The following is a 57671-nucleotide window of genomic DNA, read 5'->3' on the forward strand; positions in this document are numbered from 1 at the left end:
AGGAGGTGTTGCTGGCCAAGTTGCGTGGCGCGGGTCAGCTCGACTTCTCCCGTGCGACGGTTGATTCCTCGCAGATCCAGGCGAAACGGGGTCGATCGTCCCCAAAAGTCGGTCCGAGTCCGGTTGACCGTGGCCGGCCGGGCTCCAAGCACCATGTCATCACCGATGCACAGGGAACGCCGCTGCGGGTGTTGCTGACCGGCGGCAACCGTAACGACGTCACGCAACTGCTGCCGCTGGTCGAGGCCATCCCGCCGGTGAGAGGCCTGCGTGGACGCCCACGCCGCAAGCCTGGTCACGGCCGCCTATCCGCCGGAGGCCTGAATTGCGCTACGCATCGTTTTCGGAAGTGCTGGGCTCGTGGAACCGCTCCTCGGACGTTCTTGTGCGCTGTGAGCAGCGTCGATCTGAGCGAAATGCGTGGACATGGAAGGCATCTGGTGGAGCCCACCTCCTGCTGGTCCGGATGCAGATCTGGCGGTCCGTGATGAGCAGTTGATCTCTGCCCTGAGGTGTTCGGTGCGTGGCAAGTCCTCGTCGTGCTTTGGCCGGCCGCGCCTCGCGCGATCGGTCACGGGCTGTCGGCTGCAGCGCGTTGGCGACTCCTCTGCTCCGAGGCGCTCAATGCCAACGTCCGCGCCATCGGTCCACTTCGAGAGCTGCCGAGCTGAGCTTGTCGACCGCGACCAAGCCGGTGTGCTGCTCCATCCGGTCGATCTGCAGGTCGGTGCTGCTTCGTGCTTTGGGACGCGGCGTGACGCAGATCGGTGGAGTGCCCGCGAGTCGGTGTGCGATACCGCCCTGCGTGCTGTGAAGATCTGCTGATCGAGATCTTCGGAGCTGTTCCGCACACCGACCCCTGGGTTTGGGAATGAGCGCCTATCAGTACATCGATCCGGGGCCTACGCCTCCGGCTACGTCGCCTGCGACGGCGAAGGTGATGCGCAAGACGGGACGTCGGGATACGCAGCCTGAGCTGAAGTTGCGTCGGGCCCTTCACAAGCGGGGTTTGAGGTTCTTGGTAGACGTCTCGCCGCGGGGTACGAACAGGCGTCGACGGGTTGACATCCTCCTCCGCGGTGCGCGCATCGCGGTGTTCGTGGACGGCTGCTTCTGGCACTCGTGTCCGGTCCACGCTCATCTTCCGAAGAGCAACAGGGACTAGTGGCAGCGCAAGTTGGAGGGCGTGGTGCGGCGTGATCGGGATGCGGATGACGAGTTGACGGAGGCGGGTTGGTTAGTCGTGCGCGTCTGGGAGCACGAGGATCCAGAGGACGCGGCTGATCGGATAGCGCGCTTGGTGAAGGAACGCCGAGGCCGCAGGCAATCTTGACGACGATGTGGGTGGGAGGTCGCCCAGGGCGACCACTGCCCGTCCTGGGCGAGGAGAACCAGGTTGAAGTCCCTGGGGACTTGAACCCCCACATGCAGAACTGCAGTTCAGAAGCTCAGCTGGAACTCAGCCAAAATTCAAAGCATGAAGAAACCCCAGGTCACAGCCGTTGACCTGGGGAAAATTCTTGTCTGAGGGGGACTTGAACCCCTAGACCGGTGAAATTTCCCGTGTTTGGGGAAATCACACCAGAACGGTAGCAGGTGCGTCCTCCGCAGGCTACAACCCTGTGGAACCTCAAGGGGTTTTGTCAGTCGGCGGGGGTTCGTCGGTGTCTTCTGCCCTTGGCGCCGGCATGCGGCTATTCGGGTCATGTTGAGCTATTGCTGCGTCACAAGCGCTGTGTGGCGACGTTCCAGCACTGCCTCATCGGGCGGTGTTGGATGCGGGGTGCGCAGTGACCGAGGCAGAGGGAACAGATCCATCCGGAGCAGCAGGGCACGGCCGTCGCAGGCCGCGACATCGGGGGCGTGCGTGTAGCGAGTCGATGGTGCGGTTCGCTTTTTACGGTCGGATGTCGACGAAGGAGTTCCAGGACCACGAGACGTCGCTGAGCTGGCAGCTCGAGGTTGCCGAGGAGACGATCGCCGGCCGCGGGCTGATCGTGGCCGAGTACTTCGATGAGGGCTGTTCGCGTCGGCGGTCCTGGTCCAAGCGGCGGTGCGCGGCAGCACTGCTGACCGCGACGCAGAGCCCGGACCGTGGGTTTGATGCCGTTGTCGTCGGCGAGTATGAGCGGGCTTTCTACGGAGATCAGTTCCGGGCCGTGATGACCTTCTTGGCCGAGCAGGGTGTGCAGTTGTGGTTGCCGGAGGCGGGTGGGCCGGTGGATCTCGGTGATCCGGCGCATCAGGCGTTGATGTTGTTGTTGGGTTCGCAGTCGCGGCGGGAGGTGTTGCGGGCGCGGCACCGGGTGTTGGCGGCTATGCGCGCTCAGGTCTGTACGCAGGGCCGGTTTTTGGGTGGGCGGCCGCCGTATGGGTATCGGTTGGTTGATGCGGGGCCGCATCCGAACAGTGCCCACGCGCAGTGGGGGCGTCGATTGCACCGGTTGGAGCCGGACCCGGTGACGGCGCCGTGGGTGCGGTGGATCTTTGAGCAGCGCGCCTCTGGGCGCAGCGTCGCTGGAATCGCGCGAGAACTGAACGACCGCCCGCAACCAGGCACCGGTCATGAAGAACACCTACGTCAGGGAAGACCACCTACTCGCGGCCCTCCGGACCCGTCTGGCCGACGCCACCGGCCATGACGACACGGCTCTGGCCGACTACCTCCGAACGAAGCGACTGATGATCGTCTACCTCGGCCCGGACTGGGCCATCGAATAGCTCCGCTAATAACAGCTCCAATGACACAGTGCAGCCGGGCGGTCGAAAACCATCTTCTCGAACTCTGACCAGTACCTCAGCGACATGTCCGCCAGCCGTACATGGCCCCGACGGCCTGGCGCGACTCCTGCGCTCGGATTCACTGGCCCATCGTTTCCGTCCACTATGGAGTATCTCGCGTTTCAGGGTGGCGAAGAACGCTTCCGCGAGGGCGTTGTCGTAAGAGGATCCGATCCGGCCCATTGACCGACGCACCCCATGGGTCTCAGGCCTTGGCGAACTCAGCCGAGGTGTACTGGCTACCGCGGTCGGAGTGAAGACGACCCCGTCAACGTCCCCGCCGCGAGCGCCCACAGCGGCGGTGCGAGCGTCGCAGGCCAGCTCGGCCCGCATGTGGGTGTTGATCGACCAGCCGACCAGCCGCCGGGAAGAAATGTCGATCACGGTCGCCAGTACAGATAGTCCTCCCCGACGGGCACATGGCAGGCGACAATCGCGCCTACGGTTTGGGGGGTATCGACCGCTTCAGCGGATAGTTGCGCGACCATTCCGCACTGACCTCGCGCAGTGCCTGGATGAGCTTTCGTACCGCGGGAGCCGGTTGAGCGTCCGTGCGCCAGATCATGCAGACGGTCAGCTGGGGCGGGTCCCAGTCCGTTAGGGGTGTGGCGATCTCGTCGGCGTGGTGGTCGCGGAGCGCATGCCGGGGCAGCATGGCGATGCCCACTCCGGCGGCGACCATGAGCAGGCTCGTGTGCGGGTTGGTCGTCTCGTAGACGATGTCCTGTGCTGTTGGTGCGAATGCCGAGTCCACTAGCTCCCGCAGTGCGAAGCCGCGCGCGGAGACAACCCAGGACTGGCCCTCGAGGTCCTGGATGCTGACGGTTGGTTTGTTCGCCAGCGGATGGCTCCGGTGCACGCACAGCACGACTTCATCGGTGATCAGATCGGTCGCGGTGAGGCTCGCGCTGGAGGCCGGATCGCCGGGGCCCACCACCAGCCCGAGGTCGAGTTCGCCGTTCGTCACGCTGTCGCGCACGGCCTGGGACCCGGATTCCTTCACTGAAAAGCGCACGTTGGGAAACGAGTTCCGATAGGCCGGGACCACTCTCGGCAGAAGTATCTGGCTGGCCGTGGTGACTGCGCCGAGACGGACGCTGCCGCTGCGCAGTCCGTTGATCAGCCCGGCCTCCTCTCGAAGGGCGCGGTCGGCCTGCAGCACCTGCCTGATGTGCGGGAGCAGAGTCCGGGCCTCGGCGCTGGGGAGGACCCCGTTGGCGCGGCGGATCAGCAGGATGACGTTGAGATCCTCTTCGAGGCGCCGGATCTGCTGGCTGAGCGTCGGCTGCCCGACGCCTGCCTCCTGAGCTGCCTTGCGCAGGGAACCGTGGCGGATCGCCGCCTCAAGGTAGCGCAGCTGTTCCGATCTCATGCCGAGACCATAGGCGGCGCGATCGATGATGGCAATCACTGTGGTCGATGGTGACCACTTCCTTGAATCAGTAACTTGCATCACGCTGATAGGCGAATCGAGAGGCCCACCCCCTGAGGCCCTGGATGAAGGGAGACGAGATGCCCCGCGCTACCGAGAGCGCCGCGATGCCATGGCTGCGCCGGCTCGGCGTCGAGACGCCCGAGTTGATCGTCGTGACGGATGAGCAGCTACTGGCGTCGGGCGAGCCGTCGTTCGGGCCACCGTGGGTGGTGAAACCCGACATCGCGGGCAGCGGCAAGGGCCTCGCCGGCCTCGTGCACATCTGCCGGTCCCGGGACGAGCTGTCGACCGCCGTCGCCGCAACCCTTCGAAGCGGCGCGCCCGCAGTGGTGGAGGAGTACGTCGAGGGTGAGGAGTGCTACCTCTCCATCGCCCTTGACGAGACCACGCGTGGCGCCGTCGTACGTGCCAATGCCACCGGCGGCGTCGGCTTCGACGCGCACCAGGCAGCAGCTGCAACGGTCAGTCTGACGGAAGGCATCGAGGACCACGTAGTAGCGGCCCTGCTCGATGAGGCCGCCGTCCACGACCTACGGCTGCGAAGTGCGATCGCTGGTGCGCTGAAGGTCCTGTGGACCGCCTTCTGCGATGCGGAGGCCGTCCTCATCGAGGTCAACCCGTTCCGCTGGGACGGTGAGCGACTGGTCGCCGTCGGCGTGGCGGTCGAATTCGACCCCCACGGTCATCCGGCCGCACAGGCACTCCGACCGACACCACTGGTCGATCCCGACGCTGTTCTGGACCGCGCACCCACCCCGCGCGAGCTGGCGGTGCGCGAGGCCGACGCCGCCGAGCCGAACCGGGCCGGCATCAAGTTCTTCGAGTTGGACGGCGACGTCGCCTGCATGATCACCGGTGGTGGTGCGGGACTGCTCGGGCTGGACTACCTGACGGATCTCGGCATCCGCCCCGCCTGCTATCTCGACGCTTCGCCAGGTGCCAGCAGTGAGAAGCTGCAGACACTTTTCAGTTCCGCACTCTCTGTCCCCGGGCTTCGCGCGGTACTGTTCGGCGGCGCAGTGCTGAGTCTCGCCGATGCGCATGACATCGCGCTCGAGTTCATTGCTGCCGCGGCTCGAGCCGGATTCGACTCGACTCATGTACCGACTGTCGTCCGGCTGGCCGGCCCGCACGAAGCAGAAGCCCACGCAATCCTGAGAAAGCGTCTGCCGGGAGCCCTCGTACTTGATCGCGCAGCGTCGCTCGAAGATGCATGTGACCTGCTGCTGTCCGCCATGGAACGGTCACCGCACGCACCGGAAGGGCTTGCCCGATGATTCGTCGACTTCTCGAAGCCGGTCCTGGGCTTCTCGTGCAAGGCATCACCGGTAGGCAAGGGCGGATGGAGACCCGCTGGATGCTCGAGTCCGGTGTCAAGGTGGCAGCCGGTGTCACACCCGGCAAGGGCGGCTCCGAGGTGCACGGGGTGCCGGTCTTCGACACCGTCGCCGCGGCCGTCGCGGCGACGGGCGCACAGGCTGCGATGAGCTACGCGCCGCCGCAGGCCGCGGCCGATTCGGTCGCGGAGGCGGCGCAGGCGGGTATCGAGCTGATCGTGGTCAGCTCGGAGAACATTCCGCAGCATCGTTGGCTTCGGGCGCTCGAGGTCGCGCGAGCGCACAACTGCCGCGTGATCGGACCGAACTCCCAGGGCGTCGTCGTCCCAGGCGTGGCCAGAATCGGTTGTCCCGGCGGTGACGAACCGTGGCAGCGGTTCGCCCCCGGGCCGGTGGGCATCGTCTCGCGCAGCGGCGGCATGGCCTCCGAACTGTCGATGTTGATGCGGACGTGGGGATTGGGTACCAGCGTGCAGATGTCCATCGGCGGCATGCCGACGGTCGGCACCACCCTCACCGAAGGCGTCGAACTGGTCGCGAGTGACCCGAACACCCGCGCCGTGGTGGTCTTCGGCGAACCGTCCAGTAGCCAAGAAGTCGACTTGGCCCTCGCGGTGGCAGACGGACGAATCGAGGTGCCGATCATCGCGATGGTGGCCGGGCGTGCCGGCGATTCCTTGCCGACGGCGCTGCCGTTCGGTCACGCACCGCGCGACGCCGATGGTGCGACCGTGCAGGAAAAGTGTGCAGCGCTCGCCGACGCAGGCGTCCTCGTGGCCCGCTCGACGCACGACGTACGCGCGCACCTGGCGGAAGCAATCCCGGCCGCGGTGTCTCGCTGACCGGCATCCCTGACAGACAGGAAGAACCTCGCCATGCCCCAGATCGAATCCCGAGCGGATTCCCCGGCCCTGACCGTCGGCACCAGCGCCGAGGACAGCACCGGTCGGCCGTGGTTCGAAGCGGAAATAGCCAAGCGCCGTGAGTTCGCCTTGGCGATGGGTGGCCCGGACAAGATCGAGCGCCAACATGCGCGCGGCCGCTTGACGGCGCGGGAGCGCGTCGAGCGACTCGTCGACGAGGGATCATGGCGTGAGATCGGCATGATGACCGGCTCGGCCCGCTACGACGAACGCGGGCAGCTGATCTCGGTCGAACCGTCGAATGTTGTGTGCGGGCAGGGGAAGATCGATGGCCGTGACGTGATCGTCGTGGCCGAGGACTTCACCGTGCGAGGGGGGTCGTCGGAGGCGACCAATCCCGAGAAGTGGCAGTACGTCGAGCGCTTGGCGCTGACCTACCGTTGGCCCGTGATCCGGCTGGTCGAGACCGCCGGCGGCAGCGTCAACCTCCTCGAGCAGATGTCTGCCACCAAGATTCCCGGATACCCGCACTGGCCGATGGTGGAGTTGTTGGGCACCGTCCCCGTCGTCGGCGTCGCGCTCGGCGCCGCCGCCGGCCTCGGTGCGGTAAGGGTGTGCGCGAGCCACCTGTCGATCATGACCGCCGAAGGTTCCTATCTCTTCGCCGGAGGCCCCGCGGTGGTGAAAAAGGCCGTGGGCGAAGACGTCACCAATGCCGAACTCGGCGGCTCGGGTGTGCATGCGCGTGGATCAGGTGTCGTCGACAACGAGGCAGCCGACGAGTTCGAGGCACTCGAGCAAGTCGTCCGCTTCTTGTCCTACCTGCCGTCGAGCGTCCATGAGCTTCCTCCGGTGACGCCCTGCGCCGATCCGGTGGACCGTCGTGACGAGGCCTTGTCCACGACGATCCCGGCGATCAAGCGGTACTCGTACGACATGCGCGAGTTGCTGGCTTCGGTCTTCGACGACGGCAGCCTGTTCGAGATCGGACGCTACTTCGGACAATCCCAGATCACGATGCTCGCACGTCTCGACGGTCATGCCGTGGCGGTCCTCGCGAATGATCCCAGGTGGCTCGGCGGCTCATTGACCGTCGACTCCGCCGAGAAGATCACCAGGTTCGTCGACATGGCCGATACCTTCCACCTGCCGGTGGTGAACCTGATCGACCAGCCCGGCACCTTCGTCGGCAGCGATGCCGAGCAGAAGGGCACCCTGCGCAAGGGCATCAGGGCGGCGATGGCGCTCGAGCAGGCGCGTGTCCCCTGGCTCTCGCTGTTCGTGCGTCGCGCCTACGGGCTGGCCGGCGCCGCCTACGGCCCGGTGGGGGGTGGCAGCATCAACCGGCGTCTCGCCTGGCCGACGGCGCACTGGGGATCGATCCCCATCGAGGGCGGCGTCGAAGCCGCATACCGGCGCACGCTCGCGGAAAGCGATGACCCGGACGCGCTCCGCAAGGAGCTGTACGCCCGCTTCCTCCCCGTGGAGAACCCGTTCCGGACCGCGGAACGGTTCGGTATCCAGGACATCATCGATCCCCGCGACACCCGCCCGATGCTGTGCGAATGGGTCCGTCAGGCCTACCGAATCCTGCCCGAACATCTCGGTACGACCGCACGCACCATGCGGGCCTGACCGCAAACCCCATCGCGAACGCGACTTACGAGGAATGGAACATGAATCTCCAGCACGCAGACGTCCGACGCATCCTTGAACTGCTGGACACCGCGGAGCATCTCGATTCGCTCGACCTCCGGATCGGAGACGTGGTCCTGCAGGCGCGCAAACCCGGGGCCGCGCCGCTGAGTGCGCCGCCGGTTGAACTCCCCGCAGCGCCCCCCGCCACCGCGGCCCCGGCCGTCAAGACACCACCACCCGCGCCGGTCAGCGCCGCGACCGCACTGGTGGCCGTCAGCAACCCGGCGACATCCGAGGTCCCGGATCGGATGATCGCGATCCGGGCGCCCATGCCCGGCACGTTCTTCCGCACGCCCGCACCGGATCAGCCGCCGTTCGTGGAAGAGGGCCAGCAGGTCGAGGCGTCCGCGACGCTGTGCCTGGTCGAGGTCATGAAGATGTTCAACTCGGTCGCGGCGCCGGCAGCGGGCCGGATCCATTCGATCCTCGCCGAGCACGGGCAAGCTGTGGAGCACAACCAGATCCTGATGATCGTCGATCCAGCCGAGGCGGAGGGCGCAGCATGACCGGCGACATCCCCATCGTTCGGCACGACATCCGGAGGGTGTTTGTCGCCAATCGCGGCGAGATCGCGGTTCGCATCATCCGGGCGTGCCGTTCGCTCGGCATCGAAACCGTTCTCGGTGTATCCGAGGCGGACGTCGACAGCCTGGCCGCGCGGATGGCCGACGAGGTCGTCGTCATCGGCCCGCCCCAGCCGACGCACAGCTACCTCCGGGCGGACCTGCTGGTCCGGGCCGCGAAGCGGGCCCGGTGCGACGCAGTCCATCCCGGCTACGGATTCCTGTCCGAACGCGCGTCGTTCGCCCGTGCCTGTGGTGACGCCGGCCTGATCTTCATCGGTCCGACGCCCGAGTCCATCGACAGCATGGGCGACAAGATCACGGCGGTGGGCCTGGCTGCGGAGGCAGGCGTTCCGTGCGTGCCCGGCTCCGGGGCGGTGTCCGATCCGGACGAGGCCTTGACGATCGCCACCCAGATCGGTTTTCCCGTGCTGATCAAGGCGACTGCGGGCGGCGGCGGACGCGGCATGCGGGTCGTGGGGTCGGCCGAGGAGCTCCCGGACGCGTTCCGATCCGCATCCTCGGAGGCCCAATCGGCCTTCGGCGATCCCACGCTGTACGTCGAGAAGTTCATCGAACGAGCGCGGCACATCGAGATCCAGGTCCTCGGTGATCAGTTCGGCAACATCGTGCATCTGGGTGAGCGTGAGTGCTCGACGCAGCGCCGCCATCAGAAGCTGATCGAGGAGGCACCCTCACCGGCACTCGGGGAAGACGAACGTGCCGCGATGGGGGAGAGCGCGGTCCGCCTCGCGCGGAACGTGGACTACGTCGGTGCGGGCACGGTCGAGTTCGTCGTCGACGACCGCGACAACAGCTACTACTTCCTGGAGATGAACACCCGCATCCAGGTCGAGCATCCCGTGACCGAGGTGATCAGCGGACGCGACCTGGTGGCCGAGCAGATCCGCATCGCATCCGGCCTGCCGCTGTCCTTCGCGCAGGACGACATCGTCCTGCACGGCCACGCCATCGAGTGCCGCATCAACGCCGAGGACCCCGACCGGGGCTTTTTCCCCAGCCCTGGCTTGGTCGAGGAGTGGGCGCCGCCGAGCGGGGAGGGCGTGCGCGTCGACACCCACTGCCATTCCGGGTACACGGTCTCGCCGTACTACGACTCGCTTCTCGCGAAGATCATCGTGCACGCCCCCACCCGGGCCGAGGCGATCGAGAAGATGAGCACCGCGCTGTCCGAGTTGACGGTCACCGGTCCGACGACCACCGCGGCGTTCCACCACGCGGTGCTCGCCCACCCGCACTTCTCCGAGGGGGCCGTCACGACGAGATGGGTCGAGGACACCTTTCTCCCATCGCGTGACCGGGATCTCGGCACTCGTCAGTCCCTCGCAGAGGCGGGAGCATCGGCATGAGCAGCCAACGGCTCACGTTCACCGACACGAGTCTTACCGACGGCCAGGCCGCGGTTTGGGCTGGCGCACTGGATGATCGGATGCTCCTCGCCCCCGCCGGAGCGTTGTCCTCCAGCGGACTCGCGGCGGTCGAGGTGCTCAGTCCGGCGGTCCAGGACGAATGCCTGGCCCGCGATGAGCACCCGCTGCAGCGGGTGGAACTCGCCCGGCGGCACTACGGCTCCGTTCCGCTGCGCGCCACCGTCAACCTGCTGACCGGGCATGGACGACCGGGCGCCGACGTGCTCGGCCCCACGGCGATCGACGGCTGGCTGTCGGCACTCGCCGCGGCGGGCCTGCAGCAGGTGGTCCTGCTGGATCCGTTGCTGGAACTGGTTCGCCTCAAGGCGGCTTTGGAATCCGCCTCCACCGCAGGGCTGACCGCCATTGCGGCCCTGCCCTATGCGGCCGACGACGGCGTGTCGGACGAAACCTACGCGCAGCGAGCGGCCTCGCTCGTCGCTGCCGGCGCTGCGCGGGTGATGTTGCGGGACGAGAGCGGAGTACTGACACCGGACCGGGCTCACACCCTTCTGCCGGCACTGGTGGCGGCTCTCGGCAGCACGCCACTCGACCTCCACACGCGATGCCATACCGCGCTCGGGACCGTCGTCGCTCTCGAGGCCGGCGGGCTTGGCGTCAGTGGCATCGACACGGCGCTGCCCTCGGTCGCCAACGGCGCCTCCCTGCCGTCGCTGCCGTCGTTGATCCGCGTCCTGCGACGCGAGGAGCGCTATCTGGATCTGCCTGACCTCGACAGCCTGCTGGCCGCCGATGCGATCCTCGCCGATATCGCTGACCAGGAAGGCTTTCCGGCTGCGGCGGCGTGGCCTTTCGATTTGGCGACGTACGTCCATCAGCTGCCGGGAGAGGTGGCGGCCGACGTTCGGCAGGCCGTGCGCGAGCGTGGACGCTGGGCAGACCTGCACGAGTTTGCCGCCGAGTGCGCGGCCGTGCGCCGTGAGATGGGCTCGCCGCCGATGGTGGCCCCCTTCGCTCGCGCGATCGCCGAGCAGGCGATGTGTCACTTCGATGGCGAGCAGAGATACGAAAGCCTGCGGCCGGTGCTGCGCCGGTTGCTGCAGGGCGCGTACGGCACGGTCGATGGTGACCTTCGTACCGACCTCCAGGCGCGGGTCGGCTCGCTGCTGTCATCCGAATCCTCGTCCCCGACAGTCGAAACCGATCTCGAGGCCGACGATGAGGATGCTCTGCTCGCCTGGGTGGCCGGAGTCAGGATCGCCACGGTCCCACGGAGGGCGGACGTGGTGCCGTACGAGGCGTTGACCCCTTACGAGAGCCTCGCTCGCGGATTGCTCGAGCGTGCTGGCCGGTACGCCACGTTGAGCGTGCACGCGCCCGGTGTCCGCATCCATCTGCAACAGGAAGGGTGATCCCGTGCTCACCAACCTCCGAAACCTCGTCGAGGCCGAATACGCGCGGACGGGTAAGCGCCGGACGATCGCCCTGACCGACGGCACGCTCCGGGACGCTCATCAGTGCCTGTGGGCGACCCGGATGCGCACCGAACACATGCTGCCGATCGCGGAGAAGATCGAAGACGCGGGCTTCGGTTCCGTCGAGGCCCTAGCGATGGTGGGCTTCGACGCCGGAATCCTGTTTCTGAATCAGAATCCCTTCGAACGGGTGCGCCTGCTCCGCGACCGGATCATGACGACTCCCCTCCGGGGTGCTATCCGCAGCAATTTGCTTCATGGCTTCTACCCCCAGCCGGACGACATCAACGAGCTCTTCATCGAGCGGATGCTGGTCAACGGCATACGTGACTTCGCGGTCCTCGATTCCCTCCACTCGTGGGACAACGTGGCACCCGGAATCCGCGTCGCCAAGCGGCTCGGGGCGAAGGTCACGATCGCTCTCGTGTTCAACCTCGCGCCGGGCTACGACGACGATTTCTACGTCCGGCAGGCACGAGAGGTCATCGAGCGCTTCGGCCCGGACACGATCTGCCTCGCGGATGCCGGTGGCAGCCTGACCGTCGAGCGCACCCGGACGCTGGTACCGGCGCTGCGGGCCGCGATCGGCGACACCCGGCTGGAGCTGAACACGCACTGCTTGACGGGGATGGGGCCGCAGGTCGCTCTCGAGGCGGCGGTGTACGGCGCGGATCAGATCCTGACCGCGATCGACCCGCTGGCCAACGGCCACTCGCTGCCGTCGGCCCAGATGATGGCCCGGGACCTGCGCGCCCTGGGGTTCGACGTCGCCGTCGACGACCGATCGCTCGACGAGGTCGGGGGCTACCTGGGCAAGCTCGCCGACCAACTGGGTTACCCGGTGGGTGTCCCGGCGGAGTACGACCCCTCGAACTACCAGACGCAGTACGCCGGCGGCGCCATGACGAATCTGGAGGCGCAGCTGAAGGCGGCCGGAATTGCGGACAAGCTGCCGGCGGTGATCGAGGAGATCGGCCGGGTTCGCGAGGAGCTGGGTTCGCCCGTCATGGCGACGCCGTTCCCCGCCATCGTCGCGGCCCAGGCGGTGATGAACGTCCTGAACACCGAGCGCTACGCCGTGGTGCCGGACGAGGTGAAAAAGTATGTGTGCGGATACTTCGGCGCGCTGCCTCTGCCCGTTGACGGCAACGTCAGAGACCTGGTGATGAACAACGGCTCGCGCGACATATCCGAGACACCGCCGCAGCTCGACCCGATCCTGCCGCGACTGCGCGGCCAGCACGGGCACCTCTCGCCGGACGAGATGATCCTGCGGTACATGTACGACGACGAGAAGATCGACGCACTCGTCCCGGTCGAGGACACCTTCAGCGTCGAGCAGTCAATCGTGGAGTTGGTGGCCGGGCTCGGACGGATGCCGAGCCGGCGGAACGTGCGACTGGTGGCACCCGGCGTCGAACTGCGCGCCAATGGCTGACACCGCGCCGCGCCCGGAACCTCGCCCCACCGCCGAGACGGCGGCATACTGGGAGGCCGCCGCAGACGAGCGCCTGGTGGTCCAGCGTTGCGAAACTTGCGGGCGCCACCAGTTCTACCCGCGCACTTTCTGCACGGCCTGCCTGTCGGAACGGCTGGATTGGGTGCAGTCCGCAGGACTGGGGCGCATCTACACCTTCACGGTCTGCCGGCTTCCCGCGCATCCCTCGATGACGGACAAGGTCCCCTATGCCGTGGCCATGATCGACCTCGACGAGGGGGTGCGGCTGCTGACCAACATCGTGGACTGCCCGATCGACCTCATCCGCGTCGGCGCCCGAGTCGCAGTGCGCTTCGAACGGATCAGCAGTACCACCGTCCTTCCTCAATTCACTCTGACAGATCTGGAAGACCGATGATCACCGACTACTTCGACGCGGGTGCCGCTCGATACCCGGAGCGCACGTTTCTGCAGTCCGACACAGTACGGCTCAGCTACCAGGACGTCGTGGTCGCGTCGCACGCGATTGCGCACGGATTGACCCAGGAAGGCCTGGGGAGCGGCAAGATCGGCATTCTCTCTCCCAACCATCCCGACGGCTTCGTCGCGATGCTCGGGATCCTGCGCGCGGGCGCCACCTACGTGCCGCTCAACGCCCGCGATCAGATCGAGGACCTGATCTGGTTCATGCGCTTCACGGAAATGTCGGCGTTGGTCTACCACGAGCAGTACCTCCCGCACATCGACCGCATCCGGTCCGAAGTACCCACGCTCACCGCATGTATCGCCTTCGAAGAGCACATCGCGAACGGGCCGAGCACCGAGGCCTGGAAGCGAGATCACAGTGGACAGACCTGCGACACCCGACGAGATCTCGACGACATTGCGTTGATTAAGTCCTCCGGCGGCACGACGGGCCGTCCGAAGGCGATCGTGCAGACCCACCGCTGCCTGCTCGCCGCCTACCGGATCGCCAATCAGTTCACCGCACCGGCGAAAGAACCGGTGCACCTGGTGGTAGCGCCGCTGACCCATGCTGCGGGCGCGACGGCGATGGGGCTGTCCGCCTTCGGCACGCGCAACGTGCTGGCGCCGTCGACCGATCCCGCGGTGATCCTCGAACTGATCGAGCGGGAGCGGGTGACGCACATCTTCCTACCGCCGACGATGATCTACCGGCTCCTGGCGCATCCGGACGCACAGACCCGTGACTGTTCCTCCCTCGAGTACGTGATCTACGGCGCCGCGCCGATGTCGGTCGACAAGCTCAAGGAAGGGTTGGCGCTGTGGGGCCAGGTGTTCGTCCAGTTCTACGGTCAGTCCGAGGCGCCGGGGGTGATCACATGCCTGTCTCGTCAGGATCATTACCTCAGCGATGACCCCGCGGCCGTCAAGCACCTCGCATCGGCCGGTCGGCCGACCGGGGCGTGCGAGGTGGCGCTGATGGATGACCACGGCAACTTCGTCCCGGCCGGTCAGCGCGGGGAGATCGTCGCCCGAGGTGAACTGGTCTGTCCCGGATACCTCAACAATCCCGAGGCGAACGCCGAAGCCCACCGCTTCGGCTGGCACCACACCGGCGACATCGGGGTCTTCGACGAGTGCGGCTACCTCTACGTCGTCGACCGCAAAAAAGACGTGGTGATCTCGGGCGGATTCAACATCTACCCCAGCGAGATCGAGCAGCTGATCTGGTCGCACCCCGCGGTGCAGGACTGCGCGGTCGTCGGTGTGCCCGACGACGACTGGGGCGAGCGGCTCACCGCCGTGATCGAGCTGAAGTCGGAGTCCGATGTGACCGCCGAGAGCATCGCCGAGATGTGCCGGAACCGGTTCGGCAGCATGAAAACCCCCAAGCAGGTCGAGTTCTGGCCCACGCTGCCGCGCAGCTCGGTCGGCAAGGTCCTCAAGAAGGACGTACGCGCCAAACTCATCGCCGGCAACCCGGGGACGGACTGAGAGATGGCGGACAAGCGCACTCTTGCGGGACGGTACGCCATCGTCGGGGTCGGTGAAGCGGGACTGGGGAGGGCGCCCGTCGGCTCCACGTCGCTGTCGCTGCAATGCCAGGCAGCACGCCTGGCGATGCTCGACGCCGGGCTCGGCCTGGCCGACGTCGACGGTGTCTTCGCTCACTGGGACGATCGTGCGAACGCACTCCTCGTTGCGGAGTACCTGGACATTCACCCGCGGTATGTCGACAACACGGTGGTCGGCGGCCAGTCCAACATCACCCATCTGGTCCATGCGATGGCGGCCATTGAGGCAGGCCTGTGCGAGGTCGCCCTGGTCACCTACGGCAGCACCCAGCGCCTGGACAGGAGTCGTGCACGGGGCGGCGTTGTCCAGGACCCGCGCTCGCCGATGGGCCAGTTCGCCACGCCGTACGGAATGCTCAATCCGGTCGGGTACTACGCCATGCTGGCCCAGCTGTACCTCAGCCGCTTCGGCTGTGCGCCAGAAGATCTCGGGGAGGTGGCCCTCGCCGCCCGCCGTTGGGCACAGCTCAATCCGAACGTGGCACGCCAGGCACCACTGACCATGGACGACTACCTCGCCTCACCCATGATCGCCGACCCGCTCCGCAAGCTCGACATCTGCCAGATCAACGACGGCGCCGGCGCCATGATCTTGACCAGCACCGATCGTGCCCGCGACCTGGCGCGGAAACCGGTGTCGATTCGTGGCTTCGGTGATACCTACCGGCATCACATGACACCCCTCGGCAACGAGGACTGGCTCGACAACGGCGCGCTGCGCATGGTCGCCGACGAGGCACTGGCCATGGCGCAGCTCGACCGCCAGGACATCGACATGGTCCAGATCTACGACGCATTCACCATCAACGTGCTCGTAGCGCTGGAAGCGCTCGGCTTCTGCGAACCCGGTGGTGCCGGCGCATTCGTCGGCGGCGGACGGATAGCCCCGGGAGGGACCTTCCCGCTGAACACCTCTGGTGGAGGACTCTCGTTCAACCATTCCGGCCAGTTCGGCATGCAGTTGACGATCGAAGCGGTCCGCCAGCTGCGCGGTGAATGCGACCTGCGTCAGGTCCCCGGCGCACGCACCTGCCTGGTGCAAGCCGGAGGAATGGTCATGTCCGCATACATGGTCATGATCCTCGACGCCGACTGATCTCTTGGCTCGGCCATCGTGGGTCGTTAGTGAAATCCCCTTACCCCCAGGAGGTTCCTCATGCGAGAAACCACTGCTGCGTCAAACCCAATGGTGACCGCCAACCTGCTGTCGCGCCTGGACCGGTTACCAATGACGAGGACAGCGCTGCTGACGATGATCCTCGTGACCGTCATCTGGGTCGCGGAGGGGTTCGAGACCGGGGTGGTCGGTCCAATCCTGTTGCTCGTCAAAGAGCCCTGGGGCCTGACGGCGCAGGGCACCGCCCAGCTCGGGATCGCGTCCACCAGCGGCATCATCGTGGGCGCAGCCCTCGTGGGTCGTCTCATCGACCGCTACGGCCGCAAGGTGGTACTGCTGTGGGGCGTCACGTTGTTTTCGCTGTTCTCCGCGCTGTGTGCGGTGTCGGCGGATGTTGGTTGGATCATGGCGATGCGCTTTCTCGGCGGCCTCGCGCTCGGCGCGGTCTTCCCGATTCCGTACCTCATGCTCTCGGAACTGCTGGGGACCCGGTCCCGCGCAAGAATGATCGCCGCGGCATCCGCGGTGCTCGCGCTGAGCTATCTGATTCCCCAGGCTGCTGCGCTCGCCGTGATCGACCGTCTTCCGGTCGATCTGGCCTGGCGCATCCTGTTCCTCCTCGGCGGCCTGCCGATCCTGGCGGTGCCGTTCATCTACCAGTATCTGCCCGAAAGCCCGCGTTGGCTGCTGCTCAAGGGTCGCGGAGCCGCAGCGCAGGCGCTGGTGGAGCGGATGGAACGCGAGGCGGGATACGGGCACGACAGCGAGCTCTTGCACCCCGGGATCACTGCCATCATGCAAGCGGAATACGAGGCCGGCACCCAACGAGGCAGCGGGTCTGCGGCCCTGTTTCGCCGGCCGCTGCTCGGCCGACTCGTTCTGTGCCTACTGATCTGCGCCGGCGCAAGTGCCGGTGCCTATGTGCTCTTGGTGTACGCATCAACGATTTACGCAGCTATGGGGATGTCAGCCCAGGGAGCGCTGGTCACCACCATCGGGATCATCATCGCTGGCGCAGTGGGGGCGATCACGGTGGGGCAGTTTGCCGACAGATTCGGCCGTAAGAAGACCTTCCTCATCTACAGCCTCGGCGCCGTGTTCAGTTTCAGCATGCTCGCGCTATCCCGGAACATTGCACTCGCTGTCGCCTTCGGTCTTGTCAGCGCGTTCTTCTGCACGGGTTTGGTGCCTTTCACCAAGCTGTTCACGGCCGAGCAATTCCCCACTCGCGCACGGGGAACCGCCGCCGGGTTCGTGGAGTCCGCGAGCCGGTGCTTCGGTGGAGTTCTCGTCGTCGCGTCGATTCCCTTCCTGCAAGCCAATTGGGGGACGAGTGCTCCGTTCTGGCTCATTTGCGCGATCTTCCTGGTGTGCCTCGGCCCCGTCATGCTCCGCGCTCGTGAAACCCGAGGCATGAGCATCGACCAGGCAGGAGCGTCCTGATCTCTGACGCCCAGGCGTCCACGTCTCATTGCTGAGTACGACCTCGAAGTAATCCGCTGTGTGCACGACCATCTCACCAACCAACGGTATCGCCAGCAGTCATAGCCCGGCAGAGAGGTCGACGCGCCTGGGAGTGTGTCGCACGTCAGGCAGAATCCGATCTTCAGGTTTGGCGGGATCTTCCATGCAGCTCCACCACCGGTGCCGACAGTTGACCGGGGAAAGCAGCTCGCACTGGCTTTGAAATGAAGACCCCATAAGCCGCTTCCCAGCAACCTATGGGGTAAAGGAGTGTCCGAGGACTTGAACCCCCACGCGCGTGAAATTCCCCTTATTTGGGGGAATCACACCGAGAACGTTAGCAGGTGGCACATCCGCTGGCTACCAGCCCTCGGCGTCAGCCTGCTCCGTCAACGGATGCGGTTCACCGGTCAGCGCGGACAGTGCAGTCGCAACCTCTTCGACACGGAGTTCGCGCAACAGGTGCTGAAGATGCTCTACGCCGGCCACACCTACGAAGTGGCCGCCCAGGAACTGGCGGTGTCGGTGCGCACGTATCGGCGCTGCGTCGCGGAAATCGTGGAGTTGTTGGGGGCCAACTCGCGTTTCCAAGCCGGGGTGCGGGCCGCCGAGGTCGGATTGCTGCCCGCATCGCCGTGATCGGTCGGCTCCCCATGGCGTTTCCGGTGGCCTGCGAATGGTCGCTGTCCAGGCGAATGGCAGTTGTTTGCCAACGAGGTTGTCCGGCGGCATGCGAGTGACCGCGCATGGCAGCTTGTGGCCGCAGGTCTTGTTGTTCGAATGGGTCGGCAATAGCGTCTAAAGCCTGTCCCATAATGATCAAATATTGTTGGCGTGCATGGGAAATCGTGGCTTGCGGCGTGGCGGGTGGTGTTCAGCGGGCCATGGTGAGGTTGCGCATGAGGGCTACGCCGCGTGCGGCGTGCCAGACGCCGTCGCGTTTGCGTCGGCAGTTGCGGAGGATGTTCCAGGACTTCATGTGCCAGGGCATGCTCAACGCGGGCTCGGACGCGCTTGTGAACGGTGTTGAGTTCTTCCTTCCACGGAGGAAGTTCGCTGCCGTCGCCGGGTTTGCGGTACGGCATGACCACTCCGGTAATGCCTTGGTAGCCGCTGTCGGCCATGACCTGTGCACCCGTGCAGTGCTGGTCGACACCGGATTCGGTGTAGGCCCGGCAGTCGTTGCGGTTGCCGGGCAGCGGTTTTCCGACTGCGACCGTCAGGCGGGTGTTGGCGTCGATGACCACTGCAGGGATCCGGCCAAGCACGAGGACCCCGGACCGCTTCGACATCACCCGCGCGGTGCAGGGCGAGCACCTGGCTTTCTCCTCGGGCATCCACTACTGCCTCGGCGCCCCGCTGGCGCGGATCGAGGGGGAGGTCGCGTTCCGCTGAATGCCCGATCTGCGCCGCGCCGGACCGGCGGTGCGACGCCCGACGTCGGTCGTCCGCGGCATGGCGTCGTTGCCTGTCACCGCTGGCAGAACCGTCCTGCGCACCTGAACCGCTTCCGGGCCTTCCCGGAGCATTCCACCGACCATCCCGAAGCCGTGAGGAAGAGACGATGAGCACGAATCCCTTCGAAGACCCGGACGGCAAGTACCTCGTGCTGGTCAACGACGAGGGGCAGCATTCCCTGTGGCCCGCTTTCGTCGACGCGCCGGGGGGACCGTCGCGCTGCCGGAGACCGACCGGCAGTCCACACACGACTACGTGGAGCGGAACTGGACGGACCTGCGCCCGAAGAGCCTGATCGCGCAGCTGGGCGAGTCCTGATCACGTTCCGCCCAACCAAGAAGTCGCGCCGTCACCAGGATTACCCCAGAGCGGCGAACCCGCGGTAGCGCCGCGGCGGCGCGTGGCGCGGTTCGGTGAGTCGGCTCGCGCCAGCGCGACGAAAACTCGGGAAGGAGCCTGAATTGTCCGACACCATCGGTGTTCCCGTCGGTATTCCGACCGAACGCGACCGGATCTTCGAACTGCCCGTGGAACTGGAGTCGCTGCGGGATCGGAAGCCCATCGGACGGATGGTCTACGGGGACGGCCACCTGGGTTGGTTGGTGACGAGCTACTCGTTGGCCCGCGCGGTACTCGCCGACAGCCGCTTCAGCAGCCGCGCCGATCTCGCCCGCATCCCCGTCGAGCTGCCCGCCGAAGCAGAGCAGGCGCGCAAGGACATCCCGCCGGGCGTGTTCCACCGCATGGACCCGCCGGAGCACACCAGGTACCGCCGGCTGCTAGCCGGTCATTTCGCGCTGCGCCGGATGGATTCGCTGACCGAGACGATCCAGCGGATCGTCGACGAACGCCTGCACGCGATGGACCGCGGGGGCCCACCCGCCGACCTGGTGCGGGACTTCGCGAAACTCGTGCCGCTGAACGTGGTCTCCGAGGTCCTGGGCGTCCCCGAGGACGAGCGCGACCGCTTCGTGCGGCGCGTCTCAGTCCTGTTCGACCAGCACGCCGAGGCCGCCGACGTCGGGGCAGCGACCCAGGCGATCCACACCCAGTTCCAGGAGTTCGTCGACGCGAAGAAGCGGGCCGGGACCAGCGGTGACGTCCTCGGGCACCTGGCGGCTTCGGGCGAGTTGCCCGACGAGGAGATCGCCACCGTCGGAATGGTGCTGCTGACCGCGGGGTACGAATCAACGGCGAACATGCTGGCCCTCGGAACGCTCGCGTTGCTGGAACACCCGGACCAGCGGGCTCGGGCGCTTTCCAACTCGGCCCAGCTCGACAAGGCCGTCGACGAACTGCTGCGCTACCTCAGCGTCACCCACATCGGACCTATCCGCACCGCGCTGCGGGACGTCGAGCTCGGCGGCGAAACCATCAAGGCCGGTGACTCGGTGTCCATAGCTCTGCCGGCGGCCAACCGCGACCCCGAGCACGTCGAGTGCCCGGCCGCACTGGACATCGACAACTCGTCGGCCGGGCACCTCGCGTTCGGCTACGGCGTGCACCAATGCCTTGGCCAACACCTCGCTCGGAACATCCTGCGCACGAGCTATGCCGGGATCTTCCGGGAGTTCCCCGCCCTGCGGCTCGCCGTTCCGGCGGACGAACTCGAAATCTGCACCGAGATGCCCGTGTACGGGGTGTCCCGGCTCCCGGTCGAGTGGTGATGCGGGGACCGCGGTCGCCGTGTCCTGAGGCGCAAGCGCCGTGTCGATGGGTGGGATCATGGACCAACTGGCTGCCGACTCCGCTTTCCCGTTGTCGGACGCCCAACGGGAGATCTGGCTGGCGCAGCGGTTCAACCCGGATAGCTTGCACTTCCGCGTGGGCCAGTACGTCGAGATCGACGGGGCGATCGACGGCGCCGAGTTCGAAGCCGCGGTCCGCAAGACCGTCGCCGAGGTGGATGTGCTGCACTGCCGCGTCCACGAGGTGGACGGCGTTGCGCACCAGACCGTGAACCCCGTCCCCGACTGGGACTTCCCCGTGCTCGACTTCAGCACCGAACCCGATCCGGGTGCGGCGGCGGAGCGCTGGATGTACGAAGACCTCGCCGTCCCGATGGACCTGACCCGCGACCGGCTGTTCTCGTACGCCCTGCTCAAGCTGGCGTCGGACCGCTTCTACTGGTATCAGGGCTACCACCACCTGGTCACCGACGGTGCGGGCAGCATCCTGATCTCGCAACGCGCAGCGCATCTTTACACGACGAGCGTGCAAGGTCTGCCCGCGGAGCCCGCGCCGTTCTCGTCACTGCGGGAACTGGTGGCGGAAGACGCCGAGTACCGGAACTCCGGGGACTTCGAACGGGATCGGAAGTACTGGCTGGAGAGGTTCGCAGACCGGCCCAACGTGGCACGGATTTCCGCCATGACGGAGGATCTGCCGCGGAGCTTCCTTCGGCACACCAGCCATGTTCCGGCCGCAGCCGCGGACCGGATCAAGGCGGCCGCCCGAACCGCCCGCACGCACTGGTCGGTCATGCTGCTCGCGGCGACCGCGGTGTACCTCCACCGGCTCACCGGGGAGGAGGACATCGCGGTCGGTTTCGCAGTGGCTGCTCGCAAGAACGCAACGCTGCGCCGCAACCCGGGCACGCTGGCGAACGTGGTTCCGCTGCGGGTGAAGGTCGATGGTGGGACCACGGTGCACGAGCTCCTCCGGCAGGCCTCGCGGGAGGTTCGCGGGGCCTTGGCGCACCAGCGTTATCGCGCGGAGCAGCTGGCTCGCGATCTCAACCTGACGACCGGCATGCGCCACCTCATGGGCCCCGAGGTGAACGTGATGCCGTTCGACTTCGACCTGAGCTTCGGGCAGTGCGCCGCGCGGCTGCACAACTTGTCCAACGGGTTGGTCGACGATCTGTCCATCATGGCCTACGACCGCCTCGACGGTGGTGATGTCCGGGTCGACTTCAACGGGAACGCGGACCGCTACAGCAGCGATGCCCTGGGCACCCATCAGGATCGGTTCCTCGCCCTGCTGGACGTGCTGGCCGGCGACTTGGACGCCGAAGTCGGTGAATTGGACGTGCTGACCGCCGCGGAGCGGAACGAGCTGCTGGGGCAGTGGAACGGCGCAGCCGCCGAGCTGACTTCCTCGGTGATGCCAGAGCTGCTGGACGACCAAGTGGCGCGCAGTCCGGACGAGGTCGCGTTGGTGTGCGGTGGGAAGAGCCTCACCTACGCGGAGCTGCACGCGCGGGCGAATCAGCTCGCTCGCCACCTGGTCGAGCTGGGCGTTGGGCCCGAGCGAGTGGTCGGATTGTTGCTGCCGCGCACGGCGGACATGGTCATCGCGATGCTTGCGGTGCTGAAGGCCGGCGGTGCTTACCTGCCGGTCGACCCCACCTATCCCGCCCATCGCGTCGAATTCATGCTCGCCGACGCGAACCCGGTCCTGCTGCTGGCCACGACGGACACCGCCGGGCGCGTCGCGCAACCGCCCGTCGACATCGTGGTGCTGGACGACCGGAACGTGCGCCGCGCGCTCGCCGAGCAGCCGAGCTCCGAGCTCGGCGACGACGACCGCCGGTCGTCGCTGCGCGGTTCGCATCCCGCCTACATCATCTACACCTCGGGTTCGACCGGCGTCCCGAAGGGCGTGGTGGTGTCCCAGACAAGTGCGGTGAACCTGGTGTCCTGGGCGGTTCGCGCCCTGGGGGAGCGGCTCGGCCGGGTGCTCGCGTCCACGTCGTTGAGCTTCGACGTATCGGTGTTCGAGCTGTTTGCCCCCTTGGCCTGCGGGGGCTGCGTCGAAGTGGTGCGGGACGGCTCGGCGCTGGCGGAGCGGTTGTCCGCGGGGCCGGCTCCGAGCGCGATCAGCGGCGTTCCGTCGGTGCTGGGCCAGGTGGCCGCAGCGGTGCGGGATTCCGGGTTCTCGGGTGTCGTCGTGTGCGCGGGGGAAGCGCTGCCGACGGGGGTGGTGGCCGCGCTGGAGGCGGCGTTCCCGGGATGTCGGGTGATGAACGCCTACGGGCCGACCGAGGCGACCGTGTACGCAACGGCGGGCTGGTGCGGGTCGGACGCGGACGGCGGTGGTATCGGTGGTCCGGTCGCCAACACCCAGGTCTACGTGCTGGACGACAGGCTGGCATTGGTTCCCCCCGGCGTGGTCGGGGAGTTGTACGTCGGCGGGCTCGGGGTGGCGCGCGGCTATTGGCGCCGGGCGGGGCTGACGGCGGAACGCTTCGTGGCCAATCCCTTCGGCCCGGCCGAGAACTCGGTGGCGGGGAGCGTGTCGGCGGGTGCCGGCGGTCGGTTGTACCGCACCGGAGACCTGGTGCGGTGGAACGACCGTGGCTGGCTGGAGTACGTCGGCCGGGTCGACGACCAGGTCAAGGTGCGAGGTTTCCGGATCGAGCCTGGCGAAATCGAGAACGTCCTGACCGAGCATCCGGGCATCGCCCGCGCCGCGGTAGCCGCCCGCGAGGATCGGCCGGGGGACAAACGCCTCGTCGGGTACGTGGTTCCCGCGCCGTCCGCGGAGCTGGACGTTCGCGAGGTGCGCGAGTTCCTGGGCGGCCGCGTGCCGGATCACCTGGTGCCGGCGGCGATCGTGCCCATGGACGCACTACCGCTGACGGCGAACGGCAAACTGGACCGCCGGGCCTTGCCTGCGCCGGAGTTCACGCGTGCCGCGTCGTCTCGCCCGCCGCGAACCCAGGTCCAGGAAGCGTTGTGCGAGTTCTTCGACCAGCTGCTCGGCGTCCCGGACGTGGGGATCGACGACAGCTTCTTCGACCTCGGCGGGGACAGCATCTCCGCCATCCAGCTGGTCAGCCGGGCACAGGCCGCCGGCATCACCTTCACCCCGCAAGACGTGCTGGTGCACCGGACCGTGGCCGGCATCGCGTCCGCAGCCGGCGTGCACGCGGATGCCGAGCCGGTCGAGGACGACGGCGTGGGCGCCCTCGGCTCGACGCCGATCGTGGATTGGTTCCGGGGTTTGGGTGGGCAGTTCGACGGGCTCTGCCAGGCGATGGTGGTGGCCTTGCCGACGGGGATCGACCGCCCGAACTTGGTGGCCGCCTTGGAAGCGCTGGTGGAGCGGCACGGCGCGTTGCGCTTGTGCGTAGACGACGGTGCCGAGCAGGGCTTGCGAGTAGCGCCCGTCGGGTCGTCGCCCGTGGCGGACCGCGTGACGCAGGTGGACGTGCGCGGTCTTTCCGAGGACCAGTTGAACGCGGCCGCGGACGAGTACTTCGCCGCTGCACAGGCTCGTCTGGACCCGAGGTCCGAAACGGTGTGGCAAGCCGTGTTCTTCGATGCCGGAGCCGGAGGGGCGGGCCGATTGCTGCTGGTGATCCACCACCTGGCCGTCGACGGGGTGTCCTGGCGGATCTTGCTGTCGGATCTGGCCACCGCGTGGCAGGCGATAGCGGCTGGGCGAACCCCGTCGCTGCCGTCGCGTGGCGCGTCGCTGCGCCGCTGGACGCGAATTCTTGCCGCAGAAGCGCGAAGTCCGGAGCGAATCGCCGAGCTAGACCACTGGAAGCGGACGCTGGCAGACGCCGTGCCCAAGCGCGGGGGAGCAGCCGGGCATCAGGAGTCCGGCGAGCTGACGCTGCGGTTGCCGGTGGCGGACACTGAGCCGCTGTTGAGGCGGGTGCCCGCCGTCTACCACGCGGACACCCACGAGGTGCTGCTCGCCGCGCTGGGAACCGCCGTTGCGCAATGGCGACGGGGGCTGGGGTTGTCGGGCCGGGCAGTGGTGGTCGATGTCGAAGGCCACGGGCGGCACCAAGAACTCGCCGATGGCGTGGACCTGTCGGGCACGGTCGGCTGGTTCACCACGCTGTACCCGGTGCGCCTCACCCCTGGCCTCTTGGAACGCGAGGACGTTCGGCGTGGCGGGCCGGAACTCCGGCGCACCATCCAACACCTGAAGGAAGAGATCCGTGCGGTGCCCGACCACGGCCTGGGCTACGGGCTGCTGCGCTACCTCAACCCGGAGACGGCCGAGGAACTCGCGGGTCTGCCCAGTCCCGAGATCGGGTTCAACTACCTGGGCCGGTTCTCCGCCGCAGATGACGCCGACGGGGACACCGCGTGGGTACCGCTCGCGGACGGTACGGGCCAACCCCTGAGGGTTGCTACTGCCGCCGGGCCGGGAATGCCCCCGGTCCACCTGCTGGACCTCAACGCGGCGGTGCTGTCCACCGCCGGGCGGCCGCAGCTGGTCGCGACCTGGTCCTGGCAGCCGCCACTCGACCGGGACCAGGTCACGGCGCTCGCGGAGATCTGGTTCGAGGTGCTTCGCGGCGTCACGACAGCAACCGACCAACCCGGCGCGGGCGGCCACACGCCGTCCGATTTCGGGCTGGTCAACCTCACCCAGCAGCAGATCGACCAGCTCGAGTCAGCGTGGAGGAGATCACGATGGAGCAGCCCGGATTCGTAGACGTGTTGCCGCTGTCCCCGCTCCAGGAAGGTCTGCTCTTCCACGCCCTGCACCAGGGGAGCGGCCCGGACGAGTACGTCGTCCAGGTCGTCCTGGAGCTCGATGGACCGCTGCGCGCCGCCGAGCTGCGCGGCGCCGCGGAGGCGATCTTGCGACGCCACCCGAACCTGAGTGCCGCCTTCTGGTTCGAGGGGGTGGCCAGCCCGGTCCAGGTCATCCCCCGCTCGGTGACCTTGCCGTGGGCGGAGTTCGACCTCCGCGGCCGCACCGTGGACGAGCAGCGCGCCGAGCGCGAGCGCCTGCTGCTCGAGCAGCGGGAGGCCGGCTTCGACCTGTTCGACCCCCCGCTGCTCCGGTTCGCGCTGATCCGGCTCGAACCGCAGCGGCACCTGCTGGTGCTGACCAACCACCACATCCTGCTGGACGGCTGGTCGTATCCGGTCTTGTTTCGCGAGCTGTTCCAGCTCTACCAGCGCGGTGGTGACGACAGCGAGCTGCCGCGGGTCACGCCGTACCGGGAGTACCTGGCCTGGCTCGCCGGGCAGGACCGGCAGGCCGCGGAGGACGCGTGGCGGCGCGCCCTGGCCGGGCTGTCCGAGCCGACCTTGCTCGCGCCGACAGCGGGCCCGGCCGGACCGGGCCGGCGCGCACAGGCGACCCTCGAACTGCCCGCGGAACTGACCGCGGACCTGCGCGTTCTCGGCCGCCGCCGGGAGCTGACCACCGGCACCCTGGTCCAGGGCGCCTGGGCGATCCTGCTCCGGTCGTTGACCGGCCGCTCCGACGTCGTGTTCGGCACCACCGTGGCCGGGCGGCCGCCTCAACTGCCCGGCGTGGAATCGATGGTGGGGTTGTTCATCAACACGGTGCCCGTCCGGGTCCGGCTCGATCCGCACGAACCCCTGGCTGACGCGCTTCGCCGCTTCCGCGACGAGCAGGCCGCCTTGGTCAACCACCAGCACCTCAGCCTCACGGACGCGGGCCGGTTGAGCGGGCACGGAAAGCTCTTCGACTCCCTGGTCGTCTTCGAGAACTACCCGCTGGACACGGCGGGCATCACGCCGGCCGGAAGCGAGCTGCGGGCCGTCGACATCGCCGGTCACGATGGTTCGCACTACCCACTCAGCCTGATCGTCTTCCCCGGCGAGAAGATCGTCCTCCGGCTGGATTACCGTTCGGACGTGTTCGAATCGTCCACTGTGGAGCAGTTGCTCGGGCGATTGGGCCGCCTCCTGGAGGCGTTGTGCGCGAATCCGGACTGCCCCGTGGGCAACGTCGACCTGGTCGGCGACGTCGAGCGGGAACGCCTCCTGGGCTTGAACGACCCGGCAGTGGTGACCCCGTCGGCCGTCGTGCCGGAGTTGTTCGGCCGGCAGCTGGCTCTCCGGCCCGAGGCGATCGCGGTCGTGTCCGGCGAGGTGGAACTGACCTACGCGGAACTCGACGCCCGGTCGAACCAGCTCGCACGCCACCTGGTGGCGTCGGGGGTCGGCCCGGAACGGGTGGTGGTCCTGGCGCTACCCCGCTCGGTCGAAGCGGTGGTCGCCGTCCTGGCCGTGCTGAAGGCCGGTGGGGCGTACCTGCCGATCGATCCGGGCAATCCCGCCGAACGGGTCCGGTCGATACTGCGCGATGCCACGCCTGTGCTGATGCTGACGACCGCGGCCACCCGGCCTGGCGTCGAGGAGGGCGGCACGCCGACCGTCGTGCTCGACTCGCCGGAGGTGCAGCAGCGGCTCGCCGCGCAGCCGACGGCCGAGCTCACCGATGCGGAGCGCGGAGGCGCACTGCACCCCGGGCAAGCGGCTTACGTCATCTACACCTCCGGTTCCTCGGGAATCCCCAAAGGCGTTGCGGCGACGCACGAGGACGTGGTCGAGCTGACCGGGGACCGCGCGTTCGACAGCTATGCGGACGCGCGGGTGCTGGTGCACTCGCCGCTGGCCTTCGACGCGTCGACCTACGAGATCTGGGTTCCGCTGCTCCGTGGCGCGCGGCTCGTGTTGGCCCCCGGGGAAGCGGTCGATCTCGACGCGTGGCATTCGACCATCACGCGGAACCGGGTGACGCACGCCTTCTTGACCACGGCTCTCTTCAACCACCTCGTCGGCGAGCGCATCGAACTGGTTTCGGCACTGCGGGAGGTGTGGACGGGCGGGGAAGTGGTGTCGACGCAGGCATTCCGGCGCGCCGTCGAAACCTGCCCCAACACCAGGTTCGTGCACGTCTACGGGCCCACGGAAACAACCACGTTCTGCGCCTACCACGAGGTGAGGACTGCCGATTCGATCGGGAACACGGTTCCGATCGGCCGGGCCATGCGCAATATGCGGGTGTATGTGTTGGATGGTTTTTTGGGTTTGGTTCCTGTGGGTGTGGTGGGGGAGTTGTATGTGGGGGGTGTGGGTTTGGCGCGGGGGTATTGGGGTCGTGGGGGGTTGTCGGGGGAGCGGTTTGTGGCGGATCCGTTTGGTGGTGTGGGTTCGCGGATGTATCGGACTGGGGATTTGGTGCGGTGGAATTGTGATGGTGTGTTGGAGTTTGTGGGGCGTGTTGATGATCAGGTGAAGGTTCGGGGTTTTCGGGTTGAGTTGGGTGAGGTGGAGGGTGTGTTGGCCGGGTGTCCTGGGGTGGGGCAGGCGGCGGTGGTGGTGCGTGAGGATGTGCCGGGGGATAGGCGTTTGGTTGGGTATGTGGTGGGTTCGGGTGTGGAGGGGGCGGGGGTTCGGGATTTCGTCCGCGCGAAGTTGCCGGAGTTTATGGTTCCGGCTGTGGTGGTGGTGTTGGATGAGTTGCCGGTGACGGTGAATGGGAAGTTGGATCGGAGGGCTCTTCCGGTTCCTGGGTTTGTTGGGCGGGTTTTGTCGCGGGCGCCGCGGGGTTTTGTTGAGGAAGTTTTGTGTGGTGTGTTCGCTGAGGTTTTGGGTGTTGATCGTGTTGGTGTGGATGATGGTTTTTTTGATTTGGGTGGTCATTCGTTGTTGGCGACGCGGTTGGTGTCGCGGGTTCGTGGGGTGTTGGGTGTCGAGCTGGGTGTGAGTGATGTGTTCGATGCTCCGACGGTGGCGTTGTTGTCGCGTCGGGTGTCGGGTGCGGGGCGGGCGCGTGGTGGTGTGGTGCGGGTGGAGCGTCCTGATCGTTTGCCGTTGTCGTTCGCGCAGCGGCGTTTGTGGTTTTTGCATCGTTTGGAGGGGCCGTCGGCGACGTACAACATTCCGCTGGTGGTGCGGTTGGTGGGTGAGGTTGATGAGGGGGCGTTGGCTGGGGCGTTGCGGGATGTGGTGGTGCGGCATGAGAGTTTGCGGACTGTTTTTGGTGAGGTCGATGGTGTGCCTTGTCAGGATGTGGTGGATCCGGGGGGTCTGGATCGTGTGTGGCCGGGTGTGATTGTTAGTTCTGTGGATCGTGGGCGGTTGGATGGGGAGGTTGCCCGGGCGGTGCGGTATCGGTTCGAGTTGGGTGGTGAGTTGCCGGTTCGGGCTGAGTTGTTGGTGGTCTCGGGTAGTGAGCGGGTGTTGGTGTTGGTGTTGCACCATATTGCCGCGGATGGGTGGTCGTTGGAGCCGTTGTGGCGGGATTTGGCTGATGCTTATGCTGCGCGGCGGGATGGTGGTGTGCCGGTGTGGGAGTCGTTGCCGGTGCAGTATGCGGATTACACTTTGTGGCAGCGGGATCTTCTGGGGGATGAGGATGATCCGGAAAGTCTTGTTTCTCAGCAGCTTGGTTATTGGCGACGGGAATTGGAGGGTGCTCCGGAACAACTCCAATTGCCCACCGACCGACCGCATCCGACGGTTGCATCGCACCGTGGCGAGACATTGGTCGTCGAATGGTCACCAGACCTCCACGCCCGATTGCTCCACGTGGCGAGGGCTTGCGACGCGAGCTTGTTCATGGTGTTGCACGCCGGATTGGCTGCACTGCTGACCAGGCTCAACGTCGGCGAGGACGTGGTGATCGGCTCCGTCGTCGCAGGCCGTACCGACGAGGCGTTGGACGATCTCGTCGGATTCTTCGTCAACACCCTCGTGCTCCGGGTGGACACCTCCGGCGATCCCACCTTCCGCGAACTCGTCCGCCGCGTCCGGGACACCGACCTGGCGGCGTACGAGAACCAGGACGTTCCCTTCGAGCATCTCGTCGACGTGCTCAAGCCGACCAGGACCTTGACCCACCACCCGCTGTTCCAGGTGATGCTCACGCAGCAGAACGCGCCGCGCACCGAGTTGAGCCTCCCCGGCGCGCGCGGTCGACTGTTGCCGGTGAACGTCGGCGCGGCCCGGGTGGATTTGCTTGTCAGCGTCGACGAAGGCGTGCACTTCGAAAGCAGCCGGACGGGTCTCGCGCTGACGGTCGAGTACAACACCGACATCTTCGACCGGTCCACTGTGGAGTCCCTGCTGTCCCGGTTCCGCAGGCAGCTGGAGACCGCGGTCGATGAGCTCGATCGGAGCATCGGCAGCTTCGACGTGGTGGACGCCGCCGAACGGCGCCGACTGTTGACCTCGTGGAACGACGCGGCGATCCCACTGCCGTCGTCGCTGGTGCTGCCGGACCTGTTCGAGCAGCAGGTGGCGCGAACGCCGGACGCGGTGGCGCTGGTGTTCGAAGGTGCGGAGTTGACCTATCGGGACCTGAATGCGCGCTCGAACCAGCTCGCCCGGCATCTGGTCGAGCTGGGCGTGGGACCTGAACAGGTGGTGGGGCTGGCCATACCCCGCTCGGTGGAGATGGTGGTCGCGGTCCTCGCCGTGTTGAAGGCCGGTGGCGCCTACCTGCCGATCGACCCGGCATATCCGGCCGATCGGATCGAGTTCATGCTCGCCGACGCCCGGCCTGCGGTGGTGTTGACGTCCTCGGCGGTGCGCGCCGCGCTGCCGAGGACCGACGCGACTTGCCTGCTGGTCGACGACCTGGTGGGCCAGGGGCGTTCGATGGAGAACGTCGCGGACTCCGAGCGGCCGGCGCCGCTGCTGCCGCTGCACCCCGCCTACGTGATCTACACGTCCGGTTCGACCGGCGTGCCGAAGGGAGTCGTCGGCCTGCACGCGGGTCTTGCGAACCGCTGGCAGTGGTTCAGCGAGCGGTATCCGCAGTGGCGGTCGTCAACGGTCCTCGCGCGGAGCTCGCTGAGTTTCCTGGACAGCGCCACCGAACTGCTCGGCACGATGTTGCACGGGGGCAAGGTCGTGCTGGCCGGGGACGACGTCCTGCGGGATCCCAGCGGCCTGGTGCGCCTGGTCGCGGAGCACGGGGTCGAGCGGGTGACGGTGGTGCCGAGCTTGCTGCGGGTGCTGCTGGACGACGCCTACTCCAGGTCGTTGGCGTCCGTCCGATGTTGGGTTACCAGCGGTGAAGCCCTGCCCCGCGCTCTCGTCGAGCGCCATGCGGAAGTCCTGCCGGATTCGCTGCTGCTCAACCTGTACGGCTCCTCCGAGGCCAGCGCGGACAGCTTGTTCTGGGAAGCCGGGGACGGCCCGGTCCGGGTCGGCCGCCCGGTCGCGAACACCCGGGTCTACGTGCTGGACGGCCGCATGCGCCTGGTGCCATCGGGTGTGGTGGGGGAGCTGTACGTCGCGGGTGTGGGCTTGGCGCGGGGGTACGGGGGTCGTGCGGGGCTGACCGCCGAGCGGTTCGTGGCGGACCCGTTCGGCTCGGCCGGGTCTCGGATGTTTCGGACCGGGGACTTGGTTCGGTGGAACCACCAGGGCGAACTGGAGTATCTGGGGCGCGCGGATGACCAGGTGAAGGTACGGGGCTTCCGGATCGAACCCGGCGAGATCGAGAACAGGCTCACCGAGCATGCGGGGATCGCCGAAGCGGCGGTCGTGGTGCGGGAGGACAAGCCGGGCGATAGGCGGCTGGTCGCGTACGTCGTGTCCAGTTCGGGTGATGAGCCGGACGTCGGCCAGGTTCGGGATTTCGTCCGCGCGAAGTTGCCGGAGTTCATGGTTCCGGCCGCCGTGGTCGCGTTGGATGAGTTGCCGATGACGGCGAGCGGAAAGCTGAACCGGAAATCACTGCCGAAACCGGACTTCGCGAAGTCCGCTGCGGGGCGCGGCCCGCGGACACCGCTCGAAGCGGAACTGTGCGGTTTGTTCGGCCAAGTGCTCGACGTCGCAACGGTCGGGGTGGACGACAACTTCTTCGACCTGGGCGGCGACAGCATCTCCTCCGTACAACTGGTCAGCCGGGCCAAGGCGGCCGGGATACCGATGACCGTGCAAGACGTGTTCCAGCACAAATCCGTGGCCGCGTTGGCTCGGGCAGCCGCGCCGCAGGATCCGTCGGCGCCCCCGGCAGCGGAACCGCAACCGCTCCTGGTCGACCTGACCGCGGACGAGATCGCCCGGGTGCAGGCCGAGTACTCGCGGCCCGGCGAGCGCGGGGCAGCCCAGATCCTGCCGGTCACACCGCTGCAGGAAGGGTTGCTCTTCCACGCGCTGTACGACGAGCACAACTCCGACGACTACGTGGTCCAGCTGTCCCTGGAGCTGGCCGGGTCGTTGGATCCCGAGGCACTGCGCAATGCCGCGGAAGCACTGCTGCGGCGCCACCCGAATCTCCGCGCCGCCTTCTGGTGCTACGACGTCGAACGCCCGGTCCAGGTCGTGCCTGGTTCCGTGGCGTTGCCCTGGCAGGAAATCGACCTCCGGCACCTCGCTGCCGACGAGCGGCGGGCCGAGTCGGCGCGGCTCCTGGATGCGGAGCGGTCGCACCGGTTCGACCCGGCCGCGCCCCCGCTCCTGCGGTTCACGCTGATCCGCCTCGGCGAACAGTCCCACCTCCTGGCGCTCACCAACCACCACCTCCTGCTGGACGGCTGGTCGATGCCCGTGCTGCTGCGCGATCTGTTCCACCTCTACGAGCACGGCGAAGAGGACGGGCTGCCGCCGGCCACCCCGTACCGGGATTTCCTGGCGTGGCAAGCCGCGCAGGACAGGCCGGCGGCGGCAGCCGCGTGGCGGCAGATGCTGCGCGGACTGGAGGCGCCGACCCGCATCGCGCCGAACGCGGAGGTCGTTCGAGCGCAGCCGCGACGTCACCAGGTCACGTTCGAACTACCGCCGGAGCTGACCGAATCGATGACGGCCCTCGCGCGGCGCCGCGGCTGGACGCTCAACACGTTCGTCCGCGGCGCGTGGGCACTGCTGTTGGGGCAGTTGACCGGCAGCGACGACGTGGTCTTCGGTGCCACCGTCGCCGGACGGCCACCGGAGTTGCCGGGCATCGAGGGCATGGTCGGCCTGTTCGTCAACACCCTGCCGGTCCGCGTCCGCATCAAGGCGGGCGAATCCGTTTCCGCGCTGCTCTCCAGGATGCAGGAAGACCAGCTGCGGATGACGCAGCACGAACACCTGGGACTCAGCGACATCCATCGGCTGACCGGACACAGTGGACTCTTCGACAGCCTGGTCCTGTTCGAGAACTTCCCGGTCGATCCGACCATGCTCGACTCGGTGGGAGGGTTGCGGGTCGCTGACGCGCACAGCCACACCACCACGCACTACCCGCTCAGCCTCGTCGTGCAGGGGCGGCGCTTGGAACTGCGCTTGGACTACCGGTCGGACGTCTTCGACCGACCGGCGATCGAGGTCTTGCTGGACCGGCTCCACGCGCTGTTGCGGATGGCGGCCGACGACCCGGATCGGAACGTTGCGGACATCGATGTGCTCACCGCGGCCGAAAGGGAACGGTTGTTGGTCGAGTGCAACGCCACCGAGGCGGACCTGCAACCGGAGTCGTCGGTGTTCGCGTTGTTCGAGGCCCAGGCCGGCAAGTCCGCGAGCGCCGAGGCGGTCGTGTCCGGCATGGCGAGGCTGACCTACGCGGAGCTGAACTCGCGCGCGAATCGGCTCGCCCGCCACCTCATCGGCCTGGGCGCGGGCCCGGAGCGCGTGGTCGCCCTGGCGATGCCGCGCTCGGCGGAGATGGTGGTCGCCCTGCTGGCCGTGCTGAAGACCGGTGGCGCCTACCTGCCGATCGACCCGGCCCATCCTGGGGAACGCATCGGGCACGTGCTCGACAACGCCGACCCGGCGATCGTGTTGACCACCGCTGACACGGCCCGACGACTGCCCGGGGTTTCCCGACCGCTGGTCGTGCTGGATGACGGCGAGGTACGGGACTCGCTCCACCGGCTACCGGCAACGGACCTCACCGACGTGGACCGCCCGGCTGCCCCACATCCGCTGCACCCCGCGTACGTCATCTACACGTCCGGGTCCAGCGGGAAGCCCAAGGGCGTGGTCGTCCCCGAGCTGGCCCTGCGGAACCTGCTGCTCGGCATGGGCGAGGCGTTGCGGCTCGACGAGTCGGACCGCTGGCTGGCGGTCACAACGCTCGCGTTCGACATCGCCGCCCTGGAACTGCTCGGCCCGCTCCTGGCCGGCGCCACCGTCGTGGTCGCCGACGACGGGATGGTTCGCGATCCGGCGCTGCTGACCACCCTGATCGAGCAGGAAGAAGTCTCGATCGTGCAGGCCACGCCCTCGTTGTGGCAAGGACTGATCGGTTTCTGCGGCGCGAATTTCGAGAACCTCACGATGTTGTCCGGTGGCGAGCCACTGCCCGCCGAGCTCGTCGCCGAAATGCATGCGACCGGCGGTCGAGTCGTGAACGTCTACGGCCCGACGGAGACGACCATCTGGTCGACGTTGGCCTGGTGCGACGACACGCGACCGCCATCGATCGGTGGCCCGATCGCCAACACGCGGGTGTATGTGCTGGATCGCTGGTTGCGGCCGACCCCGCCGGGCGTGGTCGGGGAGCTTTACGTGGGCGGCACGGGATTGGCGCGCGGTTACTGGGCCCGCCCGGGACTCACCGCGGAACGGTTCGTGGCGAACCCCTTCACCAAGCCGGGAGATCCGGTGGGTAGCCGGATGTACCGGACCGGGGACCTCGTGCGGTGGAACCATGACGGCGAACTGGAGTACATGGTGCGGGCCGACGACCAGGTGAAGGTGCGGGGCTTCCGCATCGAGCCCGGCGAAATCGAGAACACCCTTGCCGCGCATCCCGGAATCGCCCGGGCCGCAGTGGTCGTCCGCGAGGATCGGCCGGGCGACAAACGACTGGTGGCGTTCGTGGTGCCCGCCGCGGGGGCCCAGGTCGACGGTGACGAGGTCCGGCGGTTCGCGCGCGAGTTCTTGCCGGAGTACATGGTGCCGGCCGCCGTGGTGGCGTTGGAGGAGTTGCCGGTCACGGCGAACGGCAAGTTGGACCGCAAAGCGCTGCCGGCACCCACGTTCACCGGCGGTGGCCGGTCGAGGCCGCCGCGCACCCGCACCGAAGTGCTCCTGTGCGACCTGTTCGCCCAAGTACTGGGCGTCGAGCGTGTCGGAGTCGACGACAATTTCTTCGACCTGGGCGGGCATTCCCTGCTCGCCACCCGGCTGGTGTCCCGCATCCGCAAGGACTTCGACGTGGCTTTGGGCGTGGGGGCGCTCTTCGAGGCGCCGACAGCGGCGGACCTGAGCCGCCGGCTGGATTCGGGAGACATCGGTAGCGGCCTGGACGTTCTGCTGCCGCTGCGCACGACCGGCAGCCGCCGGCCGCTGTTCTGCGTCCACCCGGCCGGCGGGATCAGCTGGCCGTACGCCGGGCTGCTTCCGCACCTCGACCCCGAACAACCGGTGTACGGCCTGCAAGCCCGGGACCTGACCGAAGATCGTTCCGGTCCAATCGGCGTCGAGGAAATGGCGTCCGATTACCTGGCGCGCATCCGAGCCGTGCAGCCGACTGGACCGTACCGGTTGCTCGGCTGGTCGTTCGGCGGCATCATCGCGCACGCCGTCGCCACGATGATCCAGGACGAAGGCGGCGAGGTCGAACTGCTCGCGTTGCTCGATTCGTTCCCGGCGCCGACCGACCAGCGAGAACTGCCGCCACCCGCAGCGGACCGCGATGTCCGCGACATGTTCATCGACGTCATCGGCGCGGACGAATCGGCCGCGTTCGTCCTCGACGAACAGATCCTCGACCGCCTTTGCCGGAGCCACGCGCGGCACGAGCGAGCCATCAGGCAGTACCGTCCCGGCCGGTTCCACGGTGACCTGTTGTTGTTCGTCGCCGTCGGCGAACGGGGAGGCGGTGCGCCCGAGCCGTGGCGTGCTCGGCAAGCGTGGATCCCGTGCGTCAACGGTCAGATCGAGGTTCACGAGATCGGCAGCGAACACGACTACCTGATGAAACCCGAGGCGCTGTCCCAAATCGGGCCGGTCGTGGCGAGTCGACTCGATGGGTTGTTCGGCAAGAGGCCGACCTGATCGACCTGATCACCAAGTGATCGGCAGCTTGTTGATCCCCTGGATCGTGGTCGCGGCCCGCACCGGCAACTCCCGTACGTCGTCGACGGCGAGCGACAGCGTGGGCAGCCGTTCCAGCAGGACGGACAGCGCGATCTCCAGCTCCGCCCGCGCCAGGTTCTGGCCGAGGCACTGGTGCACGCCGAAGCCGAACCCGACGTGGTGCCGCGCTGCCCGCCGGATGTCGAAGGTGTCCGGGTCGGCGAAGGCGTGCGGATCCCGGTTGGCCAGCGCGTTCGGCACGATCACGCCGTCGCCGGCCCTGATCAGCCGGCCGTCGACCTCGATGTCGTCGACGGCGACTCGCACACCGGCGAGGTCCGCGACCGAGAGGTAGCGCAGCAGCTCCTCCACCGCGGACGGCATCGCGCTCGGATCGGACCGCAGGATGGCGAGCTGCTCGGGGTGCTCCAGCAGGGTGAGGACGCTCAGCGAGATCATCGACGCCGTGGTCTCGTGTCCGGCGACCAGCAGGAACTCGGCCATCGCCACGACGTCTTCGCGGTCCAGCTCGCCTCTGGCTAGGCGCTCGGTGACCAGTCGGCTGATCAGGCCGGGGCCCGGCTCGCCCTGCCGTGCGGTGACCAACCCGTCGAGGTACTCGACCATTTCGCCGCGCGCGGCGGCGATGTCCTCCGGGTCGGCGCTTTCCGCCATGCGCTGGCCGACGTCCCGGAAGAAGTCGTGGTCGTCGAACGGCACGCCGAGCACCTCGCAGATGACCATCGACGGCACTGGCAGGGCGAACGTCGGCACCAGGTCGGCCGGCGGTCCGGCGTCGACCAGGTCGTCGGCGAATCGACGCGCGATCCGCTCCAGGGCAGGGCGCAATTCGCGGACTCGCTTCACGGTGAATTCCTTGAGCACCATCCGGCGGTACACGCCGTGCTCCGGCGGGTCCATCGCCACGAGCGGCAGCCGCGGTTGTTGCTCGCGAACCGCTTCGAAGCGGGCGGATAGGAGCGGAAAGCCCGGATGGGTCCGGTCGGCGGAAAGGCGGTGGTCGGCCAACAGTCGGCGGGCCGTGTCGTAACGCGTGACGACCCACGCCATCGCGCCGTCGTACTGCTCGACCCGGCACAGCGGGCCGCGCTGCTGAAATTCGCGGTACGTGCTCGGCGGCTGGTAGGGGCAGGTGCGCGCTTCGGGGAAGGTGGATGTGGAATCGGTTTCGGTCACTGTTTTCTCCAGCGATCTCCGGAATCGGAAATGGTCTGTCGAGTGCGGGGACTCGGCGCCTTCCCGGTGGGTCGATGTGAATGGGAAATGCGACGGGGTTGGGACTTCGCGCGGAGGTTCCGAAACCCGTGTCGGTTGCGGGAGGGGGTGAGCCGCTCGGGTGGGCAGGCTTTTCCCACGTCCGCCGCAGGTCCGCGGTCAGGGACCGGGCGTGCCGGAGTTGGTGCGGGTGGCGGTCCAGCGGTCGGGACCATCCTCGGCAGCGTCTACTTTGGACCACCAAATCCGCGCGGATCTCTTTCCCGCCGCTGGGCAGGTGATGGCCAGTCAGCCGGATCACTGTGCCTTCGGTGATCGGCAGCGGCCCGTAGTGGTCGCCTCGGGCCGCACGTCGGGTCAGCCGTGGGCCCGCGAGTGTCGTCGGCATCCGCCCGAGCTGTCGAGTGTGAGGCCCGCCGGTCCGGCGCCGATCACCAGCACGTCTGTCGTTGATTCACTGCTCATTCTGGGCTCCACGGGGGTGACTTGTCGGGACCTTGCGACGACTGCCTCCGCATCACCGCGTCCATGCCTGCACCCACGCGCGAGGACGTCGGCCATCTCCGGGATCTGGTCCGGGGACAGCGGCGGCGAGCACTGTTGATCACACTTTGCACATGCCATCCGGGCGGGCCCGGGTTCGGCCCCGCTGACCGGCTGCACGATCCTGATCGGCGCGCCGGGCTCCGCGACGGGGCTGGTCGTTCTCAGGCCCTTCCCCGCGCGGGCTTCGGGGCCGCTCTTCCCGCTTCTTCCGGATTTCCTGCGAGACGTGCAGAATGTAGGTAGATCGCGATCTTGGACACAAGCCTTGGACAGCAAGTTGCCACCGCTACGCGTGTCGCCGAACGCGCTCCGGAGGGGTGGCAGTTACCTGCCACTCCGTCACCCCCACTGTCGACTTGGTCTACGCATGGACATGCGTTGGGCGGAGCTGCGCAGCGGTTGGCGTGAACTGGCCCGATCAACGCCTGTGCGGTTGGCCCCGGCTCAATGGCCAGGTGTCACTAAGCCCGGTGTGGAGATCGTCGCCAGTAATGGATGCAGTGTGCGGATTCCTTTGAACCGACCGATCTGCGCGCCCTGCTTGGCCCGCCCGTAGACCCGCAGCACGCTCTCGCGCCGAATGGCTCATCAGCCATCCGCCCAGCTAACACTGCTGACCTCGCCCCCTATGCCAGAATATGTCGCCGTTTTCAGGAGGAAGATCCGTGGATTTGGTGGAATACCAACGGTAATACCGTGCCTTCGACAACCACGAGCCCGGGCTCGCGCCGCTCGTGCTCGGTCTGGTGAAGCCGGCGAGATCGCCGCCGAGCTGGAGAAGGCCGCTCGCCAGGACCGGACACGACGCAGCGATGCGCAACTGCGGCAACGAATGCTTGAAGAAGCAGAGGATGTGCTGTGGAACCTCACGCGCCTGATCGACATTCTTGGTTCCAGCCTGCCCGAGGTCGCCGAATCCAACCTCGCCCGACTCCATGTTCGCTACCGCGAGAACGGAATCACCCTGCGTCAGCAGGCTGAGTCGGTCTCCGGCCAACAACACGGCTGAGCTCGCACCCAGCGTGGCACTCGCCCACCGGGGTGAAACGGATGGATGGCCAGGTCCAATACCGCATCCGACCTGGTCTCCGCGGGTCAATCAAGATCAACATATCGCTCGGTTTGAGCCCTGCAGCCAGGGCGGTGTAGGTCCTCTGCGTCCTCGGCGAGGAGGGGCGTCCTTGCGGCTCGGGTCGGCCGCCTCATCCCCGTTGGTGGTGCTTGAGCAGTTGAGCGAGCAGGCGTGTCAAGGTCTGCCTGTCCTCGGCCGGAAGCGGTCCGAGTAGATCATCCTGCACCTTGTCCAGTGCTCGGTCTATGCGTCGCAGTTGGCGATCGCCCGCCTTCGTGAGGGTCACCAAGTTGCGCCTCCGGTCATCCGGGTCCGGCGCCCGCTCGACGAAACCCTGCTCGGCTAGTTCGTTGATCGCTGCCACGACGTCGCTGCGGTCCATGTTGGATCGGCGGCCAAGCTCGGCCTGGCTGGCCACCCCGAACTCGTCCAGCGCGGCCATGATGCGGTAGTGGTACCCGCGCGCACCTACCTCGCCGAAACCGTCAGACGCCAACCGGTGGGCGTGCACTGCCAACTGGGTGAGCAGCCAACTCGGCTTCGCGGTCAGGCGTGCGGGGGTCTCTTCCACGGCATCACCATACATCGTTGGCGCAGCCAATGAATCTCTGTATAGTTGGTCCCACCAATGTTGGAGATGCCAACGAAAGGGATGTCATGTCCACGGATGCTCTGATCGCCGACGGCATCGAGATCGCCGACCTGTTCACCCGCTTCGCGCTCCTGCTCGACGAGGAGCGGGGGAGGATGTGGACACCGTCTTCACCGACGATGTGGCGGTGCGCTCGCCGCGCGGGGGCGAACTCCGCGGCATCGACAAGGTCGTCGGCTTTATGCGACAGGGTGAGGTCGAGGGGCAGCGCAGTCAGCACACGACCACTGACCTGCTGGTGAACGTCAACGGCGACCAGGCGGCTGCCTCGGCGAACTCGTTCGTGTACGTCTATCGCGACGGCCAAGCGCCCCACCAGACAAGCGGCCTGCGAGTGGTCTGCACCGCAGCACGGACGCCGGCGGGCTGGCGATTCCGCGAGGTGCGGATCGTGCCCGCCTGGATCCACCAGAACTGATCTCTCCGGGAAGCTGCGGACACCACTGGATCGCCGAAGGCCGCCACCGCCTCACGGCTATGTTCGAAAGCGGCACCCGTTACAGCGTCGCCGTCCGCGCCGACCTCATCGACCCCGACACCGGCGCCCGAACATTCGGGTGCCCCGAATGAATCCCCCTGGAGTCAAGAACGTGATCAAGCCGTTCCGCATCGACATCCCCCAGGCAGACCTCGACGACCTGAACGACCGGCTCTCCCGCACCCGTTGGCCCAACGAGATCACCGAAGCCGGCTGGGACTACGGCTTCCCGCTGGCTCGGCTCAAGCAACTGGCCGAATACTGGCGCACCGGCTACGACTGGCGCGAGCACGAGGCCGAGCTCAACGAGCTGCCGCACTTCACCACCGAGATCGACGGCCAGCACATCCACTTCGTCCACGTCCGGTCTGCCGAGCCGGGCGCGCTGGCGCTGATCCTCACCCACGGCTGGCCCGGTTCGTTCCTGGAATTCCTCGATGTGATCGAGCCGCTGTCGCGCGACTTCCACCTGGTGATCCCATCCATCCCGGGGTTCGGCTTCTCCGGGCCGACCCACGAGCGCGGCTGGGATATCGTCCGGGTCGCGCGGGCCTGGGCCGAACTCATGCGCCGTCTCGGGTACGAGCGCTATGGCGCGCAGGGCGGCGACTTCGGCTCGGGCATCTCAACGGCGCTCGGCGCGGTGGCAGCCGAGCAGGTCGTCGGGGTGCACGTCAACTACCTGCCGACCCGGCCGATTCCGGACGCCGACATCGAACTGTCCGAAATGGATGAAGCTCGGCTGGACAAGGTCAGGCAGTTGATGGCGAATCGTCCGCCGTACCAGGCCCTGCAGGCCACCACCCCGCAGACCATCGGCTACGCGCTGACCGACTCGCCGGTGGGTCAGCTGGCCTGGATCGCCGAGCGCTTCGCGCAGTGGGCGGACCCGCGTTCGCAGATCGGTGACGAGCGGATGCTCACCGACGTCTCGCTGTACTGGCTGACCGCCACTGCGGCTTCCTCGGCGCGGCTGCACCGCGAGGCACCGCGACGGATCGATCCGTGCCCGGTACCGGTCGGCGTGGCGGTGTTCGCGCACGACATCACGCAGTCGGTGCGCCCGCTGGCCGAGCGTCTGTTCGACATCAGGCACTGGTCGGAGTTCGAGCGCGGCGGCCACTTCGCCGCGATGGAGGTGCCGGAGCTGCTCGCCGAGGACGTCCGGGACTTCTTCCTCACGCAGATCAAGTAGGACCACCGGGGCGCCACCCGCCATGAGACACTGCCGGCCGCGAACTCCGGGCACCCCGGAGCTTCGCGGCCAACAGGCCTTTCGCCTTCGCCGAGTCCAGCCGCACCGTCGTGCCCATGGCGCCGACTGCGATACCGGCGCTGTGACAGGTAGCCGTGGGTTCTGCGTCGGGTTACCTGCGTGCGAGGAGGTGAATCCTTTGGCTCAGGCTTCGGTACGGGTCTCGGCGGCTCGCTTCGAGTTCCACCTCGGCGATCCGGAACTCGGTGAGCCCCTTCAGATCGCCGGTCTCGTCCACCACCAGCACCGCGTCGGCGCCGCCGAGCTGTTCTGTTCACGTACTCGCGCAGGTCATCGCGGATCAGGTCGGCGTCCCATACAGCGCGTGACAGCAGATGCTGCATCCCGTACGGGGTGGCCTGGCGGACGTGCTCGGCCAGCGTCCAGCAGTTCTTGCGCGGCAGCTCGGCCAGCAACCCCTCCAACAACGCCCGCATCCGGAGGCGCGGCTCCACCCGCACGAACCTGCAGGCCATCCGGCCGACCAGGTCCTCGAACATCACCTGCCACCGGCCAGGGACGACGCTGGCCTGCACGGCCATCGCACGACTTTCGCTTGTCGTCACAAACAATGATGATCACGCGGTGGCCGTCCCCGTCCCCAGCGCGTGCGGGCGCAGGCCAGGGCGGCAACCGGTTAGGTGCCGCGCCGGAAGCCGGTTGCTGCGACGATGGCTCCGAGACCGGCGAGGATACCGATAGCGGCGAATGCGGTGTGGAAGCCGTCGAGGCCGGTTCCGGCTACGAGGACTGTTGATACGGCGGCGACGCCTGCCGCGCCGCCGATCTCGCGCATTGTCTCGAGCAAGCCCGATGCGAGTCCTGATTCCGATTCGGTGACACCGGCCAGCGCGCCGATCTGGAGCGAGGGCCCGCAGACCCCGAAGCCGAGTCCGGCGACCAGGAACGCCGGAAGCAGGTTGGTGAGGTAGACGGCGTCGGCGGGGACCCGAGTAAGCCACACCACTCCGACGGTCACCAGCGTCAGGCCGGTCACCAGCAGGCACCGGACGCCCACGGCGGCTGCGAGACGGCCGACGGCCCACGCGACCCCGAACCCGGTCGTTGTCGTGGCCAGCCACGCCAGACCTGTTCGCGCTGCTGAGTAGCCGAGTTCCTGCTGCATCAGCAGCGATCCGAGGAAGATGAACGAGAAGAACGCGCCGAATGCGAGCAGCGCGGTGAGGTTCGCCGCGACGAGCGTGCGGTTCCTCAGCGCCCTGGCCGGCACGAGCGGGGCTGGTGAACGCTTCTCCGACCACACGAACACGGCCATCAGCACGCCGGCCGCGATGAACCACGCCAGTGTGCCGGCGGAGGTCCATCCGTGGGTGGAGGCATGGTGGAGTGCGTAGACGAATGTCAGCAGTCCGCCGGTCACCGCGCTGGCCGCTGCGACGTCGAGCCGCCCGGAACGGCCACCGGGTTCATCGGCCGCAAGGCAGGTGATGGCGAGTGCGATGAGCGCGAGGCCGGCGGGAACGTTGATGAAGAACGCCCACCGCCAGCCCGGACCAGCGGCAATGAGACCGCTCGCGACAACGCCCACCGTTCCGGCTACTCCGCCGACGGCTCCGACGATGCCGAGAGCCCGATTGCGTTCCCGCCCTTCACGGAAGGTGACAGCCAGCAGCGACAAGACTGCCGGTGCGATGAGTGCACCGCCCAACCCCTGGAGCCCACGCGCCGCGATCAGCACGCCGCTGTGCTGCGCCACGCCCGCCACCAGCGACGCGGCGGTGAACAAGCCAAGGCCGGCGAGCAAGGCGCGGCGTCGTCCTAGCAGGTCGGTCATCCGGCCACCGATGAGGAGGAATCCGCCGAGCAGGAGACCGTAGGCGACGACAACCCATTGCAAACCGCCTTGGCTGATTCTGAGGTCTCGCTGGATCGAGGGCAGGGCCACGTTCACGATGGCGATGTCGAGGCCCACCATCGCCATGGCGGCGCACGCCAGTACCAGTACGAGCGCTTGGCGAGGTCGTGCCTTCTTCTCGCGCGTGGTTTCCACGGTGCTTTCCACGGCAGACATGGGTTCGGTGTCCTTCAACTCGCGGCGGTTCACCGGCGGTAGCTCGCAATGGGCTGGCCGGCGCCGGTGGTGATCAGCTGCGGCAGGCTCTTGGTGATGAAGAAGGTCCAGGCGCGCGAGCACGCTTCGAAGCAGGCGGATTCCGCCGCGGTGAGGCCTTCGTGCGTGAAATGCAGCGTCGTGCCTTGCGCGTCGGTGGTGATGTCGATGATCACGCGGTGGCCGTCCTGATTCCCAACCACCCACCACCAAGATCACGATCTACAACTGGCGTACTAGGCGAGGATCTCGTGCACGTCACGGGCGCCGCGGAGCCCGGATTCGATTGCCCCGTCAATGAATCCGACCTCGCTGAGGTCACGGCAGCGATCAAGGACGTCCCGCCCAATGTGGAGGTCGCCGAGATGGTCGCCGGCACCTACTACCCGGACGACCCGTTCGCACGCGGAGACCACCTTGGCGGATGCGACGACCTACTTCCGCGCCGTGGTGGGTGACCGCACGCCCCGGGGGCTGCAGGGCGCGTTCCTGGACAATGACGGGCGACTGGTCGACTACCTGGAAGGCGACGACCGGCGAGGCCCTGCATTTCGGTTTCCTCGTGCTTGTCGTCCTTGACCGCGATCACGTTGACCCGCAGCGGCAAACCCGCTTCGCGCGCGGCGGCGAGCCCGCGCCGGAACAGCTTGAATGTTCCGCTGCAGTCACACGGCCCCGGCGTCTCGCATGCTGTCCGCCCCTACCGTACTGCGGCTACCTTGCGCGGGCTCGGGCGATTGCTGAGAGCGACGAGAGTGCACATCGTACCCAGCAAGCAACCCATACAAGATGCCCGCCCGACCCGACGACCGCTAGCGACTGTGCAAGCCGCCCTTAAGGTTGTTGGGTTGTAGTTGTCAGGCGAGGTGTTCGATGACCGCGGCGACGACCTCGTCGGTGGTGGCGGTGCCACCGACGTCCCGGGTCAGGACGCCCGAGCCTGTGGTGCGCTCGATGGCTTTGTTCGGCATCGAGGTGATCGACACCATCGATGATGGGATCGGCCCATGCGGTTTCTACGGGCGGTGCTCCACTGAGGACAACCAGGATCCGGAAACGTCGCACGGATGGTAGTTGAACAACGCGCAGAAGTTCGTCGGGCCATTGGGCGGAATGATCGCAGCCGAGTACTTCGACGTCGGGCAGTCGCGTTCGGTGCCGTGGGAGCGTCGCCGAGAGGCTGAACGACTGCTGGCGGCGTTGAAGGACCCGAACCGGGTGGAATGCCGTGGTCGTTGGTGAGGGCACGCGATGCTGGTTCGGCAACCAGTTCTCGCTGGTCGCTCCGAAGTTCGCCGCCTACGGGGTGGACCTGTGGGTGCCCGAGCTGGGCGGGAAGTTCGACGCCCGCAACCCGTCGCGCAAGATGCTGATGAGCGTGCTCGGCGGCATGAGCGAGTCGGAACGCCAGCACGTGCAGGCGCGGGTGCGGGCCGCGATGGATGCGCAGGTGCTCAACGAGGGCCGCCACCAAGGCGGCCGAGCCCCCTACGCGGCGTGCACCTCGCTATGCTCGAGGATTCCTTCACGGCCTCAAGATAAGTAGACGGCGAGCTGCTGTAATCTTGATGGAGCGTTTCGCGCGGCTGTCCGCAGAGGCGGCGCCCGTCGACCACCCGACACACCGGTGCCCGCCCGACCACTGACCGCGCCGATGCCAAGATCTACCGACCTGATTGCCTGACGCACCAACCGCAAGGTGACGCTCGGGGTGACCGCGGGTGGGCAAGCCGGCCGATCTGGTGTCGAACTTCGCGTTGCCGATCCCGTCGTTGGTGATCTGCGAATTGCTGGGCGTGCCGTACGCGGATTGCGACGAGTTCCAGGAGCGTTCCGCCCGGCTGCTGGACATCTCGTTGTCGATGGAACAGCGGATGGCGGCGCAGCGAGCCGATCGACCTGACCCCCATCCGCGAATGGGCGACGACCTGGAGAAACCATCCGGTTGCCCGTGGGACAAGCGCCACGGGCCGTTCTCCGCGAGGCGGATGACCCACACGTCCGGCCCGACCGTGTTCCCAGTCCATCCCCCTGAACCGCCACACGAGTCTGGCCCCACCGCTGACGCAGCGGGACCAGAACCCAAGATCTTCATCCGTCTTCTAGGGGCGGGGCTGCTCCTTCCGGCGCACTTCCGGTTCAGACCGACTTGACCATGCCGTCGTCGATGACGTGGTTGACGCCGGTGATGTTGCCGGCTACGTCGGAGAGGAGGAACGCGATCAGGGCCGCCACTTCCTCAGGCTCGGTGATGCGGCCAGTCGTGACGTTCTGGTCCTTCACCAATGTCCGCGAAGACCACTTGCTCGCGGAGCTCGCATCCGAGCTCACCAACTCGGTCCTCGCCTGCGATGGTCAACCCGAAGAGACTGCCAGGCTCCTGCGAGAGCACAACCTGATCATCGTCTACAACAAGTCAGGCTCGGTCATGACATCCGACCGAGCCTGACCAGCGACAAGGCCCCTTACCATGGGGTAATTCTGTGTCCGAGAGTTGCACGCTAACTACACGCCTTCGCCTTCCCGAGATCGGTTGAGGCAGGGGCCTTTTTGTTGTCCCGCCTGTCCCACCGGGTGTCCACCTGGAACGCCTCGGCGGGACAGGTGGATTTGCATTGTGAACTGCGAAAATGTCGGCTGATGCACGATTGGGACAGGTGCTATCGGGTGTCCCGACGTGTGTCCGAACACCCCCATGGCGCGTCTAGCGGGTGCTCGGTTTCGGGACATGGTGACCTGTCCCGCCACAGCTTGCCGGGAACGTCAACGTCCGTGTGTGTGGGAGTCCAGGAAACCTTCGTAGGCTTCTTCTCGACTCTGAGGTCCCGCCGACACCACCGCCGTGGGATCTCCACCCAGTCGAGCACCCGCATGCGGCGAGACGTTCCGGCCAGCTACCCATGTCCCGTACACCGTGCTACACGGTGGCCACGACCCCGTCGCCCGTCACGCAGGCTCTGAGGATCCTGCGGGTGCGATCTCGATGACCCGCCAAGGCTGTTCGACGTCGGTGTATTTGAACGCGTCCTTTACCGCACCATTCGGTGCCACCCACCAGATTTCCAGAGCTGTGGGAAAACGCGAGAGAGCAGAAAGATGGCCGGTCGTGGATGCGGATCCTGCGGGTGCGATATCGAAGGTATGCCAACCTGTTTTGTCGTCATGCCAGTACGCGCCCTTCACCGCACCATCCGGCGCCACCCAAAAGATTTCCATACTCGTAGGAATACGCGAGACAGCAGCACAACGGCTGTCCGGAGATGCGGATCCTGCGGGTGCGATCGGGTAGGTCGTCCAAACTCCGCCATCATAATGGTATGCACCCTTCACCGCACCATCCGGCGTCACCCACCAGATTTCTAGAGCCTCAGGAAGACGCGAGAGGGCAGTAATGCGGGTGGTCGTGGATGCGGATCCCGCGGGTGCGACCTCGTAGGTATGCCAAGGTGGGCTCTCCTGGAAGAACGCACCCTTCACCGCACCATCCGGCGCCACCCACCAGGTTTCCATCTTCGTGGGATGACGCGAGTCAACAGCGAGGCCGAGCTGGGATGATGCATATGTAGTACTGTTTACCACAGTGGCCGTAGTGGTCATCGTTGTCATCGGTGCTCCTCGATGAGCTTGGGGGAATTCCATCGGGATACCCGGTCGCGATGGCTTCCCAATATGGCGAACAGAGTAACCGTAAAATCGAGATGATTAGCTACTTATTGCGCACAGTTGGCCCGATACAAGGCAACCGCAGGCTGCAATTCGGGCGCATGTGGCGTTTAAAATCGCTGATATTCGGAGACTTGTGCGTGAAACTACGCTACGCACATGAGGATCGTGCCGTCGCAGCGATAGGCTCCTATACGTCGCGGTAATACCATCACCCCCTCAGCGACTACTGCTACAACAAGACAACGGTATCAAGCGGCGGCCTGAGTACGAAATGGTCGAAAGTCTCTTCTGTGTTCCCGCAGCGCCGTGAATATTCCGCGTGCACTGTCGGTTACGTCAAGGGGCTCCGGGAAATCCGACAAGAAATTTTTACTAGGTAGCGAGAGCCGTACGTCCTGATGGATGAAGAGCGAACGGCGCCTTTGCTTCGCCAGGCGATGCGAAGGTGCCGTTCACCTCGAAAACTCAGCGTCCCGGAGCCAGGGTGAAGCCGGCGCCGAGGCCGCCTCGGGCGTTCATGTCGTTGATGATCGACAGGATGGACGCGCTGCTGCCGGCGACCCAGGTGTGGTCGAGCAGCGTCGTTCCAACCGCGACCGGCGAGCCCGAGTCGCTGCCCGGTGAACACGTGTGGCAGAAGTAGCCGCTCGGGATCGGGGCCTTGAGGCCCGAGCCAATGACGAACAGCATCGGGGAAACGTGCCCTGGCAGACCTGCTCGTTGGGCACCCCCGGGAAGGCGATCATGGCGCCGCAGGCCAAGCCCGAGAAGCGGCCCTGCTTGCACACCACCCCGGCCCATTGCGGTTTCGTGGGTGTCGGGCTGAACGCCGCTGATGACGAAGCCCGACCGGCTGACGAATGGTTGACGAACGCCGATTACCAGCAAAATGTCGGCGGCAGGCGAATACTGGCTCTGGCACGGTTTCCGTGATGGACCCGGATGCTGCTCGCCTGCCGGGTAGTTGATCATGTGCTGGGTGTGCTGATCTTGGAGTGCTTGGGGTCCTGTTTCCGCATCTGGCCCAGTTTCGGATTGACGACGTGCATGCTGCTGGGCTGGTGTTGCGCTTCGGTCAGCACGTCCCGCACGCTGTGCGCCGGGATGACGACCGTCGTGCCCGCCGCCCCGTCCGCGGGCGAGGCGCCACCGGCCGCCGACTCCGAGATGGCCCGCGCCCAGGAACAGCTCGCCGCTACCGCGGACCAGTGCGGTGCCTCACTTGCCGCACGGCTGGACGACCTCACACTCCTCGTCGGTGTCCCGCTGCCCGCCCTCGTCCCCGATCCGGCCCTCCTGCCCCCGGAGTCGCTGCGCGTCTTCCGCATCGACCGGGCGTGGATCGAGGCCCTGGTCGCCGGGGCTCAATCCACCGGCGCCCACACCGAACTGGACGTCACACTGGCCCCCTACCTCGACCAAGCCATCGCCCGCGCCACCACCGCCGAGCCTCCACGCGCGGGAGTTCTGATCAAATCCGCACTCGTGCCGGCGTGGCCGGAATTCGACCTCACCGCAACCCGCGATGGCTCCCCGGTCCCCGAACTGCGCCGCGCCCACCTGGCTCCGGACGTACTGCTGTGCCTGTTCGACGACGTGCCCGACGCGGTCGACCTCCCCGAACCTCCCGAGGGCCTCTCCTTCGGCATCGACCTAAAGTCCAGCCCCACCCACACCACATTTGTCGCTGACGTCCACCTCCTCAGCAGGGAACAGGGAGGACGGCAGACCCCGATCTTCAACGGCTACCGCCCCGAGTTCTCCTTCCGTACCTGCAACGTCGCTGGGGTCATCACACTGCACGACAGCAACGAGATGGCCATGCCAGGCGACAACGCTGAAATGACGGTCAACCTGATCCAGCCGGTCGCCATGGAAGAGGGACTGCGGTTTACGATCCGCGAAGGAGACAGGACCGTCGGCACCGGAGTTGTGTCCCAGGTCCTGTGAGTCCTAGGCCCCGGACATGGGCTTTATCCGGGTGTCGGAGGTGGCGCCCGAGGAGGTGGGCACGCTGGCACTCGCCTGTCACACCAATCGACCTGGTCGGCGTCATTCCAGGTGCTAGCTGGTCGCTTGCAAGCGTGCGCACTGGTGACGCCCCGCCGCCTATACTGGACACAATGGACATACGGTGGCTCATGGCCAGTGGAAACAGGACCAGGCGGGCCTCTTCCAGGCGTGGGTGAAGGGGCAGGGGGCCTCGGTAGCGACGACCCGGGCGGGGTCCGCGAACATCATCGGCAGATCCTCGGGCGCGACCACTAGGTGCTCGGTCTCGGGCAGGGCGCGGATCGCCTGTGTGCGGCGTAGATGCCGCCGTCGTTGCCCGTTTCAGCCTTGCTGCGGTGCACTTTGGGGCGCGGCGGGCGTCACCAATGCCAAACGTGCCTCAACACGGATTGAGTCTCTGACCGGAGAATATCCCCAGCACCTCCAGATAACCTTCGGACTGGTCACCGTCCCGTGCACTCTTCACCGAGCAACCCGGGACCGCTCGGTGAGCTTCCACCAGATCCACGCCGGGTGCGGCGCTTCTATGGGGTGCAGAAGCGTTCTCTCGGCTGGGCTTCGGCATAGGCGCAGCTCAGGGCGTAGGAGCAGCGTGTCGCTTGCTGCAACAGGTGTCGCCGCCGTCGAATGAGGTCGGCCGTGGCGGTGGTTCGAAGCGGTGGGACTGCTGCTCGACAGCCTCGTTGGCGTCGATGAGGGCCCGGATTCCAAGGTGGCGTTCCGGTAGCCGACGCCGAAAACCCGGCACTGCTCCAGCCTGCTGGCTCACGCTACGCGTGAGGGTGGCTGCGGCGGTGGTCGTCGGGTTGGGGGCCGATGGTCAGCAGGGGCCGGTAGTGGCCTTTCGGGTGCGATTCGCCGATGAGCTGGCCGTCGGCTTCGATCCAGGCGTGGGCGGCGAAGGGCTGCGTGCGCACCCCGGTGCACCAGGTGGGCCAGGTGCCTCGGGCACGGCAGAGCAGGGCGGTGGCGATGGAGCGTTGCAGGCAGCCGCGCCCGGCGCAGCGCAGGCTGACCGACACCGCCGCCTGGCGCGCGGCCAGGGCTTGGTCGGCGGTTGCCGGTGCCGCGCCGCGTCGGGCGAACTCCAGGACACGCCGCAGCCGGGCCGGACGAATCGAGGCCAGAGGGCGGGCGAGGGCCACGGCCAGCAGTGGCAGGAGCCTGCGGCGCCAGGGCAGCCGGTGTTGTTCGGCCAGGGTGACGGGCATGCTCATGACGTGATCACCAGTTCGGCGGTGCGGAGCTGGTCGACGACGGCGGTCACGTCACGTGCGGCTCGTTCCGGGGCGATGTGGTGGTGTTCGGCGAGTTCGGCGGCGATGTGGTCGGGCGGGCTGCCGCCGAGCAGCCGCTGCAGGACGCGGGTGCCGGTGGGGTTGAGCTGAAAGTAGCGCCCGGTGCGGCCGTGCAGCAGGACGGTGCCGTCGTCGGTGTCGGTGCTGGTCACCTCAGGGTGCAGTCGGAGCAGCATCGGTCCTCCTGGTCGGGGTGGTGGGCTGGAGTGCGGTGCGCAGCCAGGTTTCGCAGCCGATCAGCGCCTCCAGGGCGAAGGCGCCGGTGGTGGTGGGCTGCGGAGTGACCAGATGGGTGCGCACCGCGTCGGGGTTGATCAAGCCGTGCTCGGCCAAGGCTGAGTCGGCGAACGACTCCAGGATCGAGGGCGTGTTGCGGTGCAACCCGATACGGATGTCGGCGCTGAACTCACCTTTGGTGGAGCGGCCTGCGATCTCATCGGGCACGATGCCGCGCATCGCCTCGGCCAGCAGCGGCTTGTAGCGCCACGGCCCGGCATGTTCGTGGGTCCGCACCGTCAGCACCGCTTCGGCGACGCGATCATCGAAGAACGGTACGTCCAGCTCTGTTCCGGCCTCAGAGAATAGGCGTGCCAGCAGTCGGTAGTGGGCCGCGTAGGTGCGCAGGACGAGCAGTGTCTGGTGCTGGCCGGGATCGGTGGCCAGCGGCTGTGCTTGCTCGGCGGCCCGCCGCAGCGCCGCTTGTGCGAGGTCGATGCCGGCGCTGGTGGCCCAATCCGGTGCGCGCAGCGGCCAAAGCCCCCATCCCAGGACCGGTCGGCGTCTCGGTGGCGCGGGCGCGGTGAGCCAGTTGGCTTGGGTGCGCCACCAGGACGCCACATCCCCCGGCCGGGCCAGCTTGGCAAGGGTGGACCACGTTGGCCAGCGTTTCAGTGCGGCGTATCCGCGTACGTGGCGGATGGCGGTGATCGGGTGCCGCCACAGCAGGTGGTGCAGGTAGCCCGGCAACGGGGTGAACAGTTCGTCGCCGCCGTGCCCGGCCAGATGCCGTCGGGAACCGCGCTGGGCGAGCACGCGTGCGCTGTGGCGGGTGCGGGCGGCGGTGCGGGCGAACGGGTACGGCTCCTCGGTGCCTTCTGGCACGTGCGGGTCGGCGAACAGTGGCGGAAGCTCGTGCGGGGCCACGACGTGGTGCTCGGCCTCGGCCAGAGCGCGCATCGCGTGAGCGGCGAACACGGCATCGTCGTTGCCCGCCTCGGCCTCACCCCACCGGAAGGTCAGTAGGTTCGGTGTGGCGCTGGCAGCCAGGAAGCACAGCGACGTCGAGTCCATGCCTCCAGACAGGTCGGTGCTCAACCGCCCCTAGGCAGGGACGCGCTTGTCCATCGCCGTGGTCAGCACCTCGCGTACGGCCACCACACCCTGCTCGAACGGCTGCCGGGCCGCAGGCGGAGACCACCAGCGCAGTTGCCGCGCCCGATCCCGCTCCCACACCAGGCAGTGATCGGCAGGCACCGCGGAGATCCCCGACCAGACCGGCCGTTCGTTCAGCGGTGGCGGAAGCTGCCTTCCACAGACCAACCGCACCGCCAGCGCCTCCTCGTCCACCCCTGAGCGGGCCATGGCGGCGAGGAGATCTGCACGGTCTGAAGCGACATCGACACCGTGCACTCGAGTGCAGAACACCCGGCGTAGCCCGGTCATGCCGCCCTGGAGGCGTACCTGGCCGTGGATCGACACGACGACGTGCCACGACCCCGGCAACGCCGCCACCAACGAATCCACATCGGACACGGACCGCACCCGCGCCGCCAGTTCGGACAGCCGCGTGGGTGTGACCGGACCGACGCCGATCACACCCACGCGCACCGGGCCCGCACCGGCCAGCACAACCTGCCCGGCCGGCCACCTCCCCACCAGCCACGGCCGCCCCGACGCATGCGGCACCACCCGAGGTGATGCCCACGGAAGCGCGTCCCACAGCGCCGCGGGGGTGGCTACGTCCGGCAAGACCACGAACCCGTCACACGACATCGGCACTGGACCTAGTCTTGACCGTACTCAGCGAAGGAGTCGCCGCCGAAAAATCCGGAGCCGAGTGTGTCCTCGTTGAACTCACCGACCTCCACCAGCATCGGCGGGATGTAAACGTCCGTGAACGTCTGTTCGGTCATCACAACCTCCAACAGTTACACGAAGTAGCTGATTGCTACCGCAAGCAACTGTGGGAGCGGTTGCCGTGCGCGGCAACCGAACCTGGGAGCCACCACTCGGCAGACCCACCGGCTCGGTGACCCACAACTGGCTATGTCAAGAAAACGACGTGATCGACCACGGCAGCACGCACAATGTGGGCCGGTCCCTCGAGATCTCGCAGGCGCGGCGACGGTGGGCGTTGATCGCACTGTGCATCACCGAGGTCACCAGCTGGGGCGTGCTGTACTACGCCTTTCCCGTTCTCGCGCCGCGGATCAGTGTGGAGACGGGGTGGTCGGTGCCGGCGGTGACGTGGGCGTTCTCGGTCAGCCAGATCGTCTCCGCGTTCGCGGGCATCGCGGTGCGCAGGTGGCTGGACCGGCGTGGGCCTCGTGCGGTGATGATCGGTGGGGCGGTCCTGGCGGTGCCCGCGATCGTCGGGATCACCTATGTCCCGACCTATGAGCTGTTCCTCCTCGCATGGGCCGTGGCGGGGCTGGCGATGGCGGCCGCCTTCTGCCCGCCCGCGTTCGCCGCGCTGACCCGCTGGTACGGGCCGGACCGCGTTCGCGCGCTGACCGCCCTCACGCTCGTGGCCGGACTGGCCAGCACCGTATTCGCGCCCTGACCGCGGCGTTGAACGGGTACCTGGACTGGCACGCCACCTACCTCGTGCTCGCCGTGATCGTGACAGATGGGAGCTTCCTCTGTGGACTGTTCATCGGTCGCACCGCACGGCGATCGAGGAGGGACGCCGCGTGTCGTGCGGCAGAGCGCCCGCTACAGCCGGCCGCGGAGGTACCCGAAGAACCCGGGCGTCTTGGTGACGCGGAGGCGGGTGAGCTTGCGGTAGCTGATCCGCCACCGCCCCTCCACCTTCCGGTATTCCTCGTGGTAGTGGCCGTAGCCGTGCATGTGCTCGGTGACATCACCGCGCTGCCACCAGAGCTCGTCCTCCATCGCCCAGACTCCGCGCGCCGTGGTCGGGGAGGTGAGCTCGATCTCCGGTGTGTGGCCGTGGTGCACCGTGGTGACCTTGGTGGCACCGTCGAGGAGCCCGGAGATCGCTTTCGTAAGCGCGACGGCTCCGACCACCTTGTTCTCCCGACCGTCCGTCTGCGGTCGGTTCTGGTCCGGAACGTCGGCGTAGGACTCGCTGACCACGTCGTCGGTGTGGCACTCCGCGTAGCGGTCCCACTGTTTCGTGTCCATCGCGCGGAGGCGCTTGGCGAAAAGCGATTGAATCTCCGAGATCGCCAGCACCTGCTCCGCCACCGACGGCATCGCGCCCACGTGATCGCTCGACATGCCTTTCCTCCTGCATCGATATCGGCTTCCAGCCGCCACGATTGCCGCCACCCGGGTGCGCCAGGGACAGCGCACACGGCTTCGGCGGGCGCGCATCGAGCGGTCCGACGAGTTCGGGAATTGCCCAAGCGCTTGCTTGATGGCGGTTAGGTTAAGCATGCGCCGGAGAAGGCGTCAAGCAGCATCATCGCACCGCCCCGTGGGAGAAGCGGCGTGTTGACGAAGCGCTCCGCGTTGTCGTCGACGAGGATCCCGCCGGTGAACCACAGCGAGAACGTAGAAGTTCCGTCCGGGTGGGTGATGCCCGGCGACCACCACGCCTCCGACATCAGGTCGGCCCGGGCATCGATTCCAGCCAGGATCGCGCGTTCCAGGCCGCAGGCGACTCCCGGTGAGCGGGAAAGCTGCGCGCATTCGGTGGGCGTGGCTGGAACCCTGGGGCCGAGAGCCCAGCCGGATTTCGGGCACTCCGCCAGTGAAGGGGACTCCGATGGGGCGACTCGACGGCAAGGTGGCCGTCATCACCGGCGCCGGGCAAGGCAGAGGAGCTGCCACCGCGCGGTTGTTCACCGCCGAGGGTGCGGCCGTGGTGCTCGATGAGGTGCTCATCGAGCCGGGCAAAGTGGTCGCGGACGAGATCGGGCCGCAAGCGATGATGTCCGGGTTCGGCGCGTACGCCGAGTGGAACAGGTCATGATCTGCGTGGAAACGCTCGGCGACGTCCGCGATTTCGCGAAGACGTCGGGATCGGCCGCCGGCTGACGGATGGATATGAAGTCGCCCAGGCCCACGGCCTGGACCTTGAGGTCATCGAGGTTGTGCAGGCCGGCGGCGGCAGCGGCCCGTGTGTATCGGTCAGCGGCGTCCGCCACGCGGGAGCCCGGCGTCCTTCGAGGTCGTCCCTTTGATGTCCGCGACGAACGAGGACATCTGCCCGGTGCTATGCGGCCACCGACTGCGGGAATGCGAGCACGTGGTCGGGGTCGTAGGTCGCCGCGACGGAGCGGAGCCGGGGCAGATGGGTTCCGTAGTAGTCGTCGGTCGGTCGCCCCGGGGCGATGTAGTTCACGTACGCGCCGGTGTCGCCCAGCACGTTGCTGAGCTGGTCGCGGACCTCCCTCACTCGCGAGGTTGCCGGTTCGCTCTGCGCGGGTTTCGCGCCTGCGTAGACCTGGGCGGTGGCCAGCGCGTCCCGGTGCGGGAACGCGGTTTTGTCCGAAGCCATTTCGGACACCGCCCCGCCGAGTCCGTCGAAGATCACGTCGAGACCTGTCGGGGAGGTGAGGGGGCGTTCCACGCTCGCGGGATCGGCACGGTGTCGCAGGATGAGCGAGGAAGCGGCGAAAGCCTGCTTGGAACTGCTGCCTGCGAAGAACTGCATGGCGCCCAGGAAGTCCTTGGGCAGGACCGTGCGTGCGTCGGATCGGACTCCGGCGCGGCGTTCCAGGTCGTCGAGGAGCGGGTCGAGCTGTTCTGGCCGGCCGACGAAGCATCCGGCCGATCGTGCCGTTGGCGGCGTCCCCGCCGAGATTGTGCAGTTGGCCCACAACTCGCGGGGCGAGCTGGGAAGCCAGTCCTGCCACGCACCGAAGACGGCGGCGGCTGATCCGGCGGGGAATCGCAGCGAGAACACCGTCAGCTCCGGGGCGGGTGCGGTGGTCAGCTGCAGCGAGGTCACGATGCCGAAGTTGCCGCCTCCTCCGCCGCGCAACGCCCAGAACAGTTCGGGTTCGGAGTCGGCGGAGGCCGTGACCATGTGTCCGTCGCCGGTCACGACCTGCGCCGACACCAACTGGTCGCAGGTCAACCCGTACTGGCGGGTCAGCGGTCCGATACCACCGCCCAGGACGAGCCCGCCGATGCCCACCGACGGGCATGAACCCGCGGGCAGGCACCGTCCTGCCCGCGCCAGTGCGGCATAGACATCTCCGAGCCGCGCTCCCGGCCCGATCGATGCGGTGCCGTCCGCATGGACCTCGACCCCGTTCAGGCCGTCGAGGGCGATGACCAGGCCGTCCTGCGGGGTCGAGTAGGCCGCGTAGCTGTGTCCGCCGCTGCGTGCTGCGACCGGCATCCGCGTGGTCTGCGCGAACTCCAGGCATGCTCGCACCTCGTCCGGTGTGCGTACGTGCGCGAGGGCGGCCGGCCTGCGATCGTCGTAGAGGAGATTGAATGGCATCCGGTCCGCCTCGTAGCGCGCATCCGGAGGTTGCACCAGCCGATCTCCGAGGAGCGTTGAAAGGGACCGCCAGTCGGGGCGGACGGGGGCGGGATCGGCGTGCGCCGGGCCGATTCTCGGTTGGAAGGCGGCAGCGGCAGCTGTTGCAAGAACCCCTAGCACCGTGCGCCGTCCGACAGTGTTGACCACGCTATGTCCCCCTGACTTCGTTCTTCGGTTTCTTATTTGGACGTTGGAGCAGTGGAGCGGTTGGTCCGGCATGCGGTGATACCGGCCACAGCAAACTCCTGCTCTGGCCCGCCCATGTCTGGGCAGGGCCATCGAGGACCGGACGACGTCCCTAGCCGGGTCCGTCCAGCACCGTGGTGGGCTGGTCGGTGCGGAGCAGGAGCCACAGCTGGTCCGCCTCGGGTTGTTCGGGGACCAGGCGGTTGGGATCGGCCGAGCTGCTGGCGTGCGGCATGGTCAGAAAGGTGACCGCCTGCGGAGACAGGTCGTGCAATCGTGTTCCGAGGTCCAGAGTTTCGTCCAAAGAGGACAGAGCGCTGTCGACTGTGACCGCGGAGCCCGCGGTGCGCAGGATCCGCTGAAGCTGCACAGGATCGAGTAGCAGTTGTTCGGCATCCAGCTTGTGCCAGAGCGCGGTGAGGAACTGGTGTTGCAGGCCGATCCTGGCGAGGTCGCTGCCGTCGCCGACACCGTGCCTGGTGCGGTTGAAGGCCAGCGCCTGCTCGCCGTTGAGCAGATGGCTGCCGGCGGGGAGGTGGAGGCCGCTGTACGAATCGTCGATCGGTTCCGGCAGGGTGACCTCGATGCCACCGATCGCGTCGACGAGCTTGGCGAATCCGACGAAGTCGACCTGGACGACGTGGTCGATCCGCAGGTCGGTGAGCTTCTCGACGGTCGTCACCGCGCAGGTCGCACCGCCGACCCCGAGCGCCATGTTGATCGGAGCCTGCCTGGCCGCCGGCGTCCATCGCCCATCGCGCAACGGACACGACGGCCGGGGTGCCAGGGTGTCGCGGGGGATTGAGACGACAGTGGCGCTTCGGCGGTCGGCGGAGAGGTGGACCACCAGCATCGTGTCCGACCTCGCCCCGGCGATCTGTTGGTCGCCAGCGGCATCGTAGGCGGCGTTGTCGCCGGACCGGGTGTCCGAACCGATCAGCAGGATATTCAGCGGTTTTCGGCCCGTGCTGTCGGGCGCCGCGCTCGGGCGATCGTCCCCCAGCGCTTCGAAGACGTCCACGGACTTGTACGGCAGGTGGGAGGACAGCAGGCCGTAGGAGGCGGCACCGATCGCCCCGACGCACACGAGCGCGATGGTGATGCGGCGAGCCCGGCGCCGGGTGGTCAGGGGCGGCGGCGATGCGGCTGGCATGGCATCAAGTCTGGCGGGACGATGTCATGCGCATGCGCGGGAAATGTCTTGGATCTGTAACAGGTCCGGGGTCCGGATGGTTCCACGACGTGGCCCATCGTTTGCTTCGACGGCGATGGGTACCAGAAATCACAGCCCCAGCAGCGGTCTGTGACACAACCATGACATCGCCATTGAACGATGCGCACATCCCTTGCGCACCATGAAGGACAGACGTGCAGGACATCCATGCAGGGTTCGCGTCTGTCCACATGTCGGGAGCTCGCGGGACTGATGCCTGAGCGGTTCCTCTGACGACCGGGGAAACCGCGCCGGACATCCGCCGGTGCGGGCTTTCGAATGGTCTTCTCGTACATGGCCGCCAATTCGACGTGCGGGCTCGTGTCGCCGGTTTAGCTGTGACCAATCGCTGTAGCAAGGGGTAATTAGATGAACACGAGGCGTCGCATGACGCCACGGCACGGTATCGGGGAAGCCGCTCCTACGGCAGCAACGCCAAGGGGCACCGCAGACACGGCCCCGATGAGACCGGTACCGCTGGGGATGGCTGACACAGTTCCACTTCGCACGCCACCGCTCGGTCGTGAACCTGCTGCCGACCAGACAGTG

Annotated in this window: 39 protein-coding genes and 9 pseudogenes; 29 read left to right on the forward strand and 19 right to left on the reverse strand. The window is 67.2% G+C overall.

Annotated features, from left to right (window positions below; genetic code table 11):
- The 3 genes and pseudogenes from AB0H93_RS30880 to AB0H93_RS30890 all read left to right on the forward strand — a co-directional run.
- Positions 1-293 (forward strand): annotated as a pseudogene (locus AB0H93_RS30880) (transposase); the annotation flags it as partial.
- Positions 294-940: 647 nt separating this feature from the next.
- Positions 941-1165 carry a hypothetical protein gene (locus tag AB0H93_RS30885; protein ID WP_358577386.1) on the forward strand — a complete coding sequence of 75 codons (225 nt, stop codon included), beginning with the start codon at positions 941-943 and terminating at the stop codon, positions 1163-1165.
- A gap of 742 nt (positions 1166-1907) precedes the next feature.
- Positions 1908-2642 carry a hypothetical protein gene (locus AB0H93_RS30890; RefSeq protein WP_358577173.1) on the forward strand — a complete coding sequence of 245 codons (735 nt, stop codon included), beginning with the start codon at positions 1908-1910 and terminating at the stop codon, positions 2640-2642.
- 235 nt (positions 2643-2877) lie between these two features.
- On the opposite strand, the pseudogene AB0H93_RS30895 reads toward AB0H93_RS30890, so the two are convergent.
- Together AB0H93_RS30895 and AB0H93_RS30900 are read right to left on the reverse strand one after the other, a co-directional pair.
- Positions 2878-3254, reverse strand: a pseudogene (locus AB0H93_RS30895) (DDE-type integrase/transposase/recombinase); the annotation flags it as partial.
- Complete coding sequence (locus AB0H93_RS30900; protein ID WP_358577389.1) at positions 3221-4234, reverse strand: LysR family transcriptional regulator; 1014 nt, start codon at positions 4232-4234, stop codon at positions 3221-3223. The gene AB0H93_RS30900 and the pseudogene AB0H93_RS30895, both read right to left, overlap by 34 nt.
- Positions 4235-4293: 59 nt before the next feature.
- Between AB0H93_RS30900 and AB0H93_RS30905 the strand changes: the two genes are divergently transcribed.
- From AB0H93_RS30905 to AB0H93_RS30960, 12 genes are all read left to right on the forward strand, one after another.
- Complete coding sequence (locus AB0H93_RS30905; RefSeq protein ID WP_358577175.1) at positions 4294-5493, forward strand: ATP-grasp domain-containing protein; 1200 nt, start codon at positions 4294-4296, stop codon at positions 5491-5493.
- Entirely contained in the window at positions 5490-6395 is a 906-nt protein-coding gene (locus AB0H93_RS30910; RefSeq protein ID WP_358577178.1) for a CoA-binding protein, read from the forward strand. The genes AB0H93_RS30905 and AB0H93_RS30910 overlap by 4 nt, the downstream gene beginning before the upstream one ends.
- A 33-nt stretch (positions 6396-6428) precedes the next feature.
- Positions 6429-8051, forward strand: coding sequence for a carboxyl transferase domain-containing protein (locus AB0H93_RS30915; protein ID WP_358577181.1), 1623 nt, complete (start codon positions 6429-6431; stop codon positions 8049-8051).
- A 41-nt stretch (positions 8052-8092) separates the two neighbouring features.
- Positions 8093-8620 carry a biotin/lipoyl-containing protein gene (locus tag AB0H93_RS30920; RefSeq protein WP_358577183.1) on the forward strand — a complete coding sequence of 176 codons (528 nt, stop codon included), beginning with the start codon at positions 8093-8095 and terminating at the stop codon, positions 8618-8620.
- Positions 8617-10047 carry an acetyl-CoA carboxylase biotin carboxylase subunit gene (gene accC, locus AB0H93_RS30925; protein ID WP_358577185.1) on the forward strand — a complete coding sequence of 477 codons (1431 nt, stop codon included), beginning with the start codon at positions 8617-8619 and terminating at the stop codon, positions 10045-10047. The genes AB0H93_RS30920 and accC overlap by 4 nt, the downstream gene beginning before the upstream one ends.
- Positions 10044-11480, forward strand: a complete 1437-nt coding sequence (locus AB0H93_RS30930) for a hypothetical protein (RefSeq protein ID WP_358577187.1) — start codon at positions 10044-10046, stop codon at positions 11478-11480. Before accC ends, AB0H93_RS30930 begins: the two co-directional genes overlap by 4 nt.
- Before the next feature lie 4 nt (positions 11481-11484).
- Positions 11485-12981: a hypothetical protein gene (locus AB0H93_RS30935; RefSeq protein ID WP_358577189.1), complete on the forward strand. Its 1497-nt coding sequence runs from the start codon at positions 11485-11487 to the stop codon at positions 12979-12981.
- A complete protein-coding gene (locus tag AB0H93_RS30940) occupies positions 12974-13399 on the forward strand; it encodes a Zn-ribbon domain-containing OB-fold protein (protein WP_358577191.1) in 426 nt (141 codons plus the stop codon). Before AB0H93_RS30935 ends, AB0H93_RS30940 begins: the two co-directional genes overlap by 8 nt.
- Positions 13396-14940, forward strand: a complete 1545-nt coding sequence (locus tag AB0H93_RS30945; protein ID WP_358577194.1) for an AMP-binding protein — start codon at positions 13396-13398, stop codon at positions 14938-14940. Before AB0H93_RS30940 ends, AB0H93_RS30945 begins: the two co-directional genes overlap by 4 nt.
- A 3-nt stretch (positions 14941-14943) precedes the next feature.
- Positions 14944-16116, forward strand: coding sequence for a thiolase (locus AB0H93_RS30950; protein WP_358577196.1), 1173 nt, complete (start codon positions 14944-14946; stop codon positions 16114-16116).
- 60 nt (positions 16117-16176) lie between these two features.
- Entirely contained in the window at positions 16177-17580 is a 1404-nt protein-coding gene (locus AB0H93_RS30955; RefSeq protein ID WP_358577199.1) for an MFS transporter, read from the forward strand.
- A gap of 291 nt (positions 17581-17871) precedes the next feature.
- Positions 17872-18240: a hypothetical protein gene (locus AB0H93_RS30960; protein ID WP_358577202.1), complete on the forward strand. Its 369-nt coding sequence runs from the start codon at positions 17872-17874 to the stop codon at positions 18238-18240.
- Between the two features lie 304 nt (positions 18241-18544).
- On the opposite strand, the pseudogene AB0H93_RS30965 reads toward AB0H93_RS30960, so the two are convergent.
- Positions 18545-18848: pseudogene (locus AB0H93_RS30965) on the reverse strand (transposase family protein); the annotation flags it as partial.
- Positions 18849-18876: 28 nt separating this feature from the next.
- On the opposite strand from AB0H93_RS30965, the pseudogene AB0H93_RS30970 reads away from it, so the two are divergent.
- The 5 genes and pseudogenes from AB0H93_RS30970 to AB0H93_RS30990 all read left to right on the forward strand — a co-directional run.
- Positions 18877-19104, forward strand: a pseudogene (locus tag AB0H93_RS30970) (cytochrome P450); the annotation flags it as partial.
- 61 nt (positions 19105-19165) lie between these two features.
- Positions 19166-19377 (forward strand): annotated as a pseudogene (locus AB0H93_RS30975) (MbtH family protein).
- A 143-nt stretch (positions 19378-19520) separates the two neighbouring features.
- Positions 19521-20726, forward strand: a complete 1206-nt coding sequence (locus AB0H93_RS30980; RefSeq protein WP_358577204.1) for a cytochrome P450 — start codon at positions 19521-19523, stop codon at positions 20724-20726.
- Between the two features lie 58 nt (positions 20727-20784).
- The gene (locus AB0H93_RS30985) at positions 20785-25461 is read left to right on the forward strand and encodes an amino acid adenylation domain-containing protein (RefSeq protein ID WP_358577206.1); all 4677 of its coding nucleotides are present in this window, start codon (positions 20785-20787) and stop codon (positions 25459-25461) included.
- Positions 25440-35732: an amino acid adenylation domain-containing protein gene (locus AB0H93_RS30990; protein WP_358577208.1), complete on the forward strand. Its 10293-nt coding sequence runs from the start codon at positions 25440-25442 to the stop codon at positions 35730-35732. The genes AB0H93_RS30985 and AB0H93_RS30990 overlap by 22 nt, the downstream gene beginning before the upstream one ends.
- A gap of 9 nt (positions 35733-35741) precedes the next feature.
- Here AB0H93_RS30990 and AB0H93_RS30995 read toward each other — a convergent pair whose 3' ends face one another.
- Entirely contained in the window at positions 35742-36950 is a 1209-nt protein-coding gene (locus tag AB0H93_RS30995; RefSeq protein WP_358577211.1) for a cytochrome P450, read from the reverse strand.
- Positions 36951-38163: 1213 nt separating this feature from the next.
- Between AB0H93_RS30995 and AB0H93_RS31000 the strand changes: the two genes are divergently transcribed.
- Entirely contained in the window at positions 38164-38544 is a 381-nt protein-coding gene (locus AB0H93_RS31000) for a hypothetical protein (protein ID WP_358577214.1), read from the forward strand.
- Between the two features lie 193 nt (positions 38545-38737).
- Here the strand turns inward: AB0H93_RS31000 and AB0H93_RS31005 are convergent, their stop codons facing one another.
- Entirely contained in the window at positions 38738-39178 is a 441-nt protein-coding gene (locus tag AB0H93_RS31005) for a MarR family transcriptional regulator (protein WP_358577217.1), read from the reverse strand.
- A gap of 178 nt (positions 39179-39356) precedes the next feature.
- Here AB0H93_RS31005 and AB0H93_RS31010 point away from each other — a divergent pair, with 178 nt between their 5' ends.
- Both AB0H93_RS31010 and AB0H93_RS31015 read left to right on the forward strand, forming a co-directional pair.
- Positions 39357-39677 carry a nuclear transport factor 2 family protein gene (locus AB0H93_RS31010; protein ID WP_358577220.1) on the forward strand — a complete coding sequence of 107 codons (321 nt, stop codon included), beginning with the start codon at positions 39357-39359 and terminating at the stop codon, positions 39675-39677.
- 172 nt (positions 39678-39849) lie between these two features.
- Entirely contained in the window at positions 39850-40932 is a 1083-nt protein-coding gene (locus AB0H93_RS31015) for an epoxide hydrolase family protein (RefSeq protein ID WP_358577392.1), read from the forward strand.
- A 274-nt stretch (positions 40933-41206) separates the two neighbouring features.
- Here the strand turns inward: AB0H93_RS31015 and AB0H93_RS31020 are convergent.
- From AB0H93_RS31020 to AB0H93_RS31030, 3 genes and pseudogenes are all read right to left on the reverse strand, one after another.
- Positions 41207-41492: pseudogene (locus AB0H93_RS31020) on the reverse strand (transposase); the annotation flags it as partial.
- A 137-nt stretch (positions 41493-41629) separates the two neighbouring features.
- Positions 41630-43057, reverse strand: coding sequence for an MFS transporter (locus AB0H93_RS31025; RefSeq protein WP_358577222.1), 1428 nt, complete (start codon positions 43055-43057; stop codon positions 41630-41632).
- The gene (locus tag AB0H93_RS31030; RefSeq protein WP_358577224.1) at positions 43054-43239 is read right to left on the reverse strand and encodes a hypothetical protein; all 186 of its coding nucleotides are present in this window, start codon (positions 43237-43239) and stop codon (positions 43054-43056) included. Before AB0H93_RS31030 ends, AB0H93_RS31025 begins: the two co-directional genes overlap by 4 nt.
- Positions 43240-44137: 898 nt before the next feature.
- Here AB0H93_RS31030 and AB0H93_RS31035 point away from each other — a divergent pair.
- The 3 genes and pseudogenes from AB0H93_RS31035 to AB0H93_RS31045 all read left to right on the forward strand — a co-directional run.
- A complete protein-coding gene (locus AB0H93_RS31035) occupies positions 44138-44305 on the forward strand; it encodes a hypothetical protein (protein WP_358577227.1) in 168 nt (55 codons plus the stop codon).
- Complete coding sequence (locus AB0H93_RS31040; RefSeq protein ID WP_358577229.1) at positions 44292-44609, forward strand: recombinase family protein; 318 nt, start codon at positions 44292-44294, stop codon at positions 44607-44609. The genes AB0H93_RS31035 and AB0H93_RS31040 overlap by 14 nt, the downstream gene beginning before the upstream one ends.
- Positions 44610-44790: 181 nt before the next feature.
- Positions 44791-44937: pseudogene (locus AB0H93_RS31045) on the forward strand (cytochrome P450); the annotation flags it as partial.
- Between the two features lie 265 nt (positions 44938-45202).
- Here AB0H93_RS31045 and AB0H93_RS31050 read toward each other — a convergent pair.
- The 3 genes from AB0H93_RS31050 to AB0H93_RS31060 all read right to left on the reverse strand — a co-directional run bounded on the left by AB0H93_RS31050 (position 45203) and on the right by AB0H93_RS31060 (position 47701).
- The gene (locus tag AB0H93_RS31050; protein ID WP_358577232.1) at positions 45203-45394 is read right to left on the reverse strand and encodes an SDR family oxidoreductase; all 192 of its coding nucleotides are present in this window, start codon (positions 45392-45394) and stop codon (positions 45203-45205) included.
- A gap of 615 nt (positions 45395-46009) precedes the next feature.
- Complete coding sequence (locus AB0H93_RS31055; protein WP_358577235.1) at positions 46010-46669, reverse strand: hypothetical protein; 660 nt, start codon at positions 46667-46669, stop codon at positions 46010-46012.
- Between the two features lie 525 nt (positions 46670-47194).
- Entirely contained in the window at positions 47195-47701 is a 507-nt protein-coding gene (locus AB0H93_RS31060) for a hypothetical protein (protein ID WP_358577238.1), read from the reverse strand.
- A 699-nt stretch (positions 47702-48400) separates the two neighbouring features.
- Between AB0H93_RS31060 and AB0H93_RS31065 the strand changes: the two are divergent.
- Positions 48401-48679, forward strand: a pseudogene (locus AB0H93_RS31065) (elongation factor Tu); the annotation flags it as partial.
- Between the two features lie 833 nt (positions 48680-49512).
- Here AB0H93_RS31065 and AB0H93_RS31070 read toward each other — a convergent pair.
- The 5 genes from AB0H93_RS31070 to AB0H93_RS31090 form a co-directional block, all read right to left on the reverse strand.
- Positions 49513-49959, reverse strand: a complete 447-nt coding sequence (locus AB0H93_RS31070; protein WP_358577240.1) for a lasso peptide biosynthesis B2 protein — start codon at positions 49957-49959, stop codon at positions 49513-49515.
- Entirely contained in the window at positions 49956-50216 is a 261-nt protein-coding gene (locus AB0H93_RS31075; protein ID WP_358577242.1) for a lasso peptide biosynthesis PqqD family chaperone, read from the reverse strand. Before AB0H93_RS31075 ends, AB0H93_RS31070 begins: the two co-directional genes overlap by 4 nt.
- Positions 50194-51354 (reverse strand): asparagine synthase-related protein, encoded by a 1161-nt coding sequence (locus tag AB0H93_RS31080; RefSeq protein ID WP_358577244.1) that lies wholly within the window; start codon positions 51352-51354, stop codon positions 50194-50196. Before AB0H93_RS31080 ends, AB0H93_RS31075 begins: the two co-directional genes overlap by 23 nt.
- Before the next feature lie 6 nt (positions 51355-51360).
- Positions 51361-51945: a hypothetical protein gene (locus AB0H93_RS31085; RefSeq protein WP_358577246.1), complete on the reverse strand. Its 585-nt coding sequence runs from the start codon at positions 51943-51945 to the stop codon at positions 51361-51363.
- Between the two features lie 98 nt (positions 51946-52043).
- The gene (locus AB0H93_RS31090; protein ID WP_358577249.1) at positions 52044-52172 is read right to left on the reverse strand and encodes a lasso RiPP family leader peptide-containing protein; all 129 of its coding nucleotides are present in this window, start codon (positions 52170-52172) and stop codon (positions 52044-52046) included.
- A 176-nt stretch (positions 52173-52348) separates the two neighbouring features.
- Between AB0H93_RS31090 and AB0H93_RS31095 the strand changes: the two are divergent.
- A pseudogene (locus tag AB0H93_RS31095) lies at positions 52349-52881 on the forward strand (MFS transporter); the annotation flags it as partial.
- 93 nt (positions 52882-52974) lie between these two features.
- Here AB0H93_RS31095 and AB0H93_RS31100 read toward each other — a convergent pair.
- Positions 52975-53502, reverse strand: a complete 528-nt coding sequence (locus AB0H93_RS31100; RefSeq protein ID WP_358577251.1) for a nuclear transport factor 2 family protein — start codon at positions 53500-53502, stop codon at positions 52975-52977.
- A gap of 490 nt (positions 53503-53992) precedes the next feature.
- Here AB0H93_RS31100 and AB0H93_RS31105 point away from each other — a divergent pair, with 490 nt between their 5' ends.
- The gene (locus tag AB0H93_RS31105; RefSeq protein ID WP_358577253.1) at positions 53993-54199 is read left to right on the forward strand and encodes a hypothetical protein; all 207 of its coding nucleotides are present in this window, start codon (positions 53993-53995) and stop codon (positions 54197-54199) included.
- Positions 54200-54442: 243 nt separating this feature from the next.
- On the opposite strand, the gene AB0H93_RS31110 is transcribed toward AB0H93_RS31105, so the two are convergent.
- Both AB0H93_RS31110 and AB0H93_RS31115 read right to left on the reverse strand, forming a co-directional pair.
- Positions 54443-55681, reverse strand: coding sequence for an FAD-binding oxidoreductase (locus tag AB0H93_RS31110; RefSeq protein WP_358577255.1), 1239 nt, complete (start codon positions 55679-55681; stop codon positions 54443-54445).
- Positions 55682-56021: 340 nt separating this feature from the next.
- Positions 56022-56930: an LCP family protein gene (locus AB0H93_RS31115; protein WP_358577257.1), complete on the reverse strand. Its 909-nt coding sequence runs from the start codon at positions 56928-56930 to the stop codon at positions 56022-56024.
- Positions 56931-57671: the final 741 nt, after the last annotated feature.

Origin of the sequence: Saccharopolyspora sp. NPDC050642 (assembly GCF_040654735.1) — a bacterium.
GTDB lineage: Bacteria > Actinomycetota > Actinomycetes > Mycobacteriales > Pseudonocardiaceae > Saccharopolyspora > Saccharopolyspora elongata.

Excerpts from the sequence above, each read along its gene's own strand:
- AB0H93_RS30885 (WP_358577386.1), top strand. The coding sequence starts at position 941 with ATGCGCAAGACGGGACGTCGGGATACGCAGCCTGAGCTGAAGTTGCGT.
- AB0H93_RS30890 (WP_358577173.1), top strand. The coding sequence starts at position 1,908 with ATGTCGACGAAGGAGTTCCAGGACCACGAGACGTCGCTGAGCTGGCAG.
- AB0H93_RS30900 (WP_358577389.1), bottom strand. The coding sequence starts at position 4,234 with ATGCAAGTTACTGATTCAAGGAAGTGGTCACCATCGACCACAGTGATT.
- AB0H93_RS30905 (WP_358577175.1), top strand. The coding sequence starts at position 4,294 with ATGCCCCGCGCTACCGAGAGCGCCGCGATGCCATGGCTGCGCCGGCTC.
- AB0H93_RS30910 (WP_358577178.1), top strand. The coding sequence starts at position 5,490 with ATGATTCGTCGACTTCTCGAAGCCGGTCCTGGGCTTCTCGTGCAAGGC.
- AB0H93_RS30915 (WP_358577181.1), top strand. The coding sequence starts at position 6,429 with ATGCCCCAGATCGAATCCCGAGCGGATTCCCCGGCCCTGACCGTCGGC.
- AB0H93_RS30920 (WP_358577183.1), top strand. The coding sequence starts at position 8,093 with ATGAATCTCCAGCACGCAGACGTCCGACGCATCCTTGAACTGCTGGAC.
- accC (WP_358577185.1), top strand. The coding sequence starts at position 8,617 with ATGACCGGCGACATCCCCATCGTTCGGCACGACATCCGGAGGGTGTTT.
- AB0H93_RS30930 (WP_358577187.1), top strand. The coding sequence starts at position 10,044 with ATGAGCAGCCAACGGCTCACGTTCACCGACACGAGTCTTACCGACGGC.
- AB0H93_RS30940 (WP_358577191.1), top strand. The coding sequence starts at position 12,974 with ATGGCTGACACCGCGCCGCGCCCGGAACCTCGCCCCACCGCCGAGACG.
- AB0H93_RS30945 (WP_358577194.1), top strand. The coding sequence starts at position 13,396 with ATGATCACCGACTACTTCGACGCGGGTGCCGCTCGATACCCGGAGCGC.
- AB0H93_RS30950 (WP_358577196.1), top strand. The coding sequence starts at position 14,944 with ATGGCGGACAAGCGCACTCTTGCGGGACGGTACGCCATCGTCGGGGTC.
- AB0H93_RS30955 (WP_358577199.1), top strand. The coding sequence starts at position 16,177 with ATGCGAGAAACCACTGCTGCGTCAAACCCAATGGTGACCGCCAACCTG.
- AB0H93_RS30985 (WP_358577206.1), top strand. The coding sequence starts at position 20,785 with ATGGACCAACTGGCTGCCGACTCCGCTTTCCCGTTGTCGGACGCCCAA.
- AB0H93_RS30990 (WP_358577208.1), top strand. The coding sequence starts at position 25,440 with ATGGAGCAGCCCGGATTCGTAGACGTGTTGCCGCTGTCCCCGCTCCAG.
- AB0H93_RS31000 (WP_358577214.1), top strand. The coding sequence starts at position 38,164 with ATGCCAGAATATGTCGCCGTTTTCAGGAGGAAGATCCGTGGATTTGGT.
- AB0H93_RS31055 (WP_358577235.1), bottom strand. The coding sequence starts at position 46,669 with ATGACAACGATGACCACTACGGCCACTGTGGTAAACAGTACTACATAT.
- AB0H93_RS31060 (WP_358577238.1), bottom strand. The coding sequence starts at position 47,701 with ATGATCAACTACCCGGCAGGCGAGCAGCATCCGGGTCCATCACGGAAA.
- AB0H93_RS31070 (WP_358577240.1), bottom strand. The coding sequence starts at position 49,959 with ATGAGCATGCCCGTCACCCTGGCCGAACAACACCGGCTGCCCTGGCGC.
- AB0H93_RS31075 (WP_358577242.1), bottom strand. The coding sequence starts at position 50,216 with ATGCTGCTCCGACTGCACCCTGAGGTGACCAGCACCGACACCGACGAC.
- AB0H93_RS31090 (WP_358577249.1), bottom strand. The coding sequence starts at position 52,172 with ATGACCGAACAGACGTTCACGGACGTTTACATCCCGCCGATGCTGGTG.
- AB0H93_RS31100 (WP_358577251.1), bottom strand. The coding sequence starts at position 53,502 with ATGTCGAGCGATCACGTGGGCGCGATGCCGTCGGTGGCGGAGCAGGTG.
- AB0H93_RS31105 (WP_358577253.1), top strand. The coding sequence starts at position 53,993 with ATGGGGCGACTCGACGGCAAGGTGGCCGTCATCACCGGCGCCGGGCAA.
- AB0H93_RS31110 (WP_358577255.1), bottom strand. The coding sequence starts at position 55,681 with ATGCCATTCAATCTCCTCTACGACGATCGCAGGCCGGCCGCCCTCGCG.